This is a genomic window from Streptomyces nymphaeiformis (genome assembly GCF_014203895.1).
GTDB classification, from domain to species: domain Bacteria; phylum Actinomycetota; class Actinomycetes; order Streptomycetales; family Streptomycetaceae; genus Streptomyces; species Streptomyces nymphaeiformis.
This window is the reverse complement of sequence record NZ_JACHJY010000012.1, coordinates 1-54598: the sequence shown is the minus strand read 5'-3', so window position 1 is coordinate 54598 and position 54598 is coordinate 1. Positions and strand designations below refer to the sequence as shown.

The window sequence follows — 54598 nt, the reverse complement described above, 5'->3', positions numbered from 1 at the left end:
CTGGCGGAATGGTGATCAAGGTCCTCCTCGTAGACGACGAACCCCTGGTGCGGGCAGGCCTGCGCGCGGTCCTGGAAGCCCAGCCCGACATCGAGGTGGTGGGGGAGGCGGCGGACGGGGCGGCGGTCGTCCCCCTCGTCCGCAGCCTCCGGCCCGACGTGGTGGCGATGGACGTCCGGATGCCCCTCATGGACGGCATCGAGGCGACGTCGGCGGTCCTCCGCACGGTCGACGCCCCGCCGAAGATCCTCGTCGTGACGACCTTCGAGAACGACGAGTACGTGTACGGAGCCCTCCGCGCCGGTGCCGACGGCTTCCTCCTCAAGCGCGCCCGCCCCGCGGAGATCGTCCACGCGGTCCGCCTGGTGGTGGAAGGGGACTCCCTCCTCTTCCCGGCGGCGGTACGGGAGTTGGCGGCCGCCCACGGGCAGGAGCGGGGCAGCACGGAGGCCCGGGAGACCCTGGCCCGCGCGGGCCTGACGGACCGGGAGGAGGACGTCCTGCGCCTGATGGCCCGGGGCCTGTCCAACGCGGAGATCGCCGCCCGCCTGGTGGTGGGCACGGAGACGGTCAAGTCCCATGTGAGCGCCGTCCTGGCCAAACTGGGCGCCCGGGACCGCACCCAGGCGGTGATCGCCGCCTACGAGTCCGGCTTCGTCTCCCCCGCGTGAGCCCGCACGGCTCGGTGCCGAAAGGCTTCGGTGCCGAAAGGAGCGTTTTCGCAGGGGAAGCGTTTTCGACGAACATGGTGTGCTCTGGGTCACGTTCCAGTTGAATGGTCCGCAGCATGGGGGGTACCTGGATGAGTGCATTCACGGGGGCCACGAGCGACGCCGTGTCCGTCCCGGGGGCGGGGGCCGATCTGTTGGCCGCGCTGCTCGACGGGATGGACGCCGCGCTCTGCGCGTTCGACGCCGACGGGACGGTCACGCACTGGAACCGGGAGGCCGAGCGGATCCTCGGCTGGTCCGCCGCGGAGGCCGTCGGGCGGCGCGGGTTCGAGGGGTGGGCGGCGCGCAGCGCGGACGCCGAGGAGACCCTGGGCCGGCTGATGGGGGCCATGAAGGGCCCCGGCCGCCAGGTCCACGAGTTCGTGCTGCTCCGCAAGGACGGCGGGCGGGTGCTCGTGCGGAGCCAGGCCGCCGGGGTGCGGGGGGCCGACGGCACTCCCGCCGGGGTGTACTGCGCGTTCAGCGAGGTCCACGTACAGCTCGACCTGGAGCGGTCGGTCGCGCTGAGCGAGGCGCTGTTCGACGACGCCTCCTGGGGCGTCGTGCTCGTCGACGCCGACCTGCGCCCGGCCATGGTCAACGCCCACGCGGCCCGCGCCTTCGGCACCGGGCGCACGGCCCTGCTCGGCCGGCCCCTCGGCGACGCCGTCACGCACGGCGCGGAGGAGCTGGAGGCCGCCTTCCAACACGTCCTCGCCGAGGGCACGCCGCCGGCGCCCGCCGAGGTGTGGGTGACGCTGGAGACGGCCTCGGGGGAGCGGCGCCGGTGCTGGCGCAGCGGCTTCCTGCTGCTGTCGTCGCCGATGGCGGAGGAGCCCGTGCCGCTGGGAGTGGCCTGGCTGTTCCAGGACGTCACCGAGGAGCGGCTCGCGGCCCGCGGGGCCGACCGGCTGCGGTTCCGGTGGAGCCAGCTGCACCGGGCGGGCGCGGCGGCCGCGGAGTGCGAGGACCCGGCGGAGGCCGCGACGGTCCTGCTGGACTTCGCCCTGGCCGGGTTCGCCGACCACGCCCTGGTGGACCGGCCGGCGGGGGAGCGGCGCCTCACCCGCGCCCTGGCCACCCCGGCGGGCGGCGCCCCCGGCCCGTCCTCGCCCGTCGTGGGCGGCGGCATCCCGCTGCGGTACGGGCCGCGGCACCCGGCGCTCCAGGCCTGGGACCGGATCGGCACGGTGCGGGCGAGCGCGGGCCGGACCGCCGAGGTGTGGGCGGAGGCCCACCAGTGGCCGGGGGACGCGGCGCACGCCCTGTGCGTGGTCCTGCGCTCCCGGGGCCGGACCCTCGGCGTCCTGACGTTCCTGCGGGCCGCCTGCCGCGCGCCGTTCGAGCGCGAGGACGTGGTGTTCGGGGAGTCGGTGGCGGCCCGGGTGTCGACGTTGATGGACCTCGGGGACCTCGGCGGCAAGGACTAGCCGCCCGTACACCCACTTTTTTGTGGGTACTTGTCGGGGTTCGGCGTCCCGGGAGAACCTGGTGGAGGCCCGGAGGGAGAGGGGAACGACGGGCCTCAGGAGGCGGACCGCGCCTCCGTCAGCCGGTCGAGCCGGCGATGGCCCCAGTCCGACAGCGGGCCGAGCACGTCGGAGAGTTCGCGCCCGAACTCCGTCAGCGAGTAGACGGTCTTCGGCGGCACCACGTCGTGCACCTCGCGGTGCACGAGGCCGTCCGTCTCCATCTCCCGCAGCGCCTGCGTCAGCATCTTCTCGCTGATCCGGGGGATCTTGCGGCGCAGTTCGCCGGGCCGGTGCGGCCCCGACTCCAGCAGCCACAGCAGCCACGTCTTCCACTTGCCGTCGATCACGGCGATCGCGGCGGACACACCGCAGAGGTTCGTGTCCTGGGCCCGGAGGCGTGTCATGCGCGTCCCTCTCCGTCGTCCGTCATCTCTTTCCAACCCACGTATGTGCAAGGGAGTTCCGCCATGTCTTCTTCCCGCGTCACCGTTCTCGGTCTCGGACCCATGGGGCGTGCGCTGGCCGGCGCGTTCCTCGGCGCCGGTGTCCGGACCACCGTGTGGAACCGCACCCCGGGCCGTGAGGGCGACCTCGCCGAGCGGGGCGCGGTCCTGGCGGCGAGCGCCGAGGAGGCGGTCGCCGCGAGCCCGCTCACGGTGATCTGCCTCGTCGACTACGACGCCACCGACGCGGTCCTGCGGCAGCCGGCCGTCACGGACGCGCTCAAGGGCCGGACCGTGGTCAACCTGAGCGCCGACGTCCCGGAGCGGGCCCGCGACACCGGCCGCTGGGCGGCCGAGCACGGTGTCGGCTACCTGGACGGCGCGATCATGACCCCGACGCCGACGATCGGGACGCCCGCCGGGGTGTTCCTGCACAGCGGCCCCGAGCCGCTGTACGGCGAGCACCGGGCGGTGCTCGACGCGCTCGGCGGCACCCACACGCACCTCGGCGAGGACATCGGCCGGGCCGCCGCGTACGACGTGGCGCTGCTCGACATCTTCTGGACGTCGATGACGGGGTACGTGCACGCGCTCGCGCTGGCCCGCGCGGAGGGGATCACGGCGCGGGAGCTGGCGCCGTTCGCCCAGGGCATCGGGGCGATCCTGCCGCCGCTGTTCCAGGAGTGGGCCGAGGACGTGGACGGCGGTTCGTACTCGGGCGAGGGCAGCCGGCTGACCTCGGCCCTGTCGACGCTGGTCCACGTCGTGCACGCGGCCGAGGCGCACGGCGTCGACGCGAGCGTCATGCGCGCGGCGGAGGCGCTGGCGCGCCGGGCGGTGGACCGGGGGCACGGGGCGGACGGCTTCACGCGGGTGACGCAGGTGATGGAACGCGGCTGACCGGCAACGGAGAGGGCCCGAGACTGCCGGGTCCCGGCATGGCCGGACCGGGCGCGGCGGGACGAGGATGGGCCCAGGTTCGGGAAATATGGGGGGCCGTCATGATGACTGCTTGGTTCTTGGGGGCGACCGTGCCGTTCGGCGTCACGGCGATCGGGATGGGCGTGGCGGCGTTCCGTACGGGGTGGATGATCACGCCGGCGCGCCGGAGCGTCCGGCAGCCCCGGGTCTACGGCGTCGGTCTCGCGCTGGCGGGCCTGGGCCTGCTCACCGCGGTGGCCACGTACTTCAGCCTCCCGAGCGATGTCGTGTCGCGTGACCCGTGGCTCGCCTTCGTCGGGAACTTCCTGGAGCTCACCGGTGTCGCCCTCATCGCGTCGAGCCGGCGGAGCCCGCGGCACGGCCGGGCCCCGCACCCCACGGTCTAGGCCCGGTCAGCGCCGGTAGAAGATCCGGTCGCCGTACTCGTCCATCACGCGCCCGTTCCACTCGTGCCCGCCGTCGACGTTGCCGGAGCGCAGCAGCGGCGGCTCGATGCCGAGGCGTACGAGCTCCTCGGCGGCGGCGGCCATCGTGGCCTGCATGAGGGCGCTGGTGACGACGGTGGAGGCGGGCGCGAAGGGCGCTTCGATGCCCTCGTGGGTGAGCTCCGCGTCCCCGACGGCGATCTTCGAGTCGAGGACGATGTCGCAGTGGTCCTTGAGGTACGTCCCCGACACGTGCCGCGACTTCGTCTCCGTGGCGTACGCCACCGACGTGACGCCGATGACGGTGAGGCCGAGCGCGCGGGCGTTCATGGCCATCTCCACGGGCAGGGCGTTGCGCCCGGAGAGGGAGATGATGATCAGGACGTCGCCGGCCTTGGCGGGGGAGCAGTCGAGGACCGCCCCGGCGAGGCCGTCGACGCGCTCCAGGGCGGAGCCGAGGGTGGCGGGCATGACGTCGACGCCGACGACGCCGGGGACGGCGAGCAGGTTCATCAGGGCGAAGCCGCCGGCCCGGTAGACGACGTCCTGGGCGGCGAGCGAGGAGTGTCCGGCGCCGAAGGCGAAGAGCCGGTTGCCGTTCGCGACGGCGGCGGCGATCGCGGCTCCGGCGGCGGCGATCTCGGCGGAGTCCCCGTCGCGCACCTCCTTGAGCAGGCCGATCGCCGCGTCGAAGAACTGTCCGGCCAGCTTGCTCTCGCCCATCGCGGCGGCTCCTTGTCGTCGTGGCTCTCGTCGGCTCGCGTCCCGCGCTCTCGCCGAGGTCGCCGATCACGGTGCGGTCTGGACCATTGCTCTGTCAATACCGCACCACCCCTCCTCACCCGGCGCGGCCCGGTTGTCGGTCCGATGCGCAACAATTGCGGCAGGGCCAGCGCACGACTCATCGAGGGGCACGTATGTCCGGACTGATCGACACAACGGAGATGTACCTCCGCACCATCCTCGAGCTCGAGGAGGAAGGTGTGGTCCCCATGCGTGCCCGGATCGCCGAGCGGCTCGACCAGAGCGGTCCGACCGTGAGCCAGACGGTGGCCCGGATGGAGCGCGACGGCCTGGTGGCCGTGGCGAGTGATCGCCATCTGGAGCTCACGGACGAGGGCCGTCGCCTCGCCACCCGGGTGATGCGCAAGCACCGCCTGGCCGAGTGCCTGCTCGTCGACGTGATCGGCCTGGAGTGGGAGCAGGTCCACGCCGAGGCCTGCCGCTGGGAGCACGTGATGAGCGAGGCCGTGGAGCGGCGGGTCATGGAGCTGCTGCGCCACCCGACGGAGTCGCCGTACGGGAACCCGATCCCGGGCCTGGACGAGCTGGGCGAGAAGGCGGAGGCCGAGGCCTTCCTCGACGACTCGATGGTGTCGCTGGCCGACCTGGACGCGAGCGAGGGCAAGACGGTGATCGTCCGCAGGATCGGCGAGCCGATCCAGACGGACGCCCAGCTGATGTACACGCTGCGGAGGGCGGGCGTGCAGCCCGGCTCGGTGGTGTCGGTGTCGGAGTCGCCGGGCGGTGTCCTGGTCGGCAGCAGCGGCGAGGCCGCGGAGCTGGACGCGGACATCGCGGCGCACGTGTTCGTCGCGAAGCGCTGAGCCCGTCCCGTACGTGAGCGGGGGCGCCCCGCCGGTCTCTCGGAGGCCGGCGGGGCGCCCCCGTTCCGCATCCGGGTCAATGATCCGTCGTGCGCCCCGTTTTACGCCGGAATCGCCACGCACGCGCCCTCGTCGTGCCACGCTGGTACGAGCGGGGCGATGAGCGGGCGCGGGGGTGGGGCCATGAGGGCTACGGACGACAGAGGGCCCCGGCGCCTTCCGGCGCCGGGGCCTGTCCTCCCCTGTGCTGACCTGGAGCCCCGAGCTCTCAAGGTCAGTCCCCTCGGACCGTTTTTCCCCGAGCGGTCCGCCTCCCGCTCAAGATCTCCCCTCGGCAGAGCGCATCAACCCTTGAGCCCTGTCACTCGAACGAGGGGTGTTGTGCGGCAGGAGCGCATTTTCGAATGCGAGTTCGATAGTCTGGCGAGGTTCGACGGAAAAGAGGGGGTGCCGGATCCATGGCGCGACGACTCGACGTCACCGGGGCGGACGGCGTCCGGCTGGCGGCCTGGGAATACACGGCGGAGCCCGGCGGGCCCGGGATCGTCCCGCAGCCCGGCCCGGGCGGCGTGCCGCGTCCCGGCCCCGAGACCGCCAGGCGCCTCGGCCCCGACGCCGTCCCGCGGCTCGGCCCCGACACCGCCGGCCGCCCCGGCGGCCGTCCCGTCCCCCGCCCCGCCCGAGCCCCGCAGGCCCCGCACGCCGCACCAGGGCCTCAGGCCCCGCACGCCCACGCCTCGGCCCCCGGCGTGTTACTCCTCCACGGTCTGATGGGGCACGCGGGCCACTGGGCCCGCGCCGTCCGCCGGCTCACCGGGGGCCACCGGATCGTCGCCCTCGACCAGCGCGGTCACGGCGCGAGCGAGAAGCCCGCCGGCGGGCCCTTCACGCGCGAGGCGTACGTGGCGGACGCGGCGGCCGTCGTCGAGCAGCTCGGCCTCGGCCCGGTCACCCTCGTCGGCCACTCCATGGGCGCCCTGACCGCCTGGCAGCTGGCCGCCGAGCGCCCCGACCTCGTCCGCGCGCTCGTCATCTGCGACATGCGGGCCTCGGCGCTCGGCGCGGCCTCGCAGCGGGCCTGGCAGGACTGGTTCCGCGGCTGGCCGGCGCCCTTCCCGTCCCTGGAGGCCGTCCACCGCTGGTTCGGCGACGAGGACCCGTGGGTGGAGGTGCCGAACCCGGCGCGGGGCGCGTTCTTCGCCGAGGTGATGGCCGAGCACCCGGACGGCTGGCGCCCGGTGTTCGACCCGGAGCAGATGCTGACCTCCCGTGAGACCTGGGTCCACGACGCCCACTGGGACTCCCTCGCCCAGGTCCGCTGCCCCACCCTCGTCGTGCGCGGCCTGGACGGCGAGCTGGGCCGGGCGGAGGCCCAGGAGATGGTCCGGGTCCTGCCCCACGGGGCGTACGCGGAGATCCCCGACGCCGGCCACCTCCTCCACTACACCCACCCGGAGGCCTGGAGTGAGGCGGTGGAGCCCTTCCTGAACGGCGTCCTGACCCCGTGAGGGCCCCGCCGTACGGGAAGCGAACATTCCGGAAACAGGCGGCCCCTCCGGTGACGCCGGAATCCCGGCACGGTACGGTCCCCACACGGCGCGTCGAGCAGTGAGGCTCCGCGCCGTTTGGAGGGAACTCGATGCGCATTTCCATGCTGCGGCGCGTGGCCACGGTGGCCACGACGCTGGGGCTCACCTCGCTCGGCCTCTTCGGCGCGGGCGTGGCGCCGGCGCAGGCCGCTGTCAGCGACTGCCCGTCCGGCTACTTCTGTGCCTGGAAGACCGACAACGGCACCGGCACGATGTACAAGACCAACGTGAACACGGCGACGCTCGGGACCTGGGACAACACGTTCCGCTCGGTCGTCAACCGCACCAACAAGTTCGTCTGCCTGCACGAGGACGCCGACTACGGCACCAACGGCGGCGTCTACTCGATGCCCGCCGACCCCGCGGGCACCGAGTGGGGCGGCCCCGGCACCAACTCGGTCAGCTCGCTGAAGTTCGTCCCCACCGAGCGCGAGTGCGTCCTGCCCGCCTACCCCGAGTGGAACGCCTACACGGCTCCCAAGGCGGCGGGCTTCGGCGACATGAACGCCGACAAGAAGTCCGACGTCGTCGTCCGCGACAAGGCCGGCCGCCTGTGGTTCCTGCCCGGCGACGGTACGGGCAAGCTCGTCGGCAGCGGCGGCTGGAACGCCATGAACGCCCTCACCCGGCACGGCGACTTCTCCGGCGACGGCCGAGAGGACGTCATCGCCCGCGAGGCCTCCACGGGCAAGCTCTGGCTGTACCCGGGCACGGGCACCGGCGCCGTCGGCACGCGGAAGCTGATCGGCTCCGGCGGCTGGAACGGCATGAACCAGATCACCGCCTTCGGCAACCTGACCGGCGACAGCCGCTCGGACCTCCTCGCCGTCGAGAAGTCCACGGGCAAGCTGTGGCTGTACCCGGGCACCAGCACCGGCATCGGCGCGCGCAAGCTCATCGGCAGCGGCGGCTGGAACGCGATGAACGCACTGGTCGGCGCCGGTGACCTGAACGGCGACGGCCGGGCCGACCTGGTCGCCCGCGAGGCCTCCACGGGCAAGCTCTACTTCTACCCGGGCACCAGCACCGGCGGCGTCGGCTCGCGCGTCCTGATCGGCAGCGGCGGCTGGAACGTCATGGCCTCGTTCCTCGCGGTCGGCGACTACAACGCCGACGGCCGCAACGACCTCGCGACGATCACCAACAGCAACTACGTCTCCGCGGAGTGCCGTGGCGTGGGCTGCCTCGTCCTCTACACGGGCAAGGGCACGGGCGCGTTCAACGCGGGCGTCCCGGAGGACGGCAACTGGTGGGGTCTGAACGGCGCGTTCTGATCCGTACCGGATGAGTGTGTGAGGGCCTCCACCCCGACGGGGTGGAGGCCCTCGCTTTTAAATCGGTTGGCGGCCCCGGAAGCCCGCTGCTACCTTCACGGAAGCCGTGCAGCAGACCGAGGAGGTGGTACCCGTGAACGTAACGACATGGGTGCTCCCCTCTGGGGTCACGGTCGGGCGATAGGTCGTCGTCCGGGAGCGCCGTATTCACGCGCATTCCCGAAAGGCACGACCATGCGATTCACTTCCGAGCAGCGCTTCGACGACGACGTCATCGAGCGCGAGTTCACCCTCGACGGCATCCCCGGCGTCCTGTGGACCCCCGCATCCGCGTCCGCGTCCGCGCCGGTCCCGCTGATCCTGATCGGCCTCCCGCCGCTCGGGCTCCAGAAGACGTACGCCCGCGTGGCGGGCCGGGCCCGGTACTACGCCGCGCAGTACGGCTTCGCCTCGGCGACCATCGAGCTCCCCGGCATGGGCGACCGGCCCCGCCTGCCCGAGGTCGAACAGGCCCGCGCCGACATGCGCCGGGTGCTGCAGGCCGGCGAGCCGCTCACCGACGAGATCGTCGACGCGCTCATCCTCCCGCTCGTCGACCAGGCCGTCCCCGAATGGCAGGCCACCATGGACGTGCTCCTGGCCCTGCCCGAGATCGACGGGCCCGTCGGCTACGAGGGCGGCGTGATCTCCATCGGCGTCCGCCTCGCGGTGACCGATCCGCGCATCAAGGCCGCCGGCCTCTTCGCGGGCAGCTTCATCCCCGCCGCCATCGTCGAGGACGCCCGCGAGGTCGGCATCCCGCTCCAAGTCCTCCTGCAGTGGGACGACGAGGGGAACGACCGCCAGGCGTCCCTGGACCTGTTCGACGCGTTCGGCTCCAAGGAGAAGACCCTGCACGCGAACACGGGCGGCCACACGGGCGTCCCGCAGTACGAACTCGACGCGGGGGCGCGGTTCTTCACCCGGCACCTGAAGTAGCGAGTGAGGGCCTCCACCCGGACGGGGTGGAGGCCCTCGCCGTTCACACGGTCGAGACGAAGGCGCCCCAGGCGGCGGGGGAGACCTCGAACGAGGGGAGGGAGGTGTCCTTGGAGTCGCGGACGTGGATGGAGTCGGGGCGGGTGGCGACCTCGACGCAGTTGCCGCCCTGTTCGCTGCTGTAGGAGGACTTGATCCAGTGGAGGTCGGTGCTCATAGCTCTCGTGCCACCTGTTCGATGAGTTTGTAGGACTCTTTCGGGCTCAGGGCTTGTGCGCGCAGGGTTCCGTATCGCGCGAACGCATCCCCGAGCTCGGGTTGTTCGGTCAGAAAGTACCGGCCGCTCAGTCCTTCCACGTAGACGAGCTGGCTGTTCCGCTCGGCTGTCTCCAGCAGGATGAACGGGCCGCTGAGCCCGGCGTGCGTCTCGCAGTCCTCCGGCATGACCTGGATCTCGACGTTGCGCAGTTGGGCGACCTCCAGGATGTGCAGCAGGTTCCTCTTGAGGCAGGGCGTACCCCCGATGGGGCGGGTGAGCACGACCTTCTCCAGGACGAACCTGATCAGGGGAAGCGGCCTGCGGTGGAACACCTCGTGTCGGCCCATCCGCGCCGCGACCATGGCATTCAGCTCGTCGTCCTCCCAGGGCGGGCTGGCGCATCCGAAGACCGCACGCGCGTACTCCGGGGTCTGCAGAAGCCCGGGGATCAGGTGGTTCTCGTACGAGTAGATGCCCGCCGCCTTGGCCTCCTCGTCCAGGTAGTCCTCGAACCAGGCGGCCACCGCACTGGCGGTCACCTCCTTCGCGACAGTCAGAAGTGCACCTTGTGCACCCAGCAACTCGTCGGCGATCTGGACGAAGTTCCCCTTCGCCCGTCGCTCTCCGCGCTCGATCATGGCCACTTGGGACTTGGAATAGCCGGTCTTCCGGCCCAAGGCCTCCTGCGAGATGCCCGCCTGTTCGCGGTAGAAGCGCAGGAGCGCACCGAAGGCCTTCGCGGCCCCCGGGCTCTTCTTCTCTTTGTTCACACCCGACCTCCCGAGTGCACAGTCCCGCACAAGCGGACTGTGTCGCTGGTCACAGGAGATCACGCCCGCCAAGCTGGCCGCATGAATCTGCGCAAGTCGCTTGACAGCGTGCCCGCTTGGGTACCCGCGTCCGGTCACGCCCTCCGTCACGCCGGCATCCACTTCGACGCCGTGCGGATCGGCGGCTTCCTCGGCGAGGACGTGGCGTACCGCCTCATGGCGTTCACGGACTTCCAGGCGGGGCCGATCGTCCGCGAGGCGACGGGGGAGCGGAACCACTACTTCCTGCTGCCCCCGCAGACCGCCGCCACGCACGCGTGGCCCACTCCGGCGCGGGCGCTGAGCCGGAACGGGCGGGGCGAGGCGTTCGTCGGGATTCCGGCGCTGCACGGGGTGACGTGGCCGCTGGACTGGAGGTCCCGGCCGACAATCGAAGATCCGTTCGTGGAGCCGGAGTTGTTGCGTCACACGCTGAACTGTGCGCTACGGTGATCGCATCATCACGCTCCGTGAAACGGAGCGGTCCCCGGCTGGTGCGCCAACACCAGGGAGTCCGGGGACCTTCACCGCCAGTGGAAGCTAGAGGTCCACCAGAAATGCTTCGGCATGTTATCGCTCCCGTTCAGTCCTTCACCAAGGTTTCGAACGGTGTCGTGCGTCATTCGCGTCTGAACAGCGACGCGAAGCTCCTCCTCATCTACATCCAGGGCCTCCCCGAGAGCGCGAGCGGCAAGCCGCTCGGGGAGCACGCCACCGACCTGGGCATGCGGCCCCGGGCGTACCACCGGGCGAAGGAGTGCCTGGTGGCCTGCGGGTTCCTGCACGAGTGGAAGTTCCAGACCCGGCGCGGATATTGGCTCACCGAGCAGCTGCTCTCCAACGTCACCCTTACGCGTGACGAGGCGAACGCGGTCCGGGACGGGATTCCGGCCGAGTCTCCGGATGACGCGGGACCGACCGCCCGAAATCGGGGACCCCGGCGGACCGGAGCCCAACCACCGGTAGACGAAGACGGAGAGAAGAAGACCTCTCCCCACCCACCCACCGAAGAGCCGGCGGCACAGCAGCCGGAGCCGGATGGGGACATGACACCCGAAGCCGCCGAGGCGGAGCGCCTGCTGCTGTCGCTCCGGCACCAGAACCGGGATCTGCTGCTCGGTGTCCGGGAAGCCCGTGGTCTGGCCGAGGCGGCGGCGGAGTGGCTACGTCGCGGGGTGTCCGTCGCGGACCTCAGGCACGCACTGACGGCCCATCTGCCGCGTACCGGCGTCCGTTCGGCGGTCGGGTTCCTGCGCCACCGCCTGACGGAGAAGCTCCCGGTCCCGCTGCTGCCTCCGACGCCTCAGGAGCGCCCGGCCGAAGCCGCCCGGCAGGGCCTGGTCACCTGCGAGGGGTTCGGTGACGAGCACGTGTTCCGGCCGGTCGGTGACGAGACGCACTGCGGCGCCTGCCGCATGGAACTGGCCCGACGGGCCAACGGAACCCAGCTCCGTGAGCCCGCCGCAGGCCCCTCCTGGCGTACGAGGGTCGACCAGGTGAGGGCCGAGGGCCTGATGGCTGCGCCTAGCGGCGGGGCTTGAGGTCCTTGCGGGCTTTGCGCGCGTCGCGCCGGAGGCCGTCGACGGTGTCGGCCACGGAGAGGAGGTCGAGGGCGATTCCCGCACCGCGAGCGATCCACGTGACGGCCCTCACCAGAATCTCGTCCACGGCGGCTTTCCTCCCTCTCACGACAGGCGTTTTCTTCTCAGACTCCGCCGCCGGCTGGAAGGTTGAGCCCCGTCTCCCCGCCAGATCCTGCCCGCGAGCACACGGGTGCGGTGACCGAGGACCTCGGTCAGTTCGGCGATGAAGGCGGGGCGGAGCGGCGGGCCGTTCCAGTGCTCGATGCCGAGGCAGGCGAAGGCGAAGAAATCGTTCTCCCACTCCCAGGCGGGCAGCGGAACGGTACGGCCGCACGCCGGGCAGCGGACCTCGGCGACGCCCGTCGCCCACCAGGCGTCCATGGCCCTGGAGAAGGAGGAACGCCGATCGGGGACGACCGTCGCGCAGTGCGGGCAGATCGGTGAGCCGCCCGTGCCCGGTGAACCGAAGAACACCGTGCGGCCGGTGACGACGGCCAGGCCGTCCGTCCCCAAGGAGCGCGGCTCGTCCGTCACGTGCGACCAGCGCGGCCCCGGCAGGTACCACGTCTTGTCGGGTGCGGAGGGTTCGCGCTCCGGGGTCGCGATCCCCTCGGCGACCAGCCAGACCCCCACCCGCTCCCCGAGCGCCCCGGCCTCCTCGGCCGTCGCCTCCAGATCGGCGATCGTCTGGAAGGTGCTTCCCACGAGGGCCTCCGTCAGTCCTGTCCGTCGTCGAACGCGGTCGACGCCGTCAGCCCCTCGACGAACGTCCGGAAGCCCCCGGCCAGCGGCACCTCGCTCTCGTCCTCGACGTCGAACCAGGTGACCGACGGCTCCCCGTCCGCGCCGCACGTCCGGTAGTCGAGCGCGATCCACGTATGACCGTCACCGGAGAGCAGGACGAGGGGGGACGGCAGTCCCCATTCCTCGATCAGGTAGGCCGAGTCCAGCATCGACAGCCGGTCGTCGTTCTCGCCGATGCCCATCAGGACGTCGAACGGGACGTGGTCGTCGCTCCACGAGGTCGGTACGTCCGTGGGATACGCGTCCCACGCGTCCGCCACGACACCGCCGTCCCGGACCCGCAGGAGTGCGAGGAGAGCCTCCGGCAGGCGCACGCCGAGCCGCTGCTCGGCATCCCGTACGGCGGCGTCGGTCAGCGTCCCGGCCGGGCCCTCGCTCCAGAACGTCGCCTTCACCTCGTCGAACCGGGCGTCGTTCACCGGGTCAGCCGCCAGACCTGGTCCTCGCCGGTCTCCGCCGGGGCCGTGGGCTCGTGGGGGCGGCGGAGGTGGGCGGTGAAGCCGAGGCGGGCGGGTACGGCGCCGCTCGCGTGGTTGGCGACGTCGTGGACGACCTCGACGCCCGTGACGCCCGGCAGGCGGAACGCCTCCTCGACGAGCGCGCGGGCGGCGCGCGTGGCGATGCCCCGGCCGGTGGTGGACGGATGCAGCCAGTAGCCGAGCTCGACGGTGGCGTCGGGGGTGTCGTCGTGCCGGTGCAGCCCGGTGGAGCCGACGATGGCCCCGTCGAGCACGACCGCGTAGCTGTACGCCTCGCCGCTCGCCCACTGCTCCGCCCGCCCGTCCAGGAAGTGCGCGGTCCTTTCGAGGCTGTGCTCGGCGACCCACGGCATCCACGGGCGCAGGTGCTCCAGCGACTCCTCGATGACCTGGAAGAACTCCGGAAGGTCCGCCTCGGCCTCGAACGCGCGCAGGGTGAGCCCGCCGTCGAGCTCGATGCGGGGCGGAGGGGTGTGCTGTGAGAGGTCCATGCGGGGAGGATCGGCCGTACGGGTCCTGCGGAGCAAGGGATTTCGGCCGGACGCCCGTGGATGATCGGACACATGGACATCGACGAGGGTCTCGTACGCGCGCTGCTCCTTGACCAGCACCCCGACCTCGCCGAGCTGCCGGTCCAGCGGGTCCCCGGCGGCTGGGACAACCAGATGTGGCGGCTCGGCGACGAGTTGGCCGTACGGATGCCCCGCAGCGAACGGGGCCCGGAGCTGCTCCGCAAGGAGCACCGCTGGCTGCCGGTCCTCGCGCCGCTGCTCCCGCTGCCCGTACCCGTCCCCGTACGCACCGGGGAGCCGTCCGCGCGCTTCCCCCGGACCTGGACGGTCGCCCGCTGGGTCCCGGGCGAGCCGAGCGACGCCACACCCGTCACGCGCGGCGGCCACGCGGCCGAGGCCCTGGCCGGCTTCCTGCGGGCCCTGCACCGCGAGGCGCCCGAGGACGCCCCCGCCAACCCGGACCGGGGCGTGCCCCTCGCGGACTTCGCGGCGGGGTTCGAGGAGGGGTTCCCGCTCCTCGCCGAGCACGCCGACCCCGGGGCCGTACGGGACATGTGGGAGGACGCCCTCGCGGCTCCCGTCCGGCAGGGCCCGCCGGTGTGGCTGCACGGCGACCTGCACCCGGCGAACGTCGTCGTCGCCGACGGCACCCTCGCCGGAGTCGTGGACTTCGGCGAGGTCTGCGCGGGCGACCCGGCGACGGACCTCTGTGCGGCGTGGCTGCTGCTGCCGGAGGGCGCGGCCCCGCGCTTCTTCGAGGCGTACGCGCGCGTGGACGAGGCCGCGTACGGCAACGGTCACGCGCGCGTGGACGACGCCACCGTCCGCCGGGCCCGGGGCTGGGCCCTGCTCCGCGCGGCCGGGCTCATCGCCATCGGCCGCGCGGGCGACCGGGGCCTCCCGGGCGGGAAGCCGACCTGGGGCCCGGCCGGCCGCGCCGCCCTCGCCCGCGTACTGGCGTGAGCGGGGGCCGGCACCCGGCCGCCCGCGTACGGGCAGGCGTCAGCCCTTGCTGACCGCCGCCAGGATCTCCGGCAGCCGGGCCGCCGTGCGCGGGGCCGCCAGCTTGAGGCCCGCCAGGACGAGCAGCCCGCCGTAGAGCGCGCCCGCCGGGAGGAGGAGCCACAGCAGGGACTGCCGGTCGGAGACGTGGAGGTAGACCGTCGCGGCGATGAGCGGGGAGCACAGCAGCCCGCCCAGGATCATGCCGCCCATGATCGACATCCAGGCGAGCCCGCCCTGCCCCGGTGCGACGTTCTTGTAGCCGCTGTCCTGGGGGATCGAGTACGGGAAGACCGCCGAGGTCACCGCGCCCGTCGCCATCATCGCGCCGAGCAGGCCGAACGCCAGGCCGAGGGCCTCGGGGAACGCCGACCAGTCGCCGAGGACACCGGCGGTCAGCGCGGTGACGACCGTCGTGTACGGCAGCGTGACCGACAGCAGCGCCAGGGCCCGCGCCCGGAGTTCGGCGTACGCGTCGGCCGTCGTCGAGATGGTCTGCGCGACCATCCAGAACGCCGAGGTGTCCTGGCCGAACTGGTTGTACATCTGGATGCCGAGCATGCCGGAGGCGAAGCAGGCGAAGTAGATCGAGCCCGTCCCCTGGAAGGCGTTGAAGAGGGGGACGATCAGACCGACGGCGAGCGAGGTCACCCACGCCGCCTTCGTCTTCGGGTCGCGCCAGATGTACCGCAGGCTGCGCTCCATGACGGCGCCGGTGCGGCCGCCCGGCAGCATCCGGGCGAGCCGCCCCGTACCGCTCTTCTCGTCGGCACCCGCGTCGGCGGCCGCGCCGATCGTGGAGCCGTCCGGCTCGACCATCAGCCGCACCAGGCTCCGCTGCCACCAGTACAGGAGGCCCACGAGGGCCGCCGCCGTGAGCAGCAGCCGGGCCGCCGCCACCGCGTAGTCGCCGCGGCCGGCGGAGTCGACCGCGCCGATCGCGGCGGCCGGCGGCAGCCAGCCGACGACGGCCGTCGCAGGCTCCAGGGCCTCCAGGCCGCCGGCGCGGCCGAGCCGCTGGGCGCCGAAGTTGACGAGCTGCATGCCGACGGCGATGACCAGACCGCTCAGCAGGGCCAGGTCCCGGCCCTTGCGGGAGGTGAGCAGCCGGACGTTCGCGGCGGCCACCGAGCGGGACAGCGCCACGCACGTCACCGCCGCGAGCGGGACGGCGAGGACGGCGACGACGGTGCCTGCCGCGCCGTGCGCGACGGCTACGGAGGCGCCGAGGACCACGACGGAGGTGAGGACGGGGCCGACGCCCACGAGGGAGGCGACGAGCAGCGCCCGGACCAGCGGCCGGGGCTGCAGGGGCAGCATCACGAGCCGCGAGGGGTCGAGGGTCTCGTCCCCGCTCGGGATGAACAGCGGCATCACCGTCCAGGACAGCGAGAGGACCCCGGTGAGGAGCACCGCGACGGTGACGGCGTCCGCGTGCCCCCGCAGGAGGACGAAGCCGAGCACGGCGACGACGGCCAGGAAGGTGCCGAAGACGATCGACGCGAGGTACGCGGCGGTCCGCCCGCCGGACTGCCGCAGCCCGTTCTTCAGGAGCGACAGCTTGAGCCGTACGAAGACGGACGTGAGGGACGGTACGGGGGAGGCGGCGGTCGTGGCGGTCGCGCTCATCGCTGGGCCCCGCTCGTACCCGGACCGCCCTTGCCCGCACCCGGACCGCCCAGCCAGTCCAGCGAGTCCCCGGCCGCCGCGCGGCCGTTCGCGCCGACGAGCTCCAGGAACGCCGCCTGGAGCGAGGGCGCGGAGCCCCGGACCTCGGCCAGCGGGCCCTGGGCCCGGATCCGGCCGGCCGCCATGACGGCGACCCAGTCGCAGAGCGACTCGACGAGCTCCATGACGTGGCTGGAGAAGACGACGGTCGCGCCGGAGGAGGTGTACCGCTCCAGGACGCCGCGGATGGTCTGCGCGGAGACCGGGTCGACGCCCTCGAAGGGCTCGTCGAGGAAGAGGACCTCGGGGTTGTGGAGGAGCGCGGCGGCGAGGCCGATCTTCTTCCGCATGCCGGTCGAGTAGTCGACGACCAGCTTGTTCTGCGAGCCCGCGAGGTCGAGCACGTCGAGGAGCTGCGCCGCCCGCTTGTCGACCTCCGCGCCCGGCAGACCGCGCAGCCGGCCGCTGTAGGCGAGGAGCTCGCGGCCCGAGAGGCGCTCGAAGAGCCGCAGGCCCTCCGGCAGGATGCCGATGCGGGCCTTGACCTGGGCGACCGACTCCGGGTCGGCCCACACGTCGTGCCCGGCGACGAGGATCCGCCCCTGGTCGGGCCGGAGCAGGCCGGTGATCATGGAGAGCGTGGTGGTCTTGCCGGCGCCGTTGGGCCCGACGAGCCCGATGAACTTCCCCGCGGGCAGGACGAGGTCGACCCCGTTCACCGCGATCTGCTGGCCGAAACGCTTCCACAGCCCCTCGACGCGTACGGCGGGCACCGCACCTTCCCCCGGTGCGGTGCCCGCCGTGTCGGACGCTCCGTCGAACGCCCCGTCAAATGCCTGGTCAGGCATGGTCCGTCAACCCTTCGATGGTCCCCGTAATCCTTACGGGGCCACCCTACGGGCGCGACCGTCCGGGCCTCCAGGTCACTGCGTGCGGCTCCTGGCCTCCGCCGCTTCCCGGCCACACGCGTACGCGAGGGCGCTGATCAGTTCCTCCGCGTCCGGCAGCCAGCGGTTCGCCGGGGTGGGGCGCCGCGCCCACTGCACCGCGCCGCAGCCGCCGATCCGGGTGGGCGGGGCCGCCACGTAGTGGCCCTCGCCGCGCGTGGTGAGGTCGATGGAGGCCGGGGTCCAGCCGAGCTTGCGGACGAGGTCCGGGACCTTGTTCGCGGCGCCGGGCAGCACGAAGAAGTACATGCGGCGGTCCGGGGTGCAGGTCACGGGGCCGAGCGTCAGCTCCATGCGCTCCATGCGGGCGAGCGCCAGGAAGCCGGCCGACTCGGACACCTCGATCGCGTCGAAGGTGCGGCCGGTCGGCAGCAGGATCGACGCCTTCGGCGTCTTCGACCACATCCGCCGCGCCCCGACCGCGCTCCCGGTCGCCTGGGTCGACCAGTCGGGCCTGACCGCGTGGGCGCCGGGCACGGCGCACTCGTCCGCGCCGCAGGAGCAGCGCTCCCTGCCTTCGACGGCTTCCAGCCAGGTCCCGGGAAACACGTCCCAGTGCCGCTCTTCCGCGTACCGCACGGCGCTGTCCAGCAGCTGCTCGCCCCGCTGCTTGGGGATCTGTGCGGCTTCCGTGACTCCCATGGTCTCTTCCACGGACAGCACAACTTCCCCCGTCACCTGGGGTTACGGGCGCGGTGGCGGGCGTGTTGACGCATCGATCCTGCACGCGGGGCGCATGGGTGCACTGGCGGGGGCGCGCGGAGGGCCGGGGAGCGGGCGTGGGTACGCAGAGGTGGGGGCGACGGCGGCGGGGGGTTCTCTTCGCGCCGCCGACGTGTCCGGTTTCGCGTGTTCACATCGGCATTGACCGGATATCAACCGGGCAGTGATCCCTTCTCCGGTGATCACCGCACGGCCTCAGGGGGTACTTCATGGCAGCCAGGCCACTCGTTCCGCGTCAGCTCAACGAACGGCTCCAGGCGCTCATCCAGGAGGCGGGCTGCTCCAACGCCGGCCTCGCCCGCAGGGTCAACATGGTCGGCGCGGAGCGCGGCCTCGACCTGCGCTACGACAAGACCTCGGTGGCGCGCTGGCTGCGCGGGCAGCAGCCGCGCGGCCGGGCACCGGGGATCATCGCGGAGGCCCTCGGCCGCAAGCTGGGCCGCACGGTCACGATCGACGAGGTCGGCATGGCCAACGGCCGGAACCTCGCCGCCGGGGTGGGGCTCCAGTTCGCGCCGACCGTGCCCGGGGCGATCGAGCAGGTCTGCGAGCTGTGGCGCAGCGACGTGGGCCGCCGGGACTTCCTGAGCGGCTCGACGGTCGCGGCCTCCGCCCTCGTCGAGCCCAGCCGGGACTGGCTGATCACGGGCCCCGACGCGCACGTGGCCCGGACGGCCGGGGCCCGGGTCGGGGTCGCGGACGTCGCGGCGGTACGGGAGATGACGGCCGCGCTCGTCGACCTCGACCGGCGCTTCGGCAGCGGCCACGTGCGGCCGGTGGTCGTGCACTACCTCAACAGCGTGGTGTCGGGGATGCTGTCGGGCTCGTACCGGGAGGCGATCGGCCGGCAGCTGTTCGCGGCGGTCGCCCGACTCACCGAGCTCGCCGGGTACATGGCGGTGGACACCGGCGAACCGGGCCTCGCACAGCGGTACTACATCCAGGCGCTGCGGCTCGCGCAGGCCGCGGGGGACCGGGGGTACGGCGGCTATGTCCTCGCCGCCTCGATGAGCCACCTCGCCGCGCAGCTCGGCAACCCCCGGGAGATCGCCCAGCTCGCGCGGGCGGCGCAGGAGGGCGCGCGCGGGAAGGTGCCGCCGCGCGCGGAGGCGATGTTCCTCGCGGCGGAGGCGCGCGGGCACGCGCTGATGGGCGACGTGCGCGCCTTCGAGGCGGCGGCGGGCCGTGCCGTACGAGCCCTGGAGCAGGCCGATCCGGAGGCGGGCGACGACCCGGCGTGGATCGCCCACTTCGACGCGGCCTACCTCGCGGACGAGCTGGCGCACTGCTACCGGGACCTGGGGCAGGCCGAGGCGGCGGCGCGGGCGGCGCAGGAGTCGATCGCCGGGCACCCGGAGACGCGGGCGCGGCGCCGCGCGATCGGCCTGGCGCTCCTCGCCTCCGCGCAGGTCCAGCAGCGGGAGGTGGAGCTGGCCTGCCGCACGGGCACGCAGGCGCTCGAACTGCTCGGCACGCTGCGGTCCTCGCGGGGCGCGGAGTACCTGGAGGACCTGCGGGAGCGCCTGGAGCCGTACGCGGGGGAGGCGGTGGTGCGGGAGTTCGGCGCGCGGATGGAGCTGTACGCCGCGTGACCGTGTCAACCGTGTAATGGGTCTCACACGTATGTGCGGAGCCCTGTCGGCACCCGGTAGCGTGAGCCGACGATTCCGTAGGTTGGTCCATCAGTGGGAGTCCCGGTGACGCAGAACGGACAGGGTCCGGAGCATGGCGGCGGTCAGCCGTGGGGCGGCGCCTGGGGTCCCGCCGGTGCACAGCCGGGCGGGCAGCCGCTGCCGCCGGAGGTTCCGGCCGGTGGCGACATGCAGTCCACCCAGTACCTGCCGCCGATACCCCCGCAGCAGGCCCCGCCGCAGCCCGGCTACGGCTACCCGGGCCCGGGTGCCCCGGCCGCCGCCGACCCGCAGGCGACCCAGCACATCCCGCCGGTCCCGGGCGGGATGCCCCCGGCCCAGGGTGGAATGCCTCCGGTCCCGGGTGGGATGCCCCCGGCCGCCCAGCAGGCTCCCCAGCCCGGCTACGGCTACCCCAACCCCGGCGCGCCGGCCGCGCCCGCCGCCCCGCAGCCCGGATACGGCTACCCGCCCCCGGCCGGCGCCTCGGACGCGACCCAGTTCATCGCCCCGGTGCCGCCGCAGCAGGGCGGGGGCTCCGACACCCAGTTCCTCGGCACGGGCCCGCTCGCGCACCAGGGGCCCGGGCAGCCGGCCGGCGCCTCGGACGCGACCCAGTACATCGCCCCCGTACCGGGGCAGATGCCCGGTGAGCGGCAGCCGCCCGCCGACTTCGACAACCTGTTCCGTCCCGAGACGCCGCCGGCGCCCCAGGGCTACCAGCAGCCGGGCCCGGCCGCGTACCGGCAGCAGACCCAGCACCTCCAGCAGCCGCCGCCGCCCCCGCAGCAGCAGTACGGCTACGACGACGCGTACTACGACGACGAGCCCGAGCCGCGCCGCAAGTCGCCGCTCGCGCTGATCGCCGCCGTCGTCGTCGGCTGCGCGGTCGTCGGCCTCGGCGCCGGCGCGCTGCTCAGCGGCGGCGACGAGAACGACTCCAAGAACCCCGGGCAGAACGTGGCGGCGAGCTCCGCCGCGCCCTCCACCGGGGCGACCGAGCCCACCGAGAAGCCGGCGGACCCGGCGGAGCCCCAGGCGAAGGAGCTCAGCACGCTCCTCGCGACCAGCAGCAGCAGCCGCCAGACGGTCATCGACTCGGTGGCGGCCATCGGCCGGTGCAAGGACCTCGACCAGGCGGCGAACGACCTGCGCGGCGCCGCCGAGCAGCGCCGGGGCCTGATCACCAAGCTCCAGTCGCTGAAGGTCGACAAGCTGCCGAACAGCGCGGCGCTGACGGCGGCGCTCACCAAGGCCTGGCAGGCCTCGGCCGCCGCCGACGACCACTACGCGGCCTGGGCCGACCAGATGAAGGGCAAGAAGGCCTGCAAGGGCGGCCACGCCCGCGGGACCAGCCAGAAGGCCGCGGGCGACGCGAAGAGCGGCGAGGCCACCAACGCCAAGAAGACGGCGGCCGGGCTGTGGAACCCGACCGCCGACAAGTACGGCCTCGACAAGCGGAGCTGGACCCAGCTCTGAGCGGGCTTACGGGGCGCTGAGCACGGTCTCGCCGACGTCGACGAAGCCGGGCTTCTGCGCCACGAGCCGCCCTTGGCGGACCACCTGGAACGTCACCTCGTGGTTGACGATCCGGGTGAAGCCGGGGGCGCCGAGCAGGTCCTCGTACTTCCAGCGCAGGCTGGGGGTGAGGCCGCCGGTGTCGATCCGCTCGCCGCGGTCGAGGGCGTGGCTGATCTCCGTGGCCGTGATCTCGTCCTGGTGGAGGTTCTCGACGACCTCCTTGAGGACCGTGTAGGCGATCCAGGTGGTCTGGACGCCGGCGTCGGCCGGGTCGACCCGGTTGTCGGCGAAGGCGAACTCCTGGATGACCTTGCGCATCGGCGCCCAGCTCTTGTCGCCGGCCTCCGGGTACCAGCCGGTGACGTACGCGCCCTCGAAGGGGCTGTGGGGGCCGCCGGTGCGGTCGATGACGGGCTGGTCGACGCTGCCGAGGACCGAGGAGATGCGGACGGTGGCCTTCTGCTTCCGCTCCTCCCGGGGGAGACGGCGGAAGGAGTCGAAGAAGGTCTGGGTGCGCTCGCCGAGGACGGCGGTCACGCAGCCCTTCTCGTCGCCGGCGCGGGTGCGGGCCCGGTCCGCCTGCTCGGTGTACTCGGCGGCGTCCTCCAGGGCCGGGATGTCGACGGCGCCCCGGTGACTGGCCTTGTGCAGGCCGGAGTCGAGGAGCTCGGGGAGCTTGTCCCCCGCGGTGGTGTCGGGGCGGACGAGCGAGACCCTGTCGCAGGAGCCCGCGAGCTGCATGCCGTGCCCGGCGACGAGGGAGGCCACTCCGCCGTTGACGGGGTAGGAGAGCGGGCTGGTGAACTCGTCCTCCGCGATGCCGTAGCCGCCGATGTACGGGATGCCCGCGGCCTCCAGCGGGGCCATGAAGGCGCGGCCGTTCTGGCTGTACGAGCCGACGACGGCGACCGCCTTCTCGCGCACGGCCCGGCGGGCGCAGGCGGCGGCGCCGGCGGTGGTGTTCTGCTCGTTGCAGGTGAGGACGCGCAGTTCGTGCCCGTCGATGCCGCCCTGGGAGTTGACCCAGCGGGCGTAGGTCTGCGCCATGGCGGGCATTCCGGGCATGTTGGTGGCCCGGGTCTGGTCGGGAGCCCAGGTCATCACAGTGACGGGCTCCCTGGAGCCCCCCGTGGCCCCAGGGAGAACGCCGCACCCGGTGAGCAGCGACGCTCCGGTCGCCGCGGTCGTGACGTACGCGAGGAGTGAGGAAAGTCGCCTACCGGTCATGGGCATGCACATTTCCGCCTCACGGGTAACGCGGGAGTGAGCGCGGTTCAACGGTGGGTGACGCGAAGGTGAATTGCGGGGGTGGGCGACCGGGGAGAGGAGGGGGCGAGTCCGCTTACCGGACAAGGGAACGTACGATCGAACGATGTCCAGTGCAGTCCCCGGTTCGGTCTCCGGTTCGGTTAACTCTTCCCGTCGCGGCCGTCGCTCCTCCACCATGGGCGGCATGCCGCTCAACGACATGCCGTGGTGGCGCTGGCGCAGCAACGTGCGCTCGGCGCTGCACATGCTCTCCGACCCCGGATTCCACGAGACGACCTGGCTGACCGGCCAGGAGGGGTACGGCGACGTCACCGACGCCGTCTACCGCCTCGTCGAGGACACCTGGCTCGACAACTGGTCCGCCGAGAAGTACGTCGGCTCGATCTTCCGCGACTCCGGCGAGGCCGCCCTCGTCGACGTCGCCGTCCTGCGGGTGCTGCGCATCATGCACCAGGTCGGACCCGACGCCCCCGTCTCCGCCTACCTCGCCCACCCCGGCTGGCCCGAGGCCGTACGCGCCGCCCGCGACGCCCACGTACGCCTGGCCCAGGCCGACGGCGAGGACCCCGACACACCCCCGCGCTCCCTCGACGTGCTCCGTATCTTGACTTCCTCCCCCTCCTGAAGGAGGGGGAGTCCTGCGGCTTGCGCCGTGGGGTTTTCTGCTTCGTCGTCGGCTGCCCGTCCGGAGTTCTCCGTCGGGGTCTTGCGCCGGCTCCACAGACCGACACCGCCAGCCCGGCGGCCTTGAGGTTCTTCGCCGCGTTCACGTCCCGGTCGTGGGTCGTGCCGCAGCCCTCGCACGTCCAGGTGCGGACGTGCAGCGGGAGGCTCTCGGCGAGCCTGCCGCACTGGGAGCACAGCGTGGAGGAGGGGAAGAAGCGGTCGACGGCGATCACTTCCCGCCCGTACCAGGCGGCCTTGTACTCCAGCATGCCCCGGAACTCCGACCGCGCCGCATCACTGATGGCGCGGGCCAGGCTCCGGTTCCTGACCATGGTGCGGACGCTCAGGTCTTCGATCACGATCGTTTGGTTCTCACGAACGAGTCGAATGGTCAGCTTGTGCAGCCCGTCACGCCGCCTGTCGGCCATGCGGGCGTGGATCCTGGCGACCTTCCGCCGGGCCTTGCGACGGTTGGCGCCGTCACCCGGAGCCTTGCGGGAGAGGATCCGCTGGGCTCTGCCCAGAGCGGCACGGTCACGGCGCTCATGCCGGGGGTTGGCGATCTTCTCCCCGGTGGAGAGGGTCAGCAGGTGGTCCAGGCCGGCATCGACGCCGACGGCCGCGTCCGTGGCGGGGAACGGCTTCACGGACGGGTCCTCGCACAGCAGCGAGACGAACCAGCGCCCCGCCGCGTCCTGCGACACGGTCACCGTCGACGGCACTGCCCCCGTCGGCAAGGGGCGTGACCATACGAGGTCCAGCGCCTCGGACATCTTCGCCAACGTGAGCCGTCCGTCCCGGAACCGGAAGCCGGACGTGGTGTACTCGGCGGACTTCCGGGACCTCTTCCGCGACTTGAACCGCGGGTACTTCGCCCGCTTGCCGAAGAAGTCGGTGAACGCCGCCTGCAGGTGCCGCAGGGCCTGCTGCAACGGCACCGACGAGACCTCGTTGAGGTAGGCCGGCTCCTCGGTCTTCTTCCACGCGGTCAGCATGGCCGAGGTCTGGTTGTAGTCGACCCGCTGCTGCCGTGCCCATGCCTCCGTACGGGCCTCAAGCGCCAGGTTGTAAACCTTTCGCGCACACCCGAACGTGCGCGAGAGCTCAGCGGCCTGCGCGTCAGTCGGATAGAAGCGGTACTTGAACGCCCGCCTCACGCCCGTCGTGGTCACTCTCGCAAAGTAACGCTCTCACAGCTGAACGTGAAATCTGCCGGTGACCCGGTCCTGAGGCGTTCCGCCTGACGGACGGTCGTCTCCCGGGCGGGCGGGGTGTGGCAGGCTGACGGGATGACCGACCAGTACGTCCTCACGCTCTCGTGCCCGGACAAGCAGGGCATCGTGCACGCCGTGTCGAGCTACCTGTTCATCACCGGGTGCAACATCGAGGACAGCCAGCAGTTCGGAGACCGCGACACGGGTCTCTTCTTCATGCGGGTCCACTTCTCGGCCGAGAGCCCGGTGACGGTCGACAAGCTCCGGGCCAGCTTCGCCGCCGTCGGCGACTCCTTCGCCATGGACTGGCAGATAAACCGCGCCGACCAGCCCATGCGGGTCGTGCTCATGGTCTCCAAGTTCGGCCACTGCCTCAACGACCTGCTCTTCCGGTCGCGGATCGGGGCGCTGCCGGTGGAGATCGTCGCGGTCGTCTCCAACCACACGGAGTTCCAGGAGCTGGTGGGCTCGTACGGGATCCCGTTCCGGCACATCCCGGTCACCAAGGAGAACAAGCCCGAGGCGGAGGCGGAGCTCCTGGAGCTCGTGCGGTCCGAGAACGTGGAGCTGGTCGTCCTGGCCCGCTACATGCAGGTCCTGTCGGACGACCTCTGCAAGCAGCTCTCCGGGCGGATCATCAACATCCACCACTCCTTCCTCCCCAGCTTCAAGGGCGCCAAGCCCTACCACCAGGCGCACGCCCGCGGCGTCAAGCTCATCGGCGCGACCGCGCACTACGTGACGGCCGACCTCGACGAGGGCCCGATCATCGAGCAGGAGGTCGAACGCGTCGGCCACGAGGTGACCCCGGACCAGCTGGTGGCGATCGGCCGCGACGTCGAGTGCCAGGCCCTGGCCCGGGCGGTCAAGTGGCACGCGGAACGCCGAATCCTCCTGAACGGCCGCCGCACGGTGGTCTTCGCGTAGCAGCCGCGGACGGCGGCTACAGGCGGCTCAGCGACGCCGTCGCCGCCAGGACGTCGCGGATCGCCTCGCGGTCGCCGTCCTGGCCCGCTGCCGCCTCCTCCGGGGTGATGTGGCCCGCCACCAGCTGGCAGAACTCGACGCCGTCCAGGGCCACCTGGGCCACCGCCCGCTCCGGGGAGCCGAGGGCCGCAGGGGAGTCCAGGGGGATGTACCAGTGGCCGCCGCCCGCGCCCTCGACCTCCAGGTGGAGCGAGCGGCCCGCCGCACCCGCCGCGACGAGTTCCTTCGCGGGGCCCGCGAGGCCCGTGCGGCGGCGGTTCGCGAGGGCCGCGGGGAGCTGCCGGGCCGCGAGGTCGATCATGTCGTGGAGGTGCGGCGCGCTGGGCGGCGCGTACGGGTAGGCCACCGCCGTCGCGATGTCGTCCGCGTGCAGCCAGCACTCGAAGGCCCGCTCCAGGAGGGAGTCCCGGAGGGGCAGGGCGAAGTCCTTGTAGCTCACCGTCAGGTCCGCCACGCCCCGGCCCGCGAACGCGACCGTGCGGATCAGGGTGTGCGACTGGTCGCGCCACGGGTCGCGCAGGGACCGGTTCGGCGGCCGGTCGAGCGCCGCCCAGAACGCCTCCGTCCGCTCCGTCGGCGACAGCTCCGGCACGCCCGCGCCCAGCGGGTCGTCCAGGCCGAGCGCCGAGGACACCAGGCCGTCCACCGCGAGCAGGTGGCCGATGACGGCCGCGACGGTCGCCTTGCGGCGCACCACGCGGTCCTCCTCGTACCACTTGAGCCGTACCGGCGCGTGCCACTCGGACTCGCCGATGTCCCTGAGGAGCGCGTCGAGCCGCGCGGTCTCCGCGTCGTACGGCGTGACCCAGTCGGGCACGGGGATGCGGGCCGGGCGGCGGCCCAGGCAGTTCTCCAGGACCCGGGAGCGCAGCAGCGGGTCGAGGTCCAGGTCCCGGTCCTCGTGGAGGAGCGTGACCGCGTCGCGGAGCCGCAGGGCCTCGTCGGCGCAGGGCGCGCAGCCGGTGAGGTGGATCTCGACGGCCCTGGTCTCGCCGGCGGAGCACGCCGAGAGCGCCCAGGCCCCGAGGAGGGACTTGAGCACGTTGTGAGAGAGGTCCGGTACCTGTACCTCCGGTTCCTCCTCGTCTCTTTCCGGTTCGTCCCCCTGCGCCTCGGCGACCTCCGGCAGCGGCGCCGTCAGGTCGGCGTGGTCGTCCGCCGACCGGCGCGGTCCCGGTATCCACGGGGCGCGTGCGACGTCGTCCGCGTCGCCGTTCGCCCCGGTCACCGCGGTCGTCCGTAGCCGGGCGGCGAGGACCCTTCGAGCGGCCGGGTGTTCGCGGAGGAGAGCAGCTGGAGTCCGAGCCGGAGGCGCCGGCGCGCCTCGTCCTCGGTGACGCCGAGGTCGGCGGCGGTCTGGCGGTAGTCGCGGCGCTGGAAGTACGCCAGTTCGAGCGCCTTGCGCAGCGGCGCGGGCATGGACGTCACGATGTAGTCGGCGCGGGCGGCGACCGTGGCCCGGTGGACCTTCTGCTCCAGCTCCTCGGCGGAGCCGACGCCCGTCTCCGCGTACGCCAGGGCCTCGGCCTGCCGCAGCCGGTGCACGGCCTGCCGCTGGGTCAGCTTGGCGACCCACGAGCGCATGTTGCCCTGCTTCGGGTCGTACGAGTCGGGGTTCTCCCAGATGTAGCCGAAGACCTCGCGGGTGACCTGGTCGGCCGCCGCGTCGTCGTCGAGGACCCGGTGGGCGAGGGAGTGCACCAGGGCGGCGAACCGGTCGTAGAACTCGCCGAGGGCAGCGGCCTCCCCGCGCGCCAGCCGCTGCTGCATCCTGCGGTCCCAGCGCGGTGGTGTGTCCATCGCCATGCGGCCTCCGCCCCTTCAGGTTCTCGTCCACGGTAGTGCGCCGCTCCGACAACGCACGACTGTTTGCCGCAAGTGCGCCCTTGACGCGGATGGCGATGGTAAGGAAAGCGTCATCCCCGGGATCGGGGGTTTCGGAGCCCGCCGGTGGGGCAGGCGGCGACCGTGACGACGATCGAGGTCGACGAGGACGAGTACGGCTCCTGGACGGTTCTCCGTGTCCGGGGGGAACTGGACCTGGTCACCTCCCCCCGGATACGCCGCCGCGTCCACGACGCCGTCGCGGGCGGCCGCCACGACCTGGTGGTCGACCTGTCCGCCGTGCGGTTCTGCGACTCCAGCGGCGTCGGCGTGCTGATCGCCTCCCGCCGTCTGCTGCGCTCCTGCGGCGGCCGGCTGCGCCTGATCCTTCCCGAGGAGGACAGGGACGGTCACGTCGGGCGGGTGCTCTCCGCGCTCGGCGTGCGCCGCCTCTTCGACGTGTACGAGGACGTGCCGGGGGCGGTCGGCGGAGTCACCGGGGTGCCGGGCCGAATCGCTCCCTGAGCTTGTACTTGAGCACCTTGCGCAGGGTCTCGTTGCGGGGGAGCGCGTCCACCACCTCCAGCTGCTCCGGCAGCTTGTGGACGGAAAGACCGGCCTCCCGCAGGAAGGCCGTGACCTGCGGGAGGCCGAGCGGGGCGGCGCCCGGGGGCTGTTCGACGACGGCGCAGACGCGTTCGCCGCGCTCGGCGTCCGGCAGGCCGATGACGGCGGCGTCGCCCACGTCCGGGTGCCGGTGGAGGAGGTCCTCGATCTCCTTGGCCGAGATGTTCTCTCCCTTGCGGATGATGATGTCCTTGATGCGGCCCGTGAGGACGAGATGGCCGCTCGGCGTGAGGTGCCCGACGTCGCCGGTGACGAGGAAGCCGTCCTCGTCGAAGGCGGCGGCCGTCTGCGCCGGGTCGAGGTAGCCCCGGCAGACGGCCTCGCCGCGGAGCCGGACCTCGCCGTCGCCGGTGATCCGTATCTCCATGCCGGCGGGCGGGCGGCCCTCGGTGCCGGCGAGGTTCTCCTCGGTGTCGTCGGGGGCGCCCATCGTGATCATGGGGACCTCGGTCATGCCGTACCCGTGCGTGAGCTGGCAGCCGAGTTCCTTCCGTACCGCGTGGTAGATCTCCGGCGGCTTGGGCGCCCCGCCGCCGGCGAGCAGGCGGAGGGTGGGGATGACGGGCTTCCCGGGCTGTTTGCGCTGCTCGGCGAGGAACATCGAGTAGAAGGCGGTGGAGCCGCCGGCGACGGTCACGCCGTGCCGGTTGTACGCGTCGAGCGCCTCGGGCAGCGCGAACTGCTCGAACATCACGGCCGGGAACCCGTACAGCAGGAGCATCACCGTGTAGTCGGGCCCGGCGATGTGCGCGTACGGGAAGGCCATCGAGCCGACGTCCTCGGCGGTCAGGTGCAGGGCGTGGGCGAGGCAGGCGCCGCCGGCGAGGAGCGAGCGGTCGGTGTGCAGGACGCCCTTGGGGTCGGAGGTGGTGCCGGAGGTCCAGTAGATCCAGCGGACGTCGGTGCCGGAGGCGGGCGGCGGGGGCAGGACGGCCGGGTCGCCGTCCGGAAGGTCCTCGTAGGCCTCGAAGATCCCGCGCGCGCCGAGCCGCCTCGCCATCTCCGCATGGTCGAATCCACGCCAAGTTCCGGGGACCGCGAAGAACTCGGCCCGGGACTCGCGCAGCGCGAAGCCGACCTCCTTGTCGCGGTAGAAGGGGATCACCGGGGACTGCACGGCGCCGATGCGGGCGAGCGCGAAGGAGAGCACGGCGGTCTCGATGCGGGTGGGCAGCTGCCAGGCGACGACGGTGCCGGGCCGCACGCCCATCCCGTGGAGTCCGGCGGCGCAGCGCTCGGCGCGCTCGCGCAGGGCGCCGAAGGTGAGGACGCGGTCGTCCTGGAGGAGGACGGGCCGGTCGGGGGTGAGGGCGGCGCGGCGCTCGACGAGCTCCCAGAGCGTGCGGGACTCGCCCAGGGCGTGTGCGGTCTCGTTCATCCCGTACTCCTCTTGGCTGACGTTCCGTCAGATGTTGCGGTGAGCGTAGAGGTCCGGCGCTTGTCGGTCCAGGGGTGCGGGGCTAGCCTGATCCCGTCAGATCTGACGGGTCATCAGAAACGGGAGAAGGCTCCATGACGGAACTGCCCCGCATCATCAGCGTCGACGACCACGTGATCGAGCCCGCCCACCTCTTCGAGACCTGGCTCCCGAAGAAGTACCGCGACCGCGGGCCCCGCCCCCTCACGGCCGGCATCGGCGAGCTCGCCTACGTCGGCGGCAAGTACCAGATCACGATGGACCCCGAGGGCCCGCCCACCGACTGGTGGATCTACGAGGACCTCAAGTTCCCGTACAAGCGGAACATCGCCGCCGTCGGCTTCGACCGGGACGACATGACCCTGGAGGGGATCACCAGGGAGGAGATGCGGCGCGGCTGCTGGGATCCCGCCGCCCGGCTCGAGGACATGGACCTCAACCACGTAGAGGCCTCCCTCTGCTTCCCCACCTTCCCCCGCTTCTGCGGGCAGACCTTCGCCGAGGCCCACGACAAGGAGGTCGCCCTCGCCTGCGTCCGCGCCTACAACGACTGGATGGTCGAGGAGTGGTGCGGGGACAGCGGGGGGCGGCTGATCCCGCTGTGCATCATCCCGCTGTGGGACATCGACCTCGCCGTCGCCGAGATCCGGCGCAACGCGGCCCGCGGGGTGAAGGCCGTGACCTTCTCCGAGATCCCCACCCACCTCGGGCTCCCCTCGATCCACTCCGGCTACTGGGACCCGTTCTTCGCCGTCTGCCAGGAGACCGGGACGGTGGTGAACATGCACATCGGCTCCAGCAGCCAGATGCCCGCCGCCTCCCCCGACGCCCCGCCCGCCGTCCAGGCCTCGCTGAGCTTCAACAACGCGATGGCCTCGATGATGGACTTCCTCTTCAGCGGGGTCCTCGTGAAGTTCCCCCGGCTGAAGCTGGCGTACAGCGAAGGGCAGATGGGCTGGATCCCGTACGCCCTCGAACGCGCCGACGACGTCTGGGAGGAGCACCGGGCGTGGGGCGGCGTCCGCGACCTGATCCCCGAGCCCCCGTCCACGTACTACTACCGGCAGATCTTCTGCTGCTTCTTCCGCGACAAGCACGGGATCGCCTCGCTGGACGTCGTCGGACGGGACAACGCCACCTTCGAGACCGACTACCCGCACGTCGACTCGACCTTCCCGCACACCAAGGAGGTCGCCCTCGACCACGTCCGGGGCCTCGACGACGAGACGGTCTACAAGCTGATGCGGGGCAACGCCATCCGGATGCTGGGTCTCGGGATCGTCTGATGGACCTCTCCTGCACCGAAGAGGAAGAGGCCTACCGCGCCCGCCTGCGGGAATGGCTCGCCGCCACCCTGCCTGGCCTCCCCGAACGGCCCGACCCGCTCGACTGGCCGGCCCGCCGCGCCTACGACTGCGGCTGGCAGCGGCGCCTCTACGACGCCGGATACGCCGACACCCACTGGGACGCCTCCCCGACCCAGCGCCTCGTCTTCCTGGAGGAGACCGAACGCGCCGGCGCGCCCTACGTCGGCGCCAACTTCGTCGGCCTCCTCCACGCCGGACCCACCATCGCCGCCGAGGGCACCGACGCCCAGCGCGAGCGCTGGCTGCCGCCGGTCCTGCGCGGCGACGAGGTCTGGTGCCAGGGCTTCAGCGAACCCGACGCCGGGTCGGACCTCGCCTCGCTCCGTACGCGCGCGGTACGGGACGGGGACGCGTACGTCGTCACCGGACAGAAGATCTGGACCTCGCACGCCGAGGTCGCCGACTGGTGCGAGCTGTTGGTGCGGACGGACCCGGAGGCCCCCAAGCACCAGGGCATCACCTGGCTCGCCATGCCCATGGACGCGCCCGGCATCACCGTACGGCCGCTGCGCACCCTCGCCGGGTCCACCGAGTTCGCCGAGGTCTTCCTCGACGAGGTGCGGGTGCCGGTGGCCAACCGGGTGGGGGAGGAGAACGACGGCTGGCGCGTCACCATGGTCACGCTCTCCTTCGAACGCGGCACCGCCTTCGTCGGCGAGGTCGTCGCCTGCCGCCGCCTCCTCGGCGAACTCGCCCGCACGGCCCGGAAGAACGGCACCTGGGACGACCCCGTGCTCCGTCGGCGCCTCGGCAGGCTCTCCGCCGAGTTCCAGGCGCTGTGGCGTCTCACGCAGGCCAACGTCAGCGAGGCCCAGGCGACGGGCGGGGTCCCCGGGGCGGGCGGTTCCGTCTTCAAGCTGCACTACTCGCACGCCCGCCAGGAGCTGTACGACGCGGCCGCCGCCGTCCTGGGGCCCGACGCGCTCGACCTCGGCCGCGAGTGGAACCTCGACCGGCTGTCCTCGCTCTCGTACACGATCGCGGCCGGCACCTCCCAGATCCAGCGCAACATCGTCGCCGAGCGCATCCTCGGCCTGCCGAAGGGGCGGTGACCCTCCTCCATGGACTTTCGACTCACGGAGGACCAGCGGGCGTTGCGGCGAGGCGTACGGGAGCTGCTCGGGCGGCTCTTCGACCGGGAGGCGCTGCGGGGGGCCGTCGACGAGCCTTCTCTGGACCGGGGCCTGTGGCGGGAGCTCGGCGACGCCGGGTTCTTCGCGCTGCGGCTCCCGGAGGAGGAGGGGGGCGTGGGGCTCGGGCTGCCGGAGGCGGTGCTCGTCTTCGAGGAGGCGGGGAGGGTGTTGCTGCCGGGGCCGTTGGTCGCGACGCACCTCGCGGCGGGGGCCGTGCCGGGGGCGGCGGACGGGTCTGTCGTGGTGACCTCCGTGGACGAGGACCTGGTCCCTTGGCTGGACGAGGCCGATGTGGTGCTGGGAGACGTTTCCGGAGCCGTCCAGGTGCGGTCGGTCGATCCGCTCACGCCCTTGCATCGCGTGCCCGGCACCGGGGGCGCGACGGGGGCGGCGGAGGCCGCCCTCCTCACCGCCGCCGAGCAAGTGGGCAGCGCGCAGGCCACCCTCGACACGGCCGTCTCCCACGCCCGCGCGCGGAGTCAGTTCGGGCAGGTCATCGGAGGGTTCCAGGCCGTGAAGCACCTCTGTGCCGGGATGCTCGTGCGGACCGAGCTCGCGAGGGCCGCCGTGTGGGCCGCTTCCGTCACCGGGGACGCCGTCGAGGTCGCCGGGGCCAAGCTGCTCGCCGACGACGCCGCCGTCCGGAACGCGCGGGACTGCCTTCAGGTGCACGGCGGGATGGGCTTCACCTGGGAGGCGGACGTGCACCTGCACCTGAAGCGGGCCTGGGTGCGGGCCGAGTTGCGGATGCCCGCCGCGCGGGCGGAGGAGGCGGTGGCGGCGGGGTTGTAGCGCTGGGCGTCCGCCGCGTCACGGAATGTTGATATCGGGTTGTGTCCTTCGGCGGGGCCGTCACGGCCCGGAGTCGGCCTCCCGCTCCGGTACGCTCCGTGGGATGCGAGTGCACGTTGGCCCGGATCGTCCCGGTGTCGCCCCTGCGGCGGCTCCGCGGCCGGGAATGCCCGCCGCTCGCGCCCGGCGTTCGACTACCCGCAGCGTGCGTCGCACAGTATGGACCATGCGTACTCCTTCGCGCTGGAATATGCCCGAAGCGCTTGTTGCGGTGACTGTACGTCAACCATGCTGTCCCACAAGGGAATCACGTTCCGTGAAGGTGTGTTGTCCGCCGGTTCGGATGGTGTGAGCTGTGCAGGTGCTTCAGGTTCAGTTGGTGGTCGGGCCGGACCCGGCCGAGGTGGGGCGAGCCCGGAGGTGGGCCCGGTCGCGGATCGCCCGGTCGGGCATAGGGGATGACGAGCCGCTCGCCGAGACGCTGGTGCTGCTCATCTCCGAACTCGTGACCAACGCCGTGGTGCACACGGGCTGCCCGGCCGTCCTGCGGATGCTGTTCGCCGCGGAGGGCGGGGTGCGGGTCGAGGTGGCCGACACGAGCGACCGCCCGCCGCAGCCGCGGCACGCGCAGGGCGACGACACCAACGGGCGCGGCCTGGAGCTGGTGGACGGGCTCGCGGACCGGTGGGGCTGGCAGCCGGAGGGTGCCGGCAAGAGCATCTGGTGCGAGCTGGACCGGGTGTCGTCGGTGCCCGCCGGATCGCCTTCCGGGGTGTCACTGGCGCCCGGACGGGTGCGCTGTTGACGATTCGTTCCGTTTTGCCCACCCTGGGGTGAGCGATTCGTGGCGAGCGAGGGGAGCCGAGGGCCGTGTGTCCTCGGCGTGTGCGGGTCGTGGTCGGGTGGCGGCGGGCCCGCGCCGTGCTCGGGGCGCGTGCGAGCGCGCCGCCGCCCGCGGGGGTGGCCGGGGGTGTCAGAGGACGGCCACCGGGGCCACCGGTGTGCCCGTGCCGCCGACGAAGGGTTCCGGCATCGCGGAGAGCAGGAAGGCGTAGCGCCGTTCTTCTGCACAGGCTGTGGACAGCGCCTCCAGATTCCAGTTCTGCCCCTGGAGCATGCCCATCTCGACCAGGTCGAGGGCGTGTACGGGCAGCCAGAGGTCCTCGATCTCGGGCGGGAAGATCTCGAAGGTGAGCGTGTCGTTGGCGACGGCCGCGACGTCGCGCGCGTGGAACCACTCCGGCGTACGGACCGAGAGGCCCGGTGACGGGAACGCGTACCCGTGCCTGTCCCCGGCGAGGTACGCCTGGATCTGCCCCGTCCGTACGAGGACCACGTCCCCGCTCCGTACGGTCACCCCGCCGAACTCGGCCGCTTCGTCCAGGTCTTCGGGGGTCACGGCGTGGTCGCCCGGCAGCCGGCCCACCCCCTTCGCGGCGGCGACGTCCAGGAGGACCCCGCGCGAGACGAGGTGGCGGGCCGTGTGGATGCCGCTGAACTCGGAGCGGCCGTGCGGGGTGATCGAGGCGGCGGGGCGGCCGTTGTAGATGCGGCCCGAGTGGGAGACGTGCGTCAGGGCGTCCCAGTGGGTGCCGGCCTGGAGGCCGAGGGTCACGGCGTCGTCGCTGGTGGCGACCGTGCCGGGGCCGAAGAGCTCCTGGTTGATCTGGACCATGACGTGGAGCGGGTTCACCCGGCCCGGGATCATGCCGGTCTGCACGCCGTCCTGCTTCAGGTCCACGGCGAGCGGGATGCGGCGGCCGGTGCGGACGGCGGCGACGGCCTCCCGCACGACCTCGTCGGTGACGAGGTTGAGCGTGCCGATCTCGTCGTCCTGGCCCCAACGGCCCCAGTTGTTGACGCGCTTGGCGATCTCGTGGAAGGCGGCGGGGAGAGACATCGGGGCCTCCGGGGTCTTGTTTTCCGGTATCTGACGGACCGTAGAATCCTGACGACGAACGAATCTAACGGACCGTCAGAAAGTGCGGGAAGGGGCCGGGCGTGGGGAACTTCTTGGCTGGCAAGGTCGTCGCCGTGACGGGAGCGGGGCGCGGCATCGGCCGCGCCGTCGCCCTCGCCTGCGCGGCGGAGGGCGCGAAGGTCGTCGTCAACGACTACGGGGTGTCGATCGAGGGCGGCGAGCCGACCTCGGAGGTCGCGGCCTCCGTCGTGAAGGAGATCGAGGCGGCGGGCGGGACCGCGGTCGCCGTCGCGGACGACATCTCCACGATGGCCGGCGGAGCGAGGGTCGTCGAGACCGCGCTCAGCGCGTACGGACGCATCGACGGGGTCGTGTGCGTCGCCGGCATCCTGCGCGAGCGGATGCTCTTCAACATGTCCGAGGAGGAGTGGGACCCGGTCGTCGCCACCCACCTCAAGGGCACCTTCACCGTGTTCAGGGCGGCCTCGGCGGTCATGCGCAAGCAGGGCGCCGGCACGCTCATCGGCTTCACCAGCGGCAACCACCAGGGGTCCGTCGCCCAGGCCAACTACTCGGCGGCGAAGGGCGGGATCATCTCGCTCGTACGCAGCGCGGCCCTCGGCCTCCACAAGTACGGGGTCACCGCGAACGCCGTCGCGCCCGTGGCCCGCACCCGCATGTCCGCGAACGTGCCCATGGAGCTCAAGGAGATCGGCGAGCCGGAGGACGTGGCCGCGCTCGTCGTCTATCTGCTCTCCGACCGCGCCAAGGCGGAGCGGATCACCGGGCAGGTGTACACGATCGCCGGACCCAAGATCGCGGTCTGGGCCCAGCCCCGGGAACTGCGCGCGGGCTACGCCGAGGGCGGCGCCTGGACGCCCGAGCGCATCGCGGACTTCCTGCCGGGGACGGTGGGGACGGACCCGATGCCGATGCTCCAGCAGCTGGAGGAGATGGCCCGCGCGGCGGCCGCCGGCGACCGCCCCAACTCCCGTGAGGAGAACGGATCATGAGAGGCGTCGTCTTCGACGGGAAGCAGGTCCAGGTCGTCGACGACCTGGAGGTGCGGGACCCGGGACCCGGCGAGGTGCTCGTCGCCGTCGCCGCCGCCGGGCTCTGCCACAGCGACCTGTCCGTCATCGACGGGACCATCCCGTTCCCGCCGCCCGTCGTCCTCGGACACGAGGGTGCCGGTGTCGTCGAGGCCGTCGGCCCCGGCGTCGTCCACGTCGCCCCCGGCGACCACGTCGCCCTGTCCACCCTCGCGAACTGCGGCGCCTGCGCCGACTGCGACCGGGGCCGGCCGACCATGTGCCGGAAGGCCATCGGGATGCCGGGACAGCCGTTCTCGCGGACGTCGACCGGGCAGCCGCTCTTCCAGTTCGCGTCGAACTCGTCCTTCGCGGAGCGGACCGTCGTCAAGGCCGTCCAGGCCGTGAAGATCCCGCAGGACATCCCGCTGACCTCCGCCGCCCTCATGGGCTGCGGCGTCCTCACCGGCGTCGGAGCCGTACTGAACCGCGCGAAGGTCGACCGCGGCGACACCGTCGTCGTCATCGGCACCGGCGGCATCGGCCTCAACGTCCTCCAGGGCGCCCGGATCGCGGGCGCGCTGACGATCGTCGCCGTCGACACGAACCCGGAGAAGGAGGCGGTGGCCCGGCAGTTCGGGGCGACGCACTTCCTCGCCTCCACCGACGGCGTACGGGACGTCCTGCCCACCGGCGCCGACCACGTCTTCGAGTGCGTCGGCCACACCGGGCTCGTCAGGACCGCGATCGACCTCCTCGACCGGCACGGCCAGGCGGTCCTGCTCGGCATGACCGCGCCGAAGGCGGAGGCGAGCTTCCTGCCGGCCGCGATGTTCCTGGACAAGTCGATCCTCGGCTGCCGGTACGGCTCCTCACGGCCGCAGAAGGACATCGCCCTGTACGCGGAGCTGTACCGCTCCGGGGCCCTGCTCCTCGACGAACTCGTGACGCGGACCTACCCCGTGGAGGACTTCGCACGGGCCGCCGAGGACGCGGAACGGGGGAAGGTGGCCCGGGGGGTCCTGACGTTCTGACCCTCCGAGTGCGGTGCGGCGGCGGGCTACGGTCGTGTCCATGTCCTACCGCGAGCTCGCCACCCGCCCCGTCCTCGCCTGGTCCGCCGTCATGGTCACCGGCCGGCTGCCCGTCGCCATGGCGCCGCTCGCGCTCGTCTTCCTCGTGCGGGAGCGGCCCGGCGGCTACACGCTCGGGGCGGTCCTCGCCGCCGCGTACGTCCTCGGGGAGATCCTCGCCGCGCCCGTCCTCGGCATGCGGCTGAACGCCGAACGGGCCCGGCCGCAGCTCGTCGCCGGGCTCGCGGTCGGTGCCGTCGGGTTCACCGGGCTCGGGCTCGCGCCCGGCGCCCACCCCGTCGTCCTCGCCGCCCTCGCGCTGCTCGCGGGCACCGGCCCCGCCGCCGTGCCCGGCGCGCTGCGGGCCCTGCTCACCAGCCTCGTCCCGGAGCGGGCCGTGACCCAGGCGATGAGCACGGAGTCGATGCTGACCTTCGCCCTCTGGGCGGCCGCGCCCGCGCTCACCACCGGTCTCGCCCTCGGCGTCGACCCGGCGGTGCCGCTGCTGCTCCAGGGCGTCCTGATGGCGGTGTCGGTGGCCGGGCTGTGGCTGCTGCCGGCCGGCTGGTCGGCCGGGGCGCAGGAGAAGGGGGCGTCGATGCGGCGGGCGCTGCTGCGGGCCTGGCCCGTGTACGTCCTGGGGGCCGCCGGCCTCACCCTCCTCGCGCTCGCCGAGCTGATCCTGCCCGCCCTCCTCGAACAGCGCGGGATCGGCATCGGCTGGGCGGGCCCGCTGCTCGCCGGGTTCTCGATCGGCTCGGCGGTCGGCGCGTTCGTGTACGGCCTCCGGGGCAGCTGGCCCGGCCCGCTGGCCGTCCAGTCCCTCGTCCTGGTCCTCGCGGTCGCCGCGGGCGTCGCGCTGGTCGCCGTACTGCCGTGGACGGCGGCGATCGCGGTCGCCCTGGTGGCCGCCGGGCTGCTCCAGGCCCCCGCGAGCCTCACCCGCAACCTGGCGCTCCGGCAGGTCCTGCCACCGGGCGCGCTCGCCGCGGGGTACTCGGTGATGTACGCGGCGGTGGGCGCGGGTTACGCGGTCAGCGGCACGCTCGCGGGCGGGCTGCTCAAGGTGGTGTCCCCGTCGACGGCGATCCTCTGGGGGGTGGTCCTGACGGTGCTGCTGACGGCGGTGGGCGGGGCGGGGGAGCGGCGCCTGACGAGGGGTGCGGGGCTTCAGGAGGTTCAGGCCGAGGTCGCGGCCGCGGTGGGGAGTGGTGGCTGACGTGGATGTTCGGGCCGGGGTCGTCGCCGCGGTGGGGAGTGGTGGCTGACGGGGATGTTCGGGCCGGGGTCGTCGCCGCGGTGGGGAGCGGTGGCTGACGTGGGCGTTCAGGTCGGGGTCGTCGCCCCCGTGCGGAAGGTGCGGCGGTAGGACGTCGGGGTCACCCCGATCGCGCTCATCAGGTGCACGCGCAGCGACTGGGCCGTGCCGAAGCCGGCGTCCTGGGCGACGCGGTCGACGGGCAGGCCGGTGGACTCCAGGAGGTGCCGGGCGCGTTCGACGCGCTGCTGGGTGAGCCACTGGCCGGGGCTGATGCCGACCTCGTCGCGGAAGCGGCGGGTGAACGTCCGGACGCTCATCGCCTCCTTCTCCGCCAGGTCCCGCAGCTGGATCGGCTCGTGGAGGTGGGCCAGCGCCCAGGCCCGCGCGGTGGTCGTGGTGTGGGTGCCGGTCTCCGGCAGGGGCCGCTCGATGTACTGGGCCTGGCCGCCGTCCCGGTGGGGCGGTACGACGGTCCTGCGGGCGACGTCGTTGGCGACGGCCGTGCCGTGGTCGCGGCGCACGATGTGCAGGCACAGGTCGATCCCGGCGGCGACACCGGCGGAGGTCAGGACGTCGCCGTCGTCGATGAAGAGGACGTCCGCGTCGACCCGCACGCTCGGGAAGAGGCGCTGGAAGTGCTCGGCGGACGCCCAGTGGGTGGTGGCCGGGCGCCCGTCGAGGAAGCCGGCGGCGGCGAGCACGTACCCGCCGGTGCAGATGGAGACCAGCCGCGTGCCGGGCCGGATGTGCGCGAGCGCGGCGGCCAGCTCCTCGGGGAGCCGGCCCTCGTCGTAGACCGGTCCGAGCTCGTACGAGGCGGGCACGACGACCGTGTCGGCGGTGGCGAGGGCCTCCGGGCCGTGCTCGACGTGGATCGAGAAGTCGGCGTCCGTCGGCACGGGCCCGGCCACCGGGGCGCAGGTCACGATCTCGTACAGCGCCCGGCCCGTGGCGTCCTTCGCGCGGCCGAAGATGCGGTGCGGGATGCCCAGCTCGAAGGGGAGGAGACCGGGCAGGGCGAGGACGGCGACGCGGTGCGGCGACGGCACGGGCGGTGCTCCCTCCGTAAATGAGTGGTGGTCCAGACCACATGGCTGGTACGAGTACGTGTCCGTGACGGACAACACGTACAAGTCTGAGGCCCCGGAGCGGATTCCCGCCCCGGTCACCCCTCCCACGCTGTGGAACCGTAACTTCCGGCTCTTCTTCGTCGCCCGGGGCGTCGCCGTCTTCGGCGAGGGCATGGTTCCGGTCGCCTTCGCCGCCGGACTCCTCGGCGCCGGCCACCCCGGCTCCACCGTCGGCTACGCGCTGGGCGGCTGGACCGCGGCCTTCGCGCTCTTCGTGCTCTTCGGCGGCGTCCTCGCCGACCGCTTCACCGCCCGCCGCATGATGATCCTCGCCGACCTCCTGCGCCTGCCGGGCGCAGCCGTCCTCGCCGTGACCTTCACCCTCGGCAGCCCGCCGCTCTGGGCGGTCTACGCCCTCTCCGTGCTCAGCGGCGTCGGCGCCGCCCTCTTCCAGCCGGGCGTCGCGTCCACCATCCCCCGCATCGCCCCCGACGTGCAGCGCGCCAACGCCGTCCTGCGGGTCGTCGAGGCCCTCATGACCATGGCGGGACCGGCCGCCGCGGGCCTGCTGGTCGCCGTCTGGAACGCGGGCGCCGCGTTCGCCGTCAACGGCGTCACGTTCGCGGTGAGCGCCGTCTGCTTCACCCTGATGCGCCTCGCCCCGATCCCCTCCGACACGGCACGGCGCGACTCGCTCGGCGCCGAACTGGCGGGCGGGTGGAGGGAGTTCCGCTCCCGGAGCTGGCTCTGGGGCGTCATCTCCATCTGGACGGTGTACGGGCTGACCGTCGCCGGGCCGATGGTCCCGCTCACGGCGAGCCTCGTCACCGGGGAGCACGGCTCGGCCGCGTACGGCGTGCTGATGGCCGTCAACGGTGCCGGCAGCGCCGTCGGCGGCCTCCTCGCGATCCGGCTGCGCCCGGCGCGTCCGCTGGCGGCGGGCGCGGTGGCGCTCCTCGGCCTCCCGGTGAACCTGACCCTGCTCGGCACGGGCGCGCCGGTCGGGGTCCTCGCCGCCGGGCAGTTCATCGGCGGGGCGGCGTTCGCCTTCTGGCTGGTCATGTGGTCCACCTCGGTCCAGACGCACGTGCCGCAGGAGGCCCTGAACCGGATGCACGCCTACGACGTGGCCGGCTCGCTCCTGATGATGGGCGTCGGCCGCACCCTGTCGGGCCCGGTGGCGGCGGCGGTCGGCACGGAGGAGGTGCTGCTGACGGGGGCGGGGATCGCGGTGCTCGTGGTGACGGCGCTGCTTGTGGTGCGCCCGATCAGGACGCTGCCGCGTTTGTAGGAGTACGTGGCCCGATCCGTTGGAAACCTGTCGTTCGGGCCAATGGCGGGGGAGGGGCCGTCCCCGGAATGCTCGATGGCATGCCCCAGACAACCGAGACCCACGTCCGTACGCCCGAGAAGTCACCCCGCCCCCGCCGGATCCACCGCGCCTGGTTCGTCGCGGCGGTCACCTTCGTCACGATCATCGGCGCCGCGGCCTTCGCCTCCCTGCCGGGCCTGCTGATCGAGCCGCTGCACGAGGAGTTCCACTGGTCGCGGGGGACGATCGGCTTCGCCGTCTCGGTGAACCTCGCGCTGTACGGCCTGACGGCGCCGTTCGCGGCGGCGCTGATGGACCGCTTCGGCATCCGCAAGGTGGTGGCGGTGGCGCTGAGCGTGATCGCGCTGGGCTCCCTGCTCACCGTGTGGATGACGGCGGCCTGGCAGCTGATCCTCTTCTGGGGCGTCCTGGTCGGCCTCGGCAGCGGCTCCATGGCCCTCGCCTTCGCGGCGACGGTCACGAACCGCTGGTTCGTGGCGCGGCGGGGCCTGGTGACGGGCATCCTCACGGCGGCGGGCGCCTCGGGCCAGCTGATCTTCCTGCCGCTGCTGAGCTGGCTGGTGGAGCACCACGGCTGGCGCCCGGCGGCGGTGACGGTGGCCCTCGCGGCCCTGGCCGTCGTCCCGTTCGTCTGGCTGCTGCTTCGCGACCACCCGGCGGACGTCCGGCTCGCCCCGTACGGCGGGGAGTACGCCGAGAAGCCCGCCCCGGTCACGGGCGCCGCGCGCCGCGCGGTCACGGTGCTCCTCAAGGCGGCCCGGACGGGCCCCTTCTGGCTCCTGGCCGGCTCCTTCGCGATCTGCGGCGCGTCCACGAACGGCCTGGTCAAGACCCACTTCGTACCGGCGGCCCACGACCACGGCATGCCGGTCACGGCGGCGGCCGGCCTCCTGGCGGTGATCGGCGTCTTCGACGTCGTGGGCACGATCGCGTCGGGCTGGTTCACGGACCGCTTCGAGGCGAGGCGGCTCCTGGCGGTCTACTACGCCCTGAGAGGCGTCTCGCTCCTCTTCCTCCCGATGCTCCTGGCCCCGTCCGTCCACCCCCCGATGCTGTTCTTCATCGTCTTCTACGGCCTGGACTGGGTGGCGACGGTCCCGCCGACGATCGCCCTGTGCCGTGAGCACTACGGCGAGGACTCGGCGATCGTCTTCGGCTGGGTCCTCGCCTCCCACCAGGTCGGCGCGGCGGTCGTCGCCTTCGCGGGTGGCGTGGCCCGCGACGTCTTCGGCACGTACGACGTCGTCTGGTACGCCTCGGGCGCACTGTGCGCGGCGGCGGCACTGATGGCCCTGGTGATCAGCCGCCCCCGGAGGGGGACGGTGGCGCCGGCGGGAGCATGATGACCCCCAGGGGGTGATCACCGATGAGTGGTCCTGAGGAAGGTCGGGGCTTCGCCCGCATGCTGAGGGTCTCGATCCTCGCGCTGTTCCTGGAGGCGGCGCTGGCGCTGGTCCTGGGCGTGGTGTTCGGCGACGCGGGCCGGCCGGAGCCGGGCGAGGAACGCGTCAGCGCCCTGACCCTGCTGGTGCTCCCCTTCGTACCGCTGCTTGCGCTCCTGCCGGCGGCCGCGGTCTCCGCGCTGATCGTGGTGCCGACGGTCCGGCTGGGCGAAACCCTCGCCCACCGAGCGGGAGGCCACCCCGTCGGCTGGCAACTCCTCCTGTCGGCGGCCCCGGGAGCGCTGCTGCTGCCGGCGGCGGGGTGGTGGGGCTGGTCGGTGGGCTCGGCGTGCATCACGGTGGCGGCCCTCCTGACGCGCCCGGCACGCAAGGGGTACTTCGTGAGGCTGCTGCTGTGGGGGACGGTGGCCGTCCTGAGCGTCCTGCTGCTGGGCGGGGTGGGCGCGTACACGGGCGTGATCGAGAGCTGAACCCCGCCCGGTGGGCGCATGCGACGGACCGCGGGCCAGGGCCTGCCCGGCGGATCGGGGTCGGACGGGCCCTACGCGCTGAAGCGCCCGAAGCGCCCCCGGTGGAAGAGCAGCGGTTCGCCCTCGTGTTCCGCGCCCAGCGCCTCCACCCTCCCCACCACGATCAGGTGGTCGCCCCCCGTGTGGACCGTCGTGATCGTGCAGTCGATCCAGGCGGGCGCGCCGGTCAGGCGGGGTGAGCCGGTGGACGGGGACGGGTCCCAGGGGACCCCGGCGAACTTGTCGGCGCCGGAGACCGCGAACGACCGGCACAGTTCGCCCTGCTCCGCGCCGAGGACGTTCACGCAGAAGGTCCCGGCCGCCGCGATCCGGGGCCAGGTGGTCGACGTCCGGGCGACCATGAAGGCCACGAGGGGCGGGTCGAGGGAGAGCGAGGCGAAGGACTGGCAGGCGAAGCCGGCCGGTCCGTCCGCGTCGAGGGCGGTCACGATGGTGACGCCGCTCGCGAAGTGGCCGAGGACGCGGCGGAATTCGGCCGGGTCGACGGGCGGGCGCTCGTCCTCCCGTACCGCGCGCAGGTCGGGCCGGGGCAGTGGTTCGACGGCCGTCGGCGAACCGGCCGCTCTCAGGTGTCGGACGACGGTGGCCGCCATCCCCGCGTGTCCCATCACACCGTCCATTGAAACTGACGGTACGTCAGATGGGAAGCCCCGGGAGAGGGCGGTCATCGGCCGAGTCGGCGACCGTGAAGCGGGGCGGTGGGCGACGGCGCCGTCGCGGGAGCCGTCGGGACCACCTGACCGGTGGTGTGCGGCGGCGTGGCCGACGGCGCCGTCGGGGGAAGGGGGTCCGGGAGGGCCGCCGGTGCGGCGGGGGCAGGAGAGGAGGCTTTCGGGTCTTCGGGATCTCGTGCGCGAGCTCACGATGGGGCGCATGGCACGTGCAGGGCACGCCCCGGGGCTCCGGTACGACAGCCTCCGCTACCGCCCCTCGTGCCTACCGCCCCTCGTACCGCGCCTCCCTCCGCTCCACGAAGCTCGCCACCCCCTCCTGCGCGTCCCGTGTCGTCATGTTGATCTCCTGCGCCGTCGCCTCCGCCGTGAAGGCCACCGAGCGGTCCACGTCCAGTGATGCGTTGACCAGTTGCTTCGTCAGGGTGAGGGCGCGGGTCGGGCCCTGGGCCAGGCGTTCGGCCCATTCCCTCGCCGTCTTCGACAGCTCCTCCGCGGGGACCACCCGGTTCACCAGGCCCAGGCCGAGCGCCTCCGTCGCCGGCACCGCGTCGCCGAAGAACATCAACTCCTTCGCCCGCTGCGGCCCGATCAGCCGGGGCAGGAGGTACGCCCCGCCCCCGTCCGGCACCAGCCCCCGCCGGACGAACACCTCGATGAAGCGCGCCGAGTCCGCCGCGAGCACCAGGTCGCACGCGAACGCGAGGTGCGCCCCGATCCCCGCCGCCGTGCCGTTCACCGCCGCGATCACCGGCTTCTCGCAGTCCAGCACGGCGGCGATGAAGCGCTGCGCGCCGCCGCGGATCATCCTCGCCACGTCCCCCGCGACACGCTCGGCGGACGACGGCGCGCCCCGCAGGTCCGCGCCCGCGCAGAAGCCGCGCCCGGTGGCGGTCACCACGACACAGCGCACCTCCGGGTCGGCGGAGGCCTCCGCGAGGAGGGCGATGATCCGCTCCCGCTGGTCCCAGGTGACCGCGTTCATCGCCTCGGGGCGGTTGAGGGTGATCCAGGAGACGCCGTTCTCGACGGTGTGCAGCAGATCCGACACAGGGGCTCCTATCGGCAGACCGCCAGCGCGTCCAGGGCCACCGCCCCCTGCCCGCGCGGCAGCACCATCAGCGGGTTGATGTCCAGTTCGGCGAGGTCGCCGTCGAGTTCGAGGGCCATCCGCTGGACGCGGAGCACGACCTCGACGAGCGCGTCGACGTCGGCCGGCGGGGCTCCCCGTACGCCGTCCAGCAGGGCCCTGCCGCGCAGTTCGTCGAGCATCGAGCGGGCCTCGCGCTCCCCGAACGGCGGGACGCGTACGGCCGTGTCGTCGAGGACCTCCACCAGCACCCCGCCGAGGCCCACCGTGACCGTCGGGCCGAAGAGTTCGTCGCGGGTCACGCCCACCACCATCTCGACCCCGCGCCCGACCATCTGGCAGACGAGGACGCCGTCGAGGTCGATGTCCTCGAAGCGGGCGATGTCCGTCAGCTCGCGGTACGCGTCCCTCACCTGGCTCGCCGAGGTCAACCCGACCTTCACCAGGCCCAGTTCCGTCTTGTGGGCGAGCTGCGCGCCCGAGGCCTTCATCACGACCGGGTAGCCGACGAGCCCGGCGGCCCGGACGGCGGCCGCCGCGCTGGTGACGAGCTGCTCGCGCGGCACCCGTATCCCGTACGCCCGCAGCAGCTGCTTCGCCGCGTGCTCGCTGAGCCGCCGGCCGGGCCGCATGAGGGCCTGCGCCTTGCGGAGGGACGGGGAGGGGGTGCGGGGGGCCTCGTCGAAGGGGGAGCGGTAGGCGGCGGTGAAGCGGTGGTGGTCGAGGTAGGCCTTCACGGCCCCGATGCAGTTGGAGAAGGTGCGGAACGTGGCGACGCGCGAGGAGCCGAGGAGGGTCTCGCGGTAGGCCGCCTCCGTGCCGACGGGGGAGCCCCAGACCACGCACACCAGCTTGTCGGTGGCCTCGGCGGCGTCGACGAGGTCCTGGGCGAGCTTGTCGCTCATCGGGGGGAAGGGCCCGGTGATGGGACAGATCAGCACCCCCACCGACGGATCGGCGAGGATCGCGTCGATGATCTTCCGGCCGCGCCAGTCGCCCACCGGGTGGCCGCCGTTGTCGACGGGGTTGGCGACGTTCAGGTACTCCGGGATCCACTGGTGCAGCTCGTCCTGCTTGGCCTGGCCGAGCGTGGGGAGTTCGAGGCCCGCCGCCGTCGCCAGGTCGGCGAAGTGGGCCCCCGTACCGCCGGAGATCGAGTAGACGACGACCCCGTCGGCCAGCGGCCGGCGCGCGCGGGCGAGGAGGGCGGAGGTGTCCTGGAGCTCGTCGAGCCCGTCGACCCGGATCACCCCGTACTGCCGCATGGCCGCGTCGACGACCCGGTCGGCACCGGTCATCTTGCCGGTGTGGGAGGCGGCGGTACGGGCCCCGGTCTCGGTCCTCCCCACCTTCACGGCGACCACGGGCACGCCCTGGCGCGCGGCCCGGTCCGCGGCGAGCAGGAACGAACGGCCGTCCTTCAGCCCCTCCACGTAGCAGGCGATGGCCCCGACCTCGGGCCGCCCGGCGAAGTACGAGAGGAAGTCGGCGGTCTCCAGGTCGGCCTCGTTGCCGGTGGGCGCCCAGTGGGAGAGGCGGACGCCGAGCTCCTGGAGGGTGAAGACGGGCCGCCCCTGGTGGCCGGACTGGGTGATGAGGGCGACGGCGGGGCCTTCGAGGTCGTCGCGGAAGCGCTCGAAGGCGTTGAGGTTGGTGTTGGGGCCGAGGAGGCGGAGCCCGGAGCGGCGTACGGCGGCGGCGAGGCGTTCCTGTGCGGCGGCGCCGGCCTCGCCGGTCTCGGCGAAGCCGGAGGCGAAGGCGACCGCGAACCTCACCTTCGTCTCGGCGAGTTCCTCGATCACGGGCAGCGGGTCGGCGACGAGGAGGACGGCGAGGTCGACGGGTTCGGCGAGCGCGGAGACGGACGGCACGCAGTCGATCCCGAACACGCTCGTACGGGTCGGGTGCACGGGCACGAGCCGGGCGCCGACCCGCTCGGCCCAGGCGAGCAGCTGCCGGGTGATGCCGGTGTTGGGCCGGCCTTCGGCGTCGGAGGCGCCGATCACCGCGACGGACTCGGGCCGGAAGAACCGGTCGAGGTCGGGCACGGGCGCGTGCAGCGGCCGCCCGCTGACGTCGACGTCGCCGGGGGCGGTGGTGACGCCGTGCACGACGACCGGCGGCGCCTCGCCGCAGGCGACCACGCGGGCGCGGAGATCGGTGGTGAAGGTGCCGTGTGTCGATCCAAGCATGTGTGTGTCGCCCGCCCTTCACCCATCCGTATACACCTGACGCTTAGTCAGATTACAGAACTGACGAGCTGTCAGGAATGGGTGTGCGGAGGTCTGTGGTGGATCGGGCCCTCCGGTGGGTGGAGAGGGCGAGGCGGATCGGGCTCTCCGGCGGGCGGCGGCCCGTCGCAGAACCGGTTCTTCAAAGTCGTACAACCCTTCGGTGGGGACGTGTGTCTCACCCCTCGGACGACACGCGTGGGACGTCCGACGACTACTGCAATGGGGGTTCACTTGACCCGCTCCACCCGCAATCGCACCCGGGGCCGCCGCCGCGCCCTCGGTGCCGCCCTGGCCGTTCTCGCCTCCTCGGCCGCGCTCACCGCGGTCACGACGGCGCCCGCCCAGGCCGCCGAGAGCACGCCGAAGCCGCGGGTGGTCTTCACCGAGTACAAGGACGTCGACGGCGTCCGCACCAGCGGCATCGTCACGGTCAACGCCGACGGCAGCGACCGCCGCGTCCTGACGCCCACCGGCCGGGGCCTTCCCCAGGCGGAGATCACCGGCGTCACGTACTCGCCCGACGGTCTGAGCATGGCCTTCATCAGCAACGACGGCTACGCCGACATCTGGGTCGCGGACGCCGACGGCAAGAACGCCCGCCCGGTCCGCATGGACGTCAACGAGGCCGACGGCTGGCTCGACGGCCTCGACTGGACGCCCGACGGCAAGCAGCTCTACCTCAGCTTCCGCGCCAAGCCGGGCCACGACCGCCTGCGCATCATGCGGATCGACCTCGACGGCACCGACCTCGGCTACGTCTTCCCCACCCCCGAGCAGACCTGGGACTCCCAGGTCGACGTGGCCTGGGACGGACGCATCACCTTCCTGCGCGGCAGCACGGTCCACACGTGGGACCCGCGCACGGGCGACGCGCCGAAGCCCGTCACCCAGGGAGTCCACCCGACGTTCTCGCCGGACGGCTCGCGGATCGCCTTCGCGGCCTTCGTCGACGGCTCGCTCGACGTGCGCGCCCGCGTCCTGGACGGCGGGACCGAGTACTCCCTCACCAAGGGCCAGGGCGTCCTGTTCCCCGAGTGGTCCCCCGACGGCTCCCAGATCGCGTACCTCTCCGGCGGTACGAACCAGGCGGCCACCGTCAGCGGTGCCAACGCGCCCGGCACCACCCCCAAGGTGCTCTCGGCCCCCGACACCACCGCCTCCGAGGTCTCCTGGGTCCCGCCGCGCGGCTGGACCCCCCACGGCACCTTCCGCCACGACTACACGGGCGACGGCCGCTCCGACGTCTTCGCCCTGGACGGCGCGGGCACCCTCTGGATCTACAAGGGCACCGGCATGGGCGTCCTCGAACCCCGCACCAAGACCGGCTGGGGCTGGAAGGGCTACCGCATGACCGCCGTCGGCGACCTCAACGCCGACGGCCGGCCCGACGCGGTCGGCCAGGACGCCGACGGCGGCCTCTGGCTGCTCGGAGGGACCGGGTACGGCGACGTCACGAACAAGGTGAGGATCGGCGTCGGCTGGAAGGACCTCAGGCTCACCGGCGTCGGCGACCTGACCGGCGACGGCTTCCCGGACGTCCTCGCCATCGACCCCGCCGGCACCCTCTGGCAGTACGCGGGCGACGGCCGCGGCGGCCTCCGGGCCCGGGAGAAGACCGGCTACGGCTACGCGGGCTACCGCCTCACGGGCGTCGGCCCGCTCACGGCGAACGGCTACCAGAACTACCTCGGACAGGCCCCGAACGGCGACCTCTACCGCTACGAGCGCGGCGGCCGCTACAAGATCGGCTGGGGCTGGAAGAACCTGACCCTGACGGGTGTGGGCGACCTGGGCAACGACGGGATCCCCGACGTCCTCGCCCGCGACACCGCCGGAGTCCTGTGGCGCTACGACGGCGACGGCAAGGGCGGCCTCAAGAGCCGGGTCAAGATCGGCTGGGGCTGGAACGGCCTCAACGCCTTCTGAGGCCTTCTGACACCTTCTGACCCGGCCCACGATCTGATCCCGCACCCCGTCGGGATCAGCCGGCGCCCCGTCCCCTCCCCGTGGGGGCGGGGCGCCGTCACATCGGCTACCGGACGTCGGCTACCGGACGTCAGCTCGCGGACGGCAGATCCCGGCCGCCGCGCCGTGCGATCCGCCGCGCGATCCGCTCCGCGTCCATCGCCAGCTCCCGGAACATCCCGCTGATCGGGTTCGTGAACCCCGTGAAGTACAGCCCGGGGGCCTCGCGCGGGCTCCGTGCCCCGTGCGTCACCGGAAGCCCGCGCCCGTCGAGCACGTCCAGGTGTCCGAGGAGCGGTTCCAGGGCGCGCCGGTAGCCGGTCGCCGCGATCACCGCGTCCGGGGCGATCCGGCTGCCGTCCGCGAGGACCACCTCGCCGTCCTCGAATCCCTCCACGGCGGCGACGACCTCGACCTTCCCCGCGCGTACGGCGTCGATCAGACCGACGTCCTGCACCGGGATCGCGCCCTCCCGCTGCCGCGTGGCGAGGCCCTTGTCGGGCCGGGGCAGCCCGTGCGCCGAGAGGTCCGGCGCGGCGAACCGGGCGAGCAGCGCTCCCATCCGGTCGACCAGGAACACCGGCAGCCGCCGCACCAGGATGCCGGAGCGCTGGGCGGGCCAGCCGAGGGTCGTACGGCGCACGATGTGCGGGACGGTCCGCACCGCGAGCCGCACCCGGGCCGCGCCGCCCCCGGCGAGGTCGGCGGCTATCTCGGCACCGGTGTTGCCGACGCCCACGACGAGGACGTCCTTCCCCTCGTACGGCCCCGGCGCCCGGTACGCGCGCGCGTGCGTGAGCCGCTCGCCGTACTCGTGCAGGCCGGGCCACTCGGGCAGGTGCGGGGTGTGGTTGTAGCCGGTGGCCACCACGACCGCGCGCCCGGTGAGCAGGCGCCCGCCGGTGGCGTGCAGGACCCAGTCCGCGCCGGAGCGCTCGATCCGGTGGACCTCGACCCCGGTGACGACCTCCAGCTCGTGCTTCTCCGCGTACGTCTCCAGGTAGCGGACGACGTCGGCGCGGGCGACCCAGCGGCCGAAGGAGCGGGGCATCTTCAGGCCGGGGAGCGCGGAGAGCCGCCGGGTGGTGTGCAGCCGCAGCCGGTCGTAGTGCGCGCGCCAGGAGGCGCCGACGGCGTCGGACTTCTCCAGGACGACGGCCCGGACGCCCCGCGCGCGCAGCGCGGCGGCGACGGCGAGCCCGCCGGGTCCGCCGCCGATGACGTACACGGGGTGGAGAGGAGGTGCAGGGGGGGTGGTGACCATGAATGCTGAGCGTAATGACGTGTACACGCAGTGGGTCTCGGTCCAAGGGGGATTTCGGTTGCGAAACGGTCACGTGCACCGGGGCCTTGCGGCGGGGCCCCGGTCTGCGCTGAACTGACGTACCGTCAGATTCCCTCGTCGAGAGGACGCGCATGCAGACCGTCTGGCTCACCGGCGCCGAATGGCTCGCCGTCCTCCGCATCGGCCTCGGCCTGTGGTGGCTGGAGAGCTGGCGCCACAAGGACAAGAAGGGCTGGTTCGAGCGCGGCACCGGCATCGCCTGGGCGGCGGACGTGGCCGGCAAGCACAGGTGGGCGGCCGTGAAGAGCGGCTTCGACACCGTCGTCGCCCCGCGCCCCAAGCTCATGGCGTACGTCGTCGTCTACGCCGAACTCGCCCTGGGCCTCGGCCTGATCAGCGGCTTCCTCACCCCGATCGCCCTGGTCGGCGGCCTCCTCCTCAACCTCCTCTACCTCGTCCTGATGATCCACGACTGGGCCGAGCAGGGGCAGAACGCGATGATGGCGCTCGTCTCCGTCGTCGCGCTCTTCGCCGTCTCCTGGCAGACCTGGTCCCTCGACAACGCGATCGGACTCTTCTCGTGACCGCCACGCCCGACATCGACGCCTTCACCCGCCCCTACTGGGACGCCGCCGCCGAAGGACGGCTGCTCCTTCGCCACTGCGCCGCCTGCGACCGCGCCCACCACTACCCGCGCGAGTTCTGCCCGTACTGCTGGAGCGAGGACGTCCGCTGGGAGCCGGCGAGCGGCCGCGCCACCCTCTACACCTGGTCGGTCGTCCACCGGAACGACCTCCCGCCCTTCGGCGACCGCGTCCCGTACGTCGCGGCGGTCGTCGACCTCGCCGAGGGCCCGCGCATGATGACGGAGATCGTGGGCGTGGCGGAGGAGGACCTCAGGATCGGGATGGACGTGCGGGTCGGGTTCCGAAGGGACGGGGACGTGACCGTCCCCGTCTTCGGGCGCCTAGGAGACGGCTGAGACGTTCCGCCAGAGCTGGTTGGTGCTGCCCGGGTCGCAGTCGTACGACATCAGGAACGGCGGGCCGGCGATCATGCACTGCCCGGAGTTCATGTTCTTGAGGGTGAAGCCGGAGGACGTCTTGGATCCGATCTTCCACGACTGGAGACTGGATCCATTGCAGGTGGCGGCGGTGTAGCCGGGGTTGCCGTTCGGCTGGAGGCAGTGGCCGGTCTTCTTGTTGACCAGCCGGAAGGTGCCGTTGGCGCCGGGCGTGTACGTCCACGCGTACGAGATCGTGCCGCTGCTCGGCGCGGAACCGCACTCGGCGGTGTTGGCGAAGACGCCGTACCCCGGATTGCTCTCGGCCACGCACTGACCGTTGGAGACGCTCTCCAGGGAGTACGTCCCCGAGGGCGAGGAACCGCCGGAGGTCGGCCGGGGCGCGGGCTGCGTGGTGGCGGGCGGCGGCGCGGGCTGCTGGGTCGCCGACCCGCCGGAGGACCCGGAACCGGATCCGGAGGCGGACCCCGAGCCCGACCCGGACCCCGACCCCGAGCCGCCGGAGGACGTGGTGCCGCCCGACCCGCCGCCGCCCGTGACGGACCCGCCGCCGGTCGAGCCGCCGATGGCGGCCCCGTCACCGGAACCGCCGCCACCGCCGGAGGTGCCCGCCGGCGGGGCCGCCGACCCGGCCGGCGTCTTGGCGGAGGGCTTCCCCGACGGCTTGGCGGACGGCTTGGCGGAAGGACTCCCCGTCCCGCTCGACGACGGTACGGAAGCGGGCTGCGAGGCCACCGAGGACGGCGACGCCTCCGGGGCCGCGCCCAGCTTGCCGATCTCGTACGGACCGAGGGCGACGGTCAGGGTGGTGCCGGTCGCGACGACGACGGGCACGGCGAACATGACGAACCGGTTCCGCCGCCACCGGGGCGTGCCGGAGCCGGCCTGACCGGTGACGGCCAGGGGATCGGGCGAGGCGGTCGCGGGCTCCGGACGGGCCTGCGGGGTCAGCGAGGCCGTGGCCACGTCCTGCGCCGGATCGGTCCGCTCCAGCTCCGCGAGCTGCTCGGCGGTGGGGGCGCCGGCGGCGAAGACCGCCCGCTCGGAGATCCGCTCGGCGACGGCCGCCGGCCAGACGGCGCCCGCCGCACCCTCCTCGGTGAGGGCGACCAGCTCGTCGGCCGTCGGCCGGTCCGCCGGATCCTTCGCGAGACACTTCCGTACGAGCTCCGCAAGGGCGGGGTCGCCCTCGGTGAGCCGCCCGAAGTCGGGCTCGCCGTGGACGACGCGGTAGAGGAGGTCGGGCCCGGAACCGTCGCCGAACGGGGGCCGCCCGTTCGCGGCGTACAGCAGGAGGCTGCCGAGCGCGAACACATCGGCGGCACCGGTCAGTCGCCGGTCGGCCACGGCCTGCTCGGGGGCCATGTAGGCGGGGGTGCCGATGACCATGCCGGTCTTGGTCAGCCGGCTCTGGTCGGCCGCACGGGCCACGCCGAAGTCGATGAGCGAGAGGCCGCCGCCGGTCAGCATGACGTTGGACGGCTTGAGGTCGCGGTGCACCATGTCCGCGCCGTGCACGACGCGCAGCCCGGCCGCCGCCTCTCGCAGGAGCCGCCACAGGGCGCCGCCCGACAGCGGGCCGCCGTTGAGCCGGATGGCCTCGTTGAGGGTGATGCCGGGGATGAACTCGGTCGCGAACCACGGCGGCTTGGCCGTGCGGTCGCTCGCGAGGAGCTTGGTGTTGGCGCCGGCGGGCAGCCGGGCCAGGTTGTCGAGCTCGTGCCCGAAGTGGCTGAGGAAGTCGGCGTCCTCGGCGAGCACGGGAAGGACCCGCTTCACCGCCGCGAACTTCCCGGGCACGGCACCGAGATAGACCCGCCCCATGCCGCCGGACCCGAGCACGCCGAGCAGCCTGAACGCCCCGATCTGCCGCGGGTCGCCCGACTCGAGGGGCATTGCCCCGCTGCCGCGCAAACTGTCCTGGCCGGACCGGCCTTCCGATTCCCCCTGCATGGGCCACACAGTAGCCGAGCGGGTTTGCAACCTGAATGGAGCTCAAGTTCTCGTTGTGTAACGGTGGTTGGGGGAGCGGGCCGGCTACTGGTCCGGCTTCGTCGGGAGGGCGACCGCCTTCTTCCAGACGGCGAGCTGGGCGTCGTCGACGGGCTTCATCTCGCCTTGGTAGAGCTGTGCGTGACCGTCGTTCGTGGCGTCGGTCCAGGCGTGGGTGGCGAAGATGTACGTGCTTCCGTCCGCCAGCCGGTCGGGGCTGCCCTCGTCCAGTCCATAGGTGACCCGGACCGTCCCGTGCAGGTTCCCCCGCAGGGTGGAGAGGACCTCGACCCGGTAGACATCCTGCGTCCACCCCTTGATGTCACGCTTCTCCTCGAACTCCGTCACGCGACCGGTGAACACGTTCTCGGTGTGGGGCGCCGTCGTCGCGGGGTCGCGCGGGTTGTAGCCGCGCAGGACCGTGCCGGAAGAGACCTGGCCCTCCAGATGCTGATACTCGAACCACCCGCCGAGCACGAGCGCTGCCGCAGCCAGCGCGCCCGCGGCAAGAATCATCGCCTTCTTGTTCATGATCATCCCCACGGTGCGTGATAGGCCTTGACGTCGTTCGATGTCGGGCCGTTGATGTCCTTGCCCTCGATGAGGCCGTAGTCCGCCCACATCACGGAGGGGTACTGGCCGTACCCGTAGTCCTTGTGGCAGAAGCCGAGCGCGTGGCCCAGCTCGTGGGCGGCGACGCGCCTGCGGTGCTCGTTGTTCCCGAAGGGCTTCCCGGCGTCCAGGTGCGCCCGGTTGAGCCACAGGTAGTCCGTGCCGGTGTTCGGGTCCCACTTGCCGTAGGTGTTCGCCCACTGACCAGCGACGTTGCTGGTGTCCCGCCACTCCAGATCTGCGTAGGTCGTCGCCCCGTCGGGCTTGATCTTCACCTGCTTGAGCGTGCCGGCCGTCCAGGCCTTGATCGCGTGCTTGCGCGCGTCGTCGAACTTCGACTCGTCGTCCCAGGCGAGCTCGGTGCCGTCCACGGAGGAGTGGCCGCGGGAGTCGGACTCGCCTCCTTCGCACTTGTGCGGGGTGGCGGAGGCCGGGCGAGCGTGGGCCGGGGGCGGGAGGGCCAGGAGGACGGCGGCAGCGGATGAGGCTGCGAGGGCCAAGGAGTTCGTCCTCATGGTCACCGGACGATAGCGCTCCGTGATGGTCTCGTACGGTCGCGCAACACTTCGCAACCGGGGCGCTCCCCCGCACCTCCCTCGCGCGCCGGTTCGCGCCCCGGGCGGCGGGGCGGGGTGGGGTGTTCGGGGTGATCCGGCTTCGTGGGCTTCTGGTGCGGCCGCCCTCTTTCCGAGTGTGGCGTCCTCCACCGCCGCGTCAAGGGCGCTCCTTCGTCGCGTCGCTGCGCGATGGGCTTCGCCCACCCTTGACCCGGCGCCGGAGCCCGCCTTTTCACACTCGGAGGGCGGCCGGGGGCGGGGCCGCGCTCCCACCCCGGGGGCGGTGCCGGTTCGAGGGCGGCCGCCGGGCCGGTGGGCGGTGGGCGAGGCCGGGCATCGGCCGGGCGGGTACCGGCCGCGCGGCTGGGTGGGTGGGGGCTTGGTTTGTGGCGGGGGTGGGTGGGTCCGGTCCTGTGCGTCGGGCGCGCGGAGTTGAATGGGGCGGTCGGGCGACGCTTAGCGAGTTGCGGCCGTCACGGGGTCGGGCTTCAGGCCCCGCTGGTCGCTGCGAGTGGGTGGTTTCCCGCAGTAACTTGAAGCGAGTGGGTGATGTGCCCCTTTTGGGGCCCTGGTTGGGGGCTGTTACCGGGAGTAGAGCAGAGTTGTTCGCGCCTACCACCCACCGGCAATGACCAGCGGGGCCTGAAGCTCCACCAACGCACTACCGACAGCCGCTAAGCGCCGCCGGACCGCCCCATTCAACGACCGCGCGCCCGACGAGACGGAACCGGTCCCACCCACCCCGGCTACGAACCCAGCCCCCACCCACCCCGCCGCCACGGCCGACACCGAGGCCCGCCGATGCCCGGCCTCGCCACCCCACCAAGCACCTTCCACCCGCCTACGGCGGGAAGGGATTCCGCCGCCCCGGC

The 54598-nt window shown here is 72.7% G+C and carries 53 protein-coding genes and 1 pseudogene; 29 read left to right on the top strand and 25 right to left on the bottom strand.

All coding sequences use genetic code 11. The features are described from left to right. The first annotated feature begins 8 nt into the window (after positions 1-8). Together GGE06_RS34985 and GGE06_RS34980 are read left to right on the top strand one after the other, a co-directional pair. A complete protein-coding gene (locus GGE06_RS34985; RefSeq protein ID WP_116159517.1) occupies positions 9-671 on the top strand; it encodes a response regulator in 663 nt (220 codons plus the stop codon). A 131-nt stretch (positions 672-802) separates the two neighbouring features. After that, on the top strand, positions 803-2140 hold the full coding sequence (locus GGE06_RS34980) for a PAS domain-containing protein (protein ID WP_116165380.1): 1338 nt from the start codon (positions 803-805) through the stop codon (positions 2138-2140). 95 nt (positions 2141-2235) lie between these two features. Here the strand turns inward: GGE06_RS34980 and GGE06_RS34975 are convergent, their stop codons facing one another. Next, entirely contained in the window at positions 2236-2586 is a 351-nt protein-coding gene (locus GGE06_RS34975) for a winged helix-turn-helix transcriptional regulator (protein ID WP_116159516.1), read from the bottom strand. Positions 2587-2649: 63 nt separating this feature from the next. Between GGE06_RS34975 and GGE06_RS34970 the strand changes: the two genes are divergently transcribed. Further along, on the top strand, positions 2650-3525 hold the full coding sequence (locus tag GGE06_RS34970) for an NAD(P)-dependent oxidoreductase (RefSeq protein ID WP_116159515.1): 876 nt from the start codon (positions 2650-2652) through the stop codon (positions 3523-3525). Positions 3526-3626: 101 nt separating this feature from the next. Next, positions 3627-3953, top strand: coding sequence for a hypothetical protein (locus tag GGE06_RS34965; protein ID WP_116159514.1), 327 nt, complete (start codon positions 3627-3629; stop codon positions 3951-3953). Between the two features lie 6 nt (positions 3954-3959). Here the strand turns inward: GGE06_RS34965 and GGE06_RS34960 are convergent, their stop codons facing one another. Then, on the bottom strand, positions 3960-4715 hold the full coding sequence (locus GGE06_RS34960; protein WP_184932683.1) for an SIS domain-containing protein: 756 nt from the start codon (positions 4713-4715) through the stop codon (positions 3960-3962). A gap of 194 nt (positions 4716-4909) precedes the next feature. Between GGE06_RS34960 and GGE06_RS34955 the strand changes: the two genes are divergently transcribed. From GGE06_RS34955 to GGE06_RS34940, 4 genes are all read left to right on the top strand, one after another. After that, positions 4910-5599 (top strand): iron-dependent transcriptional repressor DtxR, encoded by a 690-nt coding sequence (locus GGE06_RS34955; protein ID WP_116159512.1) that lies wholly within the window; start codon positions 4910-4912, stop codon positions 5597-5599. A gap of 458 nt (positions 5600-6057) precedes the next feature. Continuing rightward, positions 6058-7107, top strand: a complete 1050-nt coding sequence (locus tag GGE06_RS34950) for an alpha/beta fold hydrolase (RefSeq protein WP_116159511.1) — start codon at positions 6058-6060, stop codon at positions 7105-7107. A gap of 131 nt (positions 7108-7238) precedes the next feature. Further along, positions 7239-8462, top strand: coding sequence for an FG-GAP-like repeat-containing protein (locus GGE06_RS34945; RefSeq protein ID WP_184932682.1), 1224 nt, complete (start codon positions 7239-7241; stop codon positions 8460-8462). A gap of 234 nt (positions 8463-8696) precedes the next feature. Continuing rightward, complete coding sequence (locus tag GGE06_RS34940; RefSeq protein WP_184932681.1) at positions 8697-9440, top strand: dienelactone hydrolase family protein; 744 nt, start codon at positions 8697-8699, stop codon at positions 9438-9440. A gap of 43 nt (positions 9441-9483) precedes the next feature. Here the strand turns inward: GGE06_RS34940 and GGE06_RS34935 are convergent, their stop codons facing one another. Then, entirely contained in the window at positions 9484-9657 is a 174-nt protein-coding gene (locus GGE06_RS34935; protein ID WP_184932680.1) for a DUF397 domain-containing protein, read from the bottom strand. Beyond that, positions 9654-10469, bottom strand: a complete 816-nt coding sequence (locus GGE06_RS34930) for a helix-turn-helix domain-containing protein (RefSeq protein WP_184932679.1) — start codon at positions 10467-10469, stop codon at positions 9654-9656. The genes GGE06_RS34935 and GGE06_RS34930 overlap by 4 nt, the downstream gene beginning before the upstream one ends. Before the next feature lie 81 nt (positions 10470-10550). Between GGE06_RS34930 and GGE06_RS34925 the strand changes: the two genes are divergently transcribed. Together GGE06_RS34925 and GGE06_RS34920 are read left to right on the top strand one after the other, a co-directional pair. After that, on the top strand, positions 10551-10961 hold the full coding sequence (locus tag GGE06_RS34925; RefSeq protein WP_184932678.1) for a hypothetical protein: 411 nt from the start codon (positions 10551-10553) through the stop codon (positions 10959-10961). A gap of 161 nt (positions 10962-11122) precedes the next feature. Further along, positions 11123-12049: a hypothetical protein gene (locus tag GGE06_RS34920; protein WP_312883404.1), complete on the top strand. Its 927-nt coding sequence runs from the start codon at positions 11123-11125 to the stop codon at positions 12047-12049. Here the strand turns inward: GGE06_RS34920 and GGE06_RS34915 are convergent. From GGE06_RS34915 to GGE06_RS34900, 4 genes are read right to left on the bottom strand one after another with little or no spacing between them, the layout of a single operon-like run. Continuing rightward, positions 12033-12176: a hypothetical protein gene (locus GGE06_RS34915; protein ID WP_181924551.1), complete on the bottom strand. Its 144-nt coding sequence runs from the start codon at positions 12174-12176 to the stop codon at positions 12033-12035. The two genes, GGE06_RS34920 and GGE06_RS34915, sit on opposite strands and share 17 nt — an antisense overlap. A gap of 17 nt (positions 12177-12193) precedes the next feature. Then, positions 12194-12796, bottom strand: a complete 603-nt coding sequence (locus tag GGE06_RS34910) for a hypothetical protein (RefSeq protein WP_184932676.1) — start codon at positions 12794-12796, stop codon at positions 12194-12196. An 11-nt stretch (positions 12797-12807) separates the two neighbouring features. After that, positions 12808-13314 carry an SMI1/KNR4 family protein gene (locus GGE06_RS34905; protein WP_184932675.1) on the bottom strand — a complete coding sequence of 169 codons (507 nt, stop codon included), beginning with the start codon at positions 13312-13314 and terminating at the stop codon, positions 12808-12810. Then, a complete protein-coding gene (locus GGE06_RS34900) occupies positions 13311-13865 on the bottom strand; it encodes a GNAT family N-acetyltransferase (RefSeq protein ID WP_184932674.1) in 555 nt (184 codons plus the stop codon). The genes GGE06_RS34905 and GGE06_RS34900 overlap by 4 nt, the downstream gene beginning before the upstream one ends. A gap of 72 nt (positions 13866-13937) precedes the next feature. Here GGE06_RS34900 and GGE06_RS34895 point away from each other — a divergent pair, with 72 nt between their 5' ends. Then, positions 13938-14849, top strand: a complete 912-nt coding sequence (locus GGE06_RS34895; protein ID WP_116165378.1) for an aminoglycoside phosphotransferase family protein — start codon at positions 13938-13940, stop codon at positions 14847-14849. A gap of 39 nt (positions 14850-14888) precedes the next feature. Here the strand turns inward: GGE06_RS34895 and GGE06_RS34890 are convergent, their stop codons facing one another. The 3 genes from GGE06_RS34890 to GGE06_RS34880 all read right to left on the bottom strand — a co-directional run bounded on the left by GGE06_RS34890 (position 14889) and on the right by GGE06_RS34880 (position 18166). Beyond that, entirely contained in the window at positions 14889-16517 is a 1629-nt protein-coding gene (locus GGE06_RS34890) for a GumC domain-containing protein (protein ID WP_184932673.1), read from the bottom strand. Continuing rightward, positions 16514-17404 carry an ABC transporter ATP-binding protein gene (locus tag GGE06_RS34885; RefSeq protein ID WP_116159503.1) on the bottom strand — a complete coding sequence of 297 codons (891 nt, stop codon included), beginning with the start codon at positions 17402-17404 and terminating at the stop codon, positions 16514-16516. The genes GGE06_RS34890 and GGE06_RS34885 overlap by 4 nt, the downstream gene beginning before the upstream one ends. 75 nt (positions 17405-17479) lie before the next feature. Then, entirely contained in the window at positions 17480-18166 is a 687-nt protein-coding gene (locus GGE06_RS34880) for a bifunctional DNA primase/polymerase (protein ID WP_116159502.1), read from the bottom strand. Between the two features lie 269 nt (positions 18167-18435). Here GGE06_RS34880 and GGE06_RS34875 point away from each other — a divergent pair, with 269 nt between their 5' ends. Together GGE06_RS34875 and GGE06_RS43555 are read left to right on the top strand one after the other, a co-directional pair. Further along, entirely contained in the window at positions 18436-19818 is a 1383-nt protein-coding gene (locus GGE06_RS34875; protein ID WP_116159501.1) for an NsdA family TPR-like regulatory protein, read from the top strand. Positions 19819-19923: 105 nt separating this feature from the next. Next, a complete protein-coding gene (locus tag GGE06_RS43555; protein ID WP_184932672.1) occupies positions 19924-21336 on the top strand; it encodes a hypothetical protein in 1413 nt (470 codons plus the stop codon). A 6-nt stretch (positions 21337-21342) separates the two neighbouring features. Here GGE06_RS43555 and GGE06_RS34865 read toward each other — a convergent pair whose 3' ends face one another. Then, positions 21343-22617: an ABC transporter substrate-binding protein gene (locus GGE06_RS34865; RefSeq protein ID WP_181924550.1), complete on the bottom strand. Its 1275-nt coding sequence runs from the start codon at positions 22615-22617 to the stop codon at positions 21343-21345. 205 nt (positions 22618-22822) lie between these two features. On the opposite strand from GGE06_RS34865, the gene GGE06_RS34860 reads away from it, so the two are divergent. Beyond that, on the top strand, positions 22823-23272 hold the full coding sequence (locus GGE06_RS34860) for an SCO4402 family protein (protein ID WP_246532933.1): 450 nt from the start codon (positions 22823-22825) through the stop codon (positions 23270-23272). A gap of 16 nt (positions 23273-23288) precedes the next feature. On the opposite strand, the pseudogene GGE06_RS34855 reads toward GGE06_RS34860, so the two are convergent. Continuing rightward, positions 23289-24470, bottom strand: a pseudogene (locus tag GGE06_RS34855) (RNA-guided endonuclease InsQ/TnpB family protein); the annotation flags it as partial. Between the two features lie 132 nt (positions 24471-24602). On the opposite strand from GGE06_RS34855, the gene purU reads away from it, so the two are divergent. Beyond that, complete coding sequence (gene purU, locus GGE06_RS34850) at positions 24603-25454, top strand: formyltetrahydrofolate deformylase (RefSeq protein ID WP_116159496.1); 852 nt, start codon at positions 24603-24605, stop codon at positions 25452-25454. A 16-nt stretch (positions 25455-25470) separates the two neighbouring features. Here the strand turns inward: purU and GGE06_RS34845 are convergent, their stop codons facing one another. Together GGE06_RS34845 and GGE06_RS34840 are read right to left on the bottom strand one after the other, a co-directional pair. After that, positions 25471-26742 carry a maleylpyruvate isomerase N-terminal domain-containing protein gene (locus tag GGE06_RS34845; protein ID WP_116159495.1) on the bottom strand — a complete coding sequence of 424 codons (1272 nt, stop codon included), beginning with the start codon at positions 26740-26742 and terminating at the stop codon, positions 25471-25473. Next, complete coding sequence (locus tag GGE06_RS34840) at positions 26739-27320, bottom strand: sigma-70 family RNA polymerase sigma factor (protein ID WP_116159494.1); 582 nt, start codon at positions 27318-27320, stop codon at positions 26739-26741. The genes GGE06_RS34845 and GGE06_RS34840 overlap by 4 nt, the downstream gene beginning before the upstream one ends. 162 nt (positions 27321-27482) lie before the next feature. Here GGE06_RS34840 and GGE06_RS34835 point away from each other — a divergent pair, with 162 nt between their 5' ends. Beyond that, positions 27483-27863, top strand: a complete 381-nt coding sequence (locus GGE06_RS34835) for an STAS domain-containing protein (RefSeq protein ID WP_116165377.1) — start codon at positions 27483-27485, stop codon at positions 27861-27863. On the opposite strand, the gene GGE06_RS34830 is transcribed toward GGE06_RS34835, so the two are convergent. Further along, positions 27832-29343: a class I adenylate-forming enzyme family protein gene (locus GGE06_RS34830; protein ID WP_116159493.1), complete on the bottom strand. Its 1512-nt coding sequence runs from the start codon at positions 29341-29343 to the stop codon at positions 27832-27834. The genes GGE06_RS34835 and GGE06_RS34830 overlap by 32 nt on opposite strands. A gap of 134 nt (positions 29344-29477) precedes the next feature. Here GGE06_RS34830 and GGE06_RS34825 point away from each other — a divergent pair, with 134 nt between their 5' ends. The 4 genes from GGE06_RS34825 (at position 29478) to GGE06_RS34810 (ending at position 33479) form a co-directional block, all read left to right on the top strand. Further along, entirely contained in the window at positions 29478-30668 is a 1191-nt protein-coding gene (locus GGE06_RS34825; RefSeq protein WP_116159492.1) for an amidohydrolase family protein, read from the top strand. Then, positions 30668-31801: an acyl-CoA dehydrogenase gene (locus GGE06_RS34820; protein WP_116159491.1), complete on the top strand. Its 1134-nt coding sequence runs from the start codon at positions 30668-30670 to the stop codon at positions 31799-31801. Before GGE06_RS34825 ends, GGE06_RS34820 begins: the two co-directional genes overlap by 1 nt. Positions 31802-31810: 9 nt before the next feature. Then, positions 31811-32674, top strand: coding sequence for an acyl-CoA dehydrogenase family protein (locus GGE06_RS34815; protein WP_184932671.1), 864 nt, complete (start codon positions 31811-31813; stop codon positions 32672-32674). A gap of 355 nt (positions 32675-33029) precedes the next feature. Next, positions 33030-33479, top strand: a complete 450-nt coding sequence (locus tag GGE06_RS34810; RefSeq protein WP_116159489.1) for an ATP-binding protein — start codon at positions 33030-33032, stop codon at positions 33477-33479. 168 nt (positions 33480-33647) lie between these two features. Here the strand turns inward: GGE06_RS34810 and GGE06_RS34805 are convergent, their stop codons facing one another. Further along, positions 33648-34574 carry a cyclase family protein gene (locus tag GGE06_RS34805; protein WP_184932670.1) on the bottom strand — a complete coding sequence of 309 codons (927 nt, stop codon included), beginning with the start codon at positions 34572-34574 and terminating at the stop codon, positions 33648-33650. Positions 34575-34675: 101 nt separating this feature from the next. Between GGE06_RS34805 and GGE06_RS34800 the strand changes: the two genes are divergently transcribed. From GGE06_RS34800 to GGE06_RS34790, 3 genes are read left to right on the top strand one after another with little or no spacing between them, the layout of a single operon-like run. Further along, the gene (locus GGE06_RS34800) at positions 34676-35608 is read left to right on the top strand and encodes an SDR family oxidoreductase (RefSeq protein WP_116159487.1); all 933 of its coding nucleotides are present in this window, start codon (positions 34676-34678) and stop codon (positions 35606-35608) included. Continuing rightward, on the top strand, positions 35605-36660 hold the full coding sequence (locus GGE06_RS34795) for a Zn-dependent alcohol dehydrogenase (protein ID WP_116159486.1): 1056 nt from the start codon (positions 35605-35607) through the stop codon (positions 36658-36660). Before GGE06_RS34800 ends, GGE06_RS34795 begins: the two co-directional genes overlap by 4 nt. Positions 36661-36700: 40 nt before the next feature. After that, a complete protein-coding gene (locus GGE06_RS34790) occupies positions 36701-37918 on the top strand; it encodes an MFS transporter (RefSeq protein ID WP_116159485.1) in 1218 nt (405 codons plus the stop codon). A gap of 107 nt (positions 37919-38025) precedes the next feature. Here the strand turns inward: GGE06_RS34790 and GGE06_RS34785 are convergent, their stop codons facing one another. Then, positions 38026-39009, bottom strand: coding sequence for a GlxA family transcriptional regulator (locus tag GGE06_RS34785; RefSeq protein WP_116159484.1), 984 nt, complete (start codon positions 39007-39009; stop codon positions 38026-38028). A gap of 58 nt (positions 39010-39067) precedes the next feature. Here GGE06_RS34785 and GGE06_RS34780 point away from each other — a divergent pair, with 58 nt between their 5' ends. The 3 genes from GGE06_RS34780 (at position 39068) to GGE06_RS34770 (ending at position 42236) form a co-directional block, all read left to right on the top strand. Next, positions 39068-40321, top strand: coding sequence for an MFS transporter (locus GGE06_RS34780; RefSeq protein ID WP_184932669.1), 1254 nt, complete (start codon positions 39068-39070; stop codon positions 40319-40321). Between the two features lie 80 nt (positions 40322-40401). Continuing rightward, a complete protein-coding gene (locus GGE06_RS34775) occupies positions 40402-41706 on the top strand; it encodes an MFS transporter (RefSeq protein WP_116159482.1) in 1305 nt (434 codons plus the stop codon). Between the two features lie 23 nt (positions 41707-41729). Beyond that, positions 41730-42236, top strand: a complete 507-nt coding sequence (locus GGE06_RS34770) for a hypothetical protein (protein WP_184932668.1) — start codon at positions 41730-41732, stop codon at positions 42234-42236. A gap of 71 nt (positions 42237-42307) precedes the next feature. On the opposite strand, the gene GGE06_RS34765 is transcribed toward GGE06_RS34770, so the two are convergent. From GGE06_RS34765 to GGE06_RS34755, 3 genes are all read right to left on the bottom strand, one after another. Next, complete coding sequence (locus tag GGE06_RS34765; protein ID WP_116165376.1) at positions 42308-42889, bottom strand: flavin reductase family protein; 582 nt, start codon at positions 42887-42889, stop codon at positions 42308-42310. Positions 42890-43232: 343 nt separating this feature from the next. Continuing rightward, a complete protein-coding gene (locus GGE06_RS34760) occupies positions 43233-44018 on the bottom strand; it encodes an enoyl-CoA hydratase/isomerase family protein (protein ID WP_312883403.1) in 786 nt (261 codons plus the stop codon). An 8-nt stretch (positions 44019-44026) separates the two neighbouring features. Next, positions 44027-46249, bottom strand: a complete 2223-nt coding sequence (locus GGE06_RS34755) for an acetate--CoA ligase family protein (protein WP_184932667.1) — start codon at positions 46247-46249, stop codon at positions 44027-44029. A 273-nt stretch (positions 46250-46522) separates the two neighbouring features. On the opposite strand from GGE06_RS34755, the gene GGE06_RS34750 reads away from it, so the two are divergent. Continuing rightward, positions 46523-48217, top strand: a complete 1695-nt coding sequence (locus tag GGE06_RS34750; RefSeq protein WP_184932666.1) for a VCBS repeat-containing protein — start codon at positions 46523-46525, stop codon at positions 48215-48217. Positions 48218-48347: 130 nt separating this feature from the next. Here GGE06_RS34750 and GGE06_RS34745 read toward each other — a convergent pair whose 3' ends face one another. Next, on the bottom strand, positions 48348-49520 hold the full coding sequence (locus GGE06_RS34745; protein WP_116159478.1) for a flavin-containing monooxygenase: 1173 nt from the start codon (positions 49518-49520) through the stop codon (positions 48348-48350). 152 nt (positions 49521-49672) lie between these two features. Between GGE06_RS34745 and GGE06_RS34740 the strand changes: the two genes are divergently transcribed. Then, the gene (locus tag GGE06_RS34740; protein ID WP_116159477.1) at positions 49673-50125 is read left to right on the top strand and encodes a DoxX family membrane protein; all 453 of its coding nucleotides are present in this window, start codon (positions 49673-49675) and stop codon (positions 50123-50125) included. Next, positions 50122-50523, top strand: coding sequence for a Zn-ribbon domain-containing OB-fold protein (locus tag GGE06_RS34735; RefSeq protein WP_116159476.1), 402 nt, complete (start codon positions 50122-50124; stop codon positions 50521-50523). Before GGE06_RS34740 ends, GGE06_RS34735 begins: the two co-directional genes overlap by 4 nt. Here GGE06_RS34735 and GGE06_RS34730 read toward each other — a convergent pair. The 3 genes from GGE06_RS34730 to GGE06_RS34720 form a co-directional block, all read right to left on the bottom strand. Next, on the bottom strand, positions 50509-52461 hold the full coding sequence (locus tag GGE06_RS34730; RefSeq protein ID WP_184932665.1) for a serine/threonine-protein kinase: 1953 nt from the start codon (positions 52459-52461) through the stop codon (positions 50509-50511). The two genes, GGE06_RS34735 and GGE06_RS34730, sit on opposite strands and share 15 nt — an antisense overlap. Positions 52462-52602: 141 nt before the next feature. Further along, positions 52603-53088 (bottom strand): hypothetical protein, encoded by a 486-nt coding sequence (locus tag GGE06_RS34725; RefSeq protein ID WP_184932664.1) that lies wholly within the window; start codon positions 53086-53088, stop codon positions 52603-52605. Positions 53089-53090: 2 nt separating this feature from the next. Then, entirely contained in the window at positions 53091-53669 is a 579-nt protein-coding gene (locus tag GGE06_RS34720; RefSeq protein ID WP_184932663.1) for a zinc metalloprotease, read from the bottom strand. Positions 53670-54598 lie beyond the last annotated feature (929 nt).

What these genes read in the sequence shown, in the direction of transcription:
- GGE06_RS34985 (WP_116159517.1), top strand. Translation starts at nt 9, where the DNA reads ATGGTGATCAAGGTCCTCCTCGTAGACGACGAACCCCTGGTGCGGGCA.
- GGE06_RS34980 (WP_116165380.1), top strand. Translation starts at nt 803, where the DNA reads ATGAGTGCATTCACGGGGGCCACGAGCGACGCCGTGTCCGTCCCGGGG.
- GGE06_RS34975 (WP_116159516.1), bottom strand. Translation starts at nt 2,586, where the DNA reads ATGACACGCCTCCGGGCCCAGGACACGAACCTCTGCGGTGTGTCCGCC.
- GGE06_RS34970 (WP_116159515.1), top strand. Translation starts at nt 2,650, where the DNA reads ATGTCTTCTTCCCGCGTCACCGTTCTCGGTCTCGGACCCATGGGGCGT.
- GGE06_RS34965 (WP_116159514.1), top strand. Translation starts at nt 3,627, where the DNA reads ATGATGACTGCTTGGTTCTTGGGGGCGACCGTGCCGTTCGGCGTCACG.
- GGE06_RS34960 (WP_184932683.1), bottom strand. Translation starts at nt 4,715, where the DNA reads ATGGGCGAGAGCAAGCTGGCCGGACAGTTCTTCGACGCGGCGATCGGC.
- GGE06_RS34955 (WP_116159512.1), top strand. Translation starts at nt 4,910, where the DNA reads ATGTCCGGACTGATCGACACAACGGAGATGTACCTCCGCACCATCCTC.
- GGE06_RS34950 (WP_116159511.1), top strand. Translation starts at nt 6,058, where the DNA reads ATGGCGCGACGACTCGACGTCACCGGGGCGGACGGCGTCCGGCTGGCG.
- GGE06_RS34945 (WP_184932682.1), top strand. Translation starts at nt 7,239, where the DNA reads ATGCGCATTTCCATGCTGCGGCGCGTGGCCACGGTGGCCACGACGCTG.
- GGE06_RS34940 (WP_184932681.1), top strand. Translation starts at nt 8,697, where the DNA reads ATGCGATTCACTTCCGAGCAGCGCTTCGACGACGACGTCATCGAGCGC.
- GGE06_RS34935 (WP_184932680.1), bottom strand. Translation starts at nt 9,657, where the DNA reads ATGAGCACCGACCTCCACTGGATCAAGTCCTCCTACAGCAGCGAACAG.
- GGE06_RS34925 (WP_184932678.1), top strand. Translation starts at nt 10,551, where the DNA reads ATGAATCTGCGCAAGTCGCTTGACAGCGTGCCCGCTTGGGTACCCGCG.
- GGE06_RS34900 (WP_184932674.1), bottom strand. Translation starts at nt 13,865, where the DNA reads ATGGACCTCTCACAGCACACCCCTCCGCCCCGCATCGAGCTCGACGGC.
- GGE06_RS34895 (WP_116165378.1), top strand. Translation starts at nt 13,938, where the DNA reads ATGGACATCGACGAGGGTCTCGTACGCGCGCTGCTCCTTGACCAGCAC.
- GGE06_RS34890 (WP_184932673.1), bottom strand. Translation starts at nt 16,517, where the DNA reads ATGAGCGCGACCGCCACGACCGCCGCCTCCCCCGTACCGTCCCTCACG.
- GGE06_RS34885 (WP_116159503.1), bottom strand. Translation starts at nt 17,404, where the DNA reads ATGCCTGACCAGGCATTTGACGGGGCGTTCGACGGAGCGTCCGACACG.
- GGE06_RS34875 (WP_116159501.1), top strand. Translation starts at nt 18,436, where the DNA reads ATGGCAGCCAGGCCACTCGTTCCGCGTCAGCTCAACGAACGGCTCCAG.
- GGE06_RS34865 (WP_181924550.1), bottom strand. Translation starts at nt 22,617, where the DNA reads ATGTGCATGCCCATGACCGGTAGGCGACTTTCCTCACTCCTCGCGTAC.
- GGE06_RS34860 (WP_246532933.1), top strand. Translation starts at nt 22,823, where the DNA reads ATGGGCGGCATGCCGCTCAACGACATGCCGTGGTGGCGCTGGCGCAGC.
- purU (WP_116159496.1), top strand. Translation starts at nt 24,603, where the DNA reads ATGACCGACCAGTACGTCCTCACGCTCTCGTGCCCGGACAAGCAGGGC.
- GGE06_RS34840 (WP_116159494.1), bottom strand. Translation starts at nt 27,320, where the DNA reads ATGGCGATGGACACACCACCGCGCTGGGACCGCAGGATGCAGCAGCGG.
- GGE06_RS34830 (WP_116159493.1), bottom strand. Translation starts at nt 29,343, where the DNA reads ATGAACGAGACCGCACACGCCCTGGGCGAGTCCCGCACGCTCTGGGAG.
- GGE06_RS34825 (WP_116159492.1), top strand. Translation starts at nt 29,478, where the DNA reads ATGACGGAACTGCCCCGCATCATCAGCGTCGACGACCACGTGATCGAG.
- GGE06_RS34820 (WP_116159491.1), top strand. Translation starts at nt 30,668, where the DNA reads ATGGACCTCTCCTGCACCGAAGAGGAAGAGGCCTACCGCGCCCGCCTG.
- GGE06_RS34815 (WP_184932671.1), top strand. Translation starts at nt 31,811, where the DNA reads ATGGACTTTCGACTCACGGAGGACCAGCGGGCGTTGCGGCGAGGCGTA.
- GGE06_RS34805 (WP_184932670.1), bottom strand. Translation starts at nt 34,574, where the DNA reads ATGTCTCTCCCCGCCGCCTTCCACGAGATCGCCAAGCGCGTCAACAAC.
- GGE06_RS34795 (WP_116159486.1), top strand. Translation starts at nt 35,605, where the DNA reads ATGAGAGGCGTCGTCTTCGACGGGAAGCAGGTCCAGGTCGTCGACGAC.
- GGE06_RS34790 (WP_116159485.1), top strand. Translation starts at nt 36,701, where the DNA reads ATGTCCTACCGCGAGCTCGCCACCCGCCCCGTCCTCGCCTGGTCCGCC.
- GGE06_RS34775 (WP_116159482.1), top strand. Translation starts at nt 40,402, where the DNA reads ATGCCCCAGACAACCGAGACCCACGTCCGTACGCCCGAGAAGTCACCC.
- GGE06_RS34770 (WP_184932668.1), top strand. Translation starts at nt 41,730, where the DNA reads ATGAGTGGTCCTGAGGAAGGTCGGGGCTTCGCCCGCATGCTGAGGGTC.
- GGE06_RS34765 (WP_116165376.1), bottom strand. Translation starts at nt 42,889, where the DNA reads ATGGCGGCCACCGTCGTCCGACACCTGAGAGCGGCCGGTTCGCCGACG.
- GGE06_RS34755 (WP_184932667.1), bottom strand. Translation starts at nt 46,249, where the DNA reads ATGCTTGGATCGACACACGGCACCTTCACCACCGATCTCCGCGCCCGC.
- GGE06_RS34745 (WP_116159478.1), bottom strand. Translation starts at nt 49,520, where the DNA reads ATGGTCACCACCCCCCCTGCACCTCCTCTCCACCCCGTGTACGTCATC.
- GGE06_RS34740 (WP_116159477.1), top strand. Translation starts at nt 49,673, where the DNA reads ATGCAGACCGTCTGGCTCACCGGCGCCGAATGGCTCGCCGTCCTCCGC.
- GGE06_RS34730 (WP_184932665.1), bottom strand. Translation starts at nt 52,461, where the DNA reads ATGCCCCTCGAGTCGGGCGACCCGCGGCAGATCGGGGCGTTCAGGCTG.
- GGE06_RS34725 (WP_184932664.1), bottom strand. Translation starts at nt 53,088, where the DNA reads ATGAACAAGAAGGCGATGATTCTTGCCGCGGGCGCGCTGGCTGCGGCA.